54 protein-coding genes, 5 tRNA genes, 1 rRNA gene and 2 other RNA genes (1 of these 62 running past the window's edge) are annotated in these 57671 nt (G+C 55.4%); 48 read left to right on the top strand and 14 right to left on the bottom strand.

Translation table 11 applies throughout. The features are described from left to right. From wecC to HX778_RS08710, 15 genes are all read left to right on the top strand, one after another. Window positions 1-258 carry the 3' portion of a UDP-N-acetyl-D-mannosamine dehydrogenase gene (wecC, locus tag HX778_RS08780; RefSeq protein WP_176981799.1) on the top strand. 1005 nt of this gene lie to the left of the window's left edge, so the window shows 258 of its 1263 coding nt (coding positions 1006-1263); its start codon lies beyond the left edge, outside the window; the stop codon is at window positions 256-258. 6 nt (window positions 259-264) lie between these two features. Beyond that, window positions 265-942: a dTDP-4-amino-4,6-dideoxy-D-galactose acyltransferase gene (rffC, locus tag HX778_RS08775; protein WP_176981798.1), complete on the top strand. Its 678-nt coding sequence runs from the start codon at window positions 265-267 to the stop codon at window positions 940-942. A 5-nt stretch (window positions 943-947) separates the two neighbouring features. Next, window positions 948-2078: a dTDP-4-amino-4,6-dideoxygalactose transaminase gene (gene rffA, locus HX778_RS08770; RefSeq protein ID WP_176981797.1), complete on the top strand. Its 1131-nt coding sequence runs from the start codon at window positions 948-950 to the stop codon at window positions 2076-2078. Between the two features lies 1 nt (window position 2079). Continuing rightward, window positions 2080-3330, top strand: coding sequence for a lipid III flippase WzxE (gene wzxE / locus HX778_RS08765; RefSeq protein ID WP_176981796.1), 1251 nt, complete (start codon window positions 2080-2082; stop codon window positions 3328-3330). Next, window positions 3327-4406: a TDP-N-acetylfucosamine:lipid II N-acetylfucosaminyltransferase gene (locus tag HX778_RS08760; protein ID WP_176981795.1), complete on the top strand. Its 1080-nt coding sequence runs from the start codon at window positions 3327-3329 to the stop codon at window positions 4404-4406. The genes wzxE and HX778_RS08760 overlap by 4 nt, the downstream gene beginning before the upstream one ends. Beyond that, a complete protein-coding gene (wzyE, locus tag HX778_RS08755) occupies window positions 4403-5764 on the top strand; it encodes an ECA oligosaccharide polymerase (protein ID WP_038476914.1) in 1362 nt (453 codons plus the stop codon). The genes HX778_RS08760 and wzyE overlap by 4 nt, the downstream gene beginning before the upstream one ends. Before the next feature lie 11 nt (window positions 5765-5775). After that, a complete protein-coding gene (gene wecG / locus HX778_RS08750) occupies window positions 5776-6516 on the top strand; it encodes a lipopolysaccharide N-acetylmannosaminouronosyltransferase (RefSeq protein ID WP_038476911.1) in 741 nt (246 codons plus the stop codon). 257 nt (window positions 6517-6773) lie between these two features. Continuing rightward, the gene (locus HX778_RS08745) at window positions 6774-8159 is read left to right on the top strand and encodes an amino acid permease (RefSeq protein WP_038476908.1); all 1386 of its coding nucleotides are present in this window, start codon (window positions 6774-6776) and stop codon (window positions 8157-8159) included. Between the two features lie 114 nt (window positions 8160-8273). Then, window positions 8274-8350 (top strand) — tRNA-Arg (locus HX778_RS08740). 57 nt (window positions 8351-8407) lie between these two features. Further along, a tRNA-His gene (locus tag HX778_RS08735) sits at window positions 8408-8483 on the top strand. 15 nt (window positions 8484-8498) lie between these two features. Then, window positions 8499-8585 (top strand) — tRNA-Leu (locus HX778_RS08730). Between the two features lie 33 nt (window positions 8586-8618). Further along, window positions 8619-8695, top strand: a tRNA-Pro gene (locus tag HX778_RS08725). Window positions 8696-8790: 95 nt separating this feature from the next. Continuing rightward, window positions 8791-8867: transfer RNA gene (locus HX778_RS08720), tRNA-Pro, on the top strand. A 34-nt stretch (window positions 8868-8901) separates the two neighbouring features. Next, window positions 8902-9015, top strand: a non-coding RNA gene (locus HX778_RS08715) — RtT sRNA. Between the two features lie 34 nt (window positions 9016-9049). After that, a non-coding RNA gene (locus tag HX778_RS08710) (RtT sRNA) lies at window positions 9050-9163 on the top strand. Between the two features lie 624 nt (window positions 9164-9787). Here HX778_RS08710 and hemY read toward each other — a convergent pair. From hemY to hemC, 4 genes are read right to left on the bottom strand one after another with little or no spacing between them, the layout of a single operon-like run. Then, window positions 9788-10984 (bottom strand): protoheme IX biogenesis protein HemY, encoded by a 1197-nt coding sequence (gene hemY / locus HX778_RS08705; RefSeq protein WP_176981794.1) that lies wholly within the window; start codon window positions 10982-10984, stop codon window positions 9788-9790. A 2-nt stretch (window positions 10985-10986) separates the two neighbouring features. Then, a complete protein-coding gene (gene hemX / locus HX778_RS08700) occupies window positions 10987-12171 on the bottom strand; it encodes a uroporphyrinogen-III C-methyltransferase (protein ID WP_038476903.1) in 1185 nt (394 codons plus the stop codon). A gap of 18 nt (window positions 12172-12189) precedes the next feature. After that, a complete protein-coding gene (gene hemD, locus HX778_RS08695) occupies window positions 12190-12936 on the bottom strand; it encodes a uroporphyrinogen-III synthase (RefSeq protein WP_176981793.1) in 747 nt (248 codons plus the stop codon). Beyond that, complete coding sequence (gene hemC / locus HX778_RS08690) at window positions 12933-13874, bottom strand: hydroxymethylbilane synthase (RefSeq protein ID WP_176981792.1); 942 nt, start codon at window positions 13872-13874, stop codon at window positions 12933-12935. Before hemC ends, hemD begins: the two co-directional genes overlap by 4 nt. 287 nt (window positions 13875-14161) lie before the next feature. Between hemC and cyaA the strand changes: the two genes are divergently transcribed. After that, window positions 14162-16711 (top strand): class I adenylate cyclase, encoded by a 2550-nt coding sequence (cyaA, locus tag HX778_RS08685; protein WP_176981791.1) that lies wholly within the window; start codon window positions 14162-14164, stop codon window positions 16709-16711. Here the strand turns inward: cyaA and cyaY are convergent, their stop codons facing one another. Both cyaY and HX778_RS08675 read right to left on the bottom strand, forming a co-directional pair. After that, entirely contained in the window at window positions 16712-17032 is a 321-nt protein-coding gene (gene cyaY / locus HX778_RS08680; RefSeq protein ID WP_038476891.1) for an iron donor protein CyaY, read from the bottom strand. A gap of 63 nt (window positions 17033-17095) precedes the next feature. Next, window positions 17096-17455: a DUF2620 family protein gene (locus HX778_RS08675; RefSeq protein WP_038483034.1), complete on the bottom strand. Its 360-nt coding sequence runs from the start codon at window positions 17453-17455 to the stop codon at window positions 17096-17098. Between the two features lie 224 nt (window positions 17456-17679). On the opposite strand from HX778_RS08675, the gene HX778_RS08670 reads away from it, so the two are divergent. The 8 genes from HX778_RS08670 to corA all read left to right on the top strand — a co-directional run bounded on the left by HX778_RS08670 (window position 17680) and on the right by corA (window position 24622). Next, window positions 17680-17886 (top strand): lipoprotein, encoded by a 207-nt coding sequence (locus tag HX778_RS08670; protein ID WP_038476888.1) that lies wholly within the window; start codon window positions 17680-17682, stop codon window positions 17884-17886. Window positions 17887-17924: 38 nt separating this feature from the next. Next, window positions 17925-18749: a diaminopimelate epimerase gene (gene dapF / locus HX778_RS08665; protein ID WP_038476885.1), complete on the top strand. Its 825-nt coding sequence runs from the start codon at window positions 17925-17927 to the stop codon at window positions 18747-18749. Further along, window positions 18746-19450, top strand: coding sequence for a DUF484 domain-containing protein (locus tag HX778_RS08660; RefSeq protein ID WP_038476882.1), 705 nt, complete (start codon window positions 18746-18748; stop codon window positions 19448-19450). The genes dapF and HX778_RS08660 overlap by 4 nt, the downstream gene beginning before the upstream one ends. After that, window positions 19447-20352 (top strand): tyrosine recombinase XerC, encoded by a 906-nt coding sequence (xerC, locus tag HX778_RS08655; RefSeq protein WP_176981790.1) that lies wholly within the window; start codon window positions 19447-19449, stop codon window positions 20350-20352. The genes HX778_RS08660 and xerC overlap by 4 nt, the downstream gene beginning before the upstream one ends. Beyond that, on the top strand, window positions 20352-21068 hold the full coding sequence (yigB, locus tag HX778_RS08650; RefSeq protein WP_176981789.1) for a 5-amino-6-(5-phospho-D-ribitylamino)uracil phosphatase YigB: 717 nt from the start codon (window positions 20352-20354) through the stop codon (window positions 21066-21068). The genes xerC and yigB overlap by 1 nt, the downstream gene beginning before the upstream one ends. Before the next feature lie 69 nt (window positions 21069-21137). Continuing rightward, window positions 21138-23300 carry a DNA helicase II gene (gene uvrD, locus HX778_RS08645; protein ID WP_176981788.1) on the top strand — a complete coding sequence of 721 codons (2163 nt, stop codon included), beginning with the start codon at window positions 21138-21140 and terminating at the stop codon, window positions 23298-23300. 149 nt (window positions 23301-23449) lie between these two features. Further along, entirely contained in the window at window positions 23450-23506 is a 57-nt protein-coding gene (gene ysgD / locus HX778_RS25300) for a YsgD/CorL family protein (protein WP_353591484.1), read from the top strand. 165 nt (window positions 23507-23671) lie between these two features. Next, window positions 23672-24622: a magnesium/cobalt transporter CorA gene (corA, locus tag HX778_RS08640; protein ID WP_038476870.1), complete on the top strand. Its 951-nt coding sequence runs from the start codon at window positions 23672-23674 to the stop codon at window positions 24620-24622. Between the two features lie 33 nt (window positions 24623-24655). On the opposite strand, the gene rarD is transcribed toward corA, so the two are convergent. Together rarD and yigI are read right to left on the bottom strand one after the other, a co-directional pair. After that, on the bottom strand, window positions 24656-25558 hold the full coding sequence (rarD, locus tag HX778_RS08635) for an EamA family transporter RarD (RefSeq protein WP_038476867.1): 903 nt from the start codon (window positions 25556-25558) through the stop codon (window positions 24656-24658). Window positions 25559-25610: 52 nt separating this feature from the next. Then, window positions 25611-26081: an acyl-CoA thioesterase YigI gene (yigI, locus tag HX778_RS08630; RefSeq protein ID WP_038476864.1), complete on the bottom strand. Its 471-nt coding sequence runs from the start codon at window positions 26079-26081 to the stop codon at window positions 25611-25613. 169 nt (window positions 26082-26250) lie between these two features. Between yigI and pldA the strand changes: the two genes are divergently transcribed. From pldA to rhtC, 3 genes are all read left to right on the top strand, one after another. Further along, window positions 26251-27117 carry a phospholipase A gene (gene pldA, locus HX778_RS08625; protein WP_176981787.1) on the top strand — a complete coding sequence of 289 codons (867 nt, stop codon included), beginning with the start codon at window positions 26251-26253 and terminating at the stop codon, window positions 27115-27117. A gap of 63 nt (window positions 27118-27180) precedes the next feature. After that, window positions 27181-29010, top strand: a complete 1830-nt coding sequence (gene recQ, locus HX778_RS08620) for an ATP-dependent DNA helicase RecQ (protein ID WP_176981786.1) — start codon at window positions 27181-27183, stop codon at window positions 29008-29010. A 64-nt stretch (window positions 29011-29074) separates the two neighbouring features. Next, window positions 29075-29695 (top strand): threonine export protein RhtC, encoded by a 621-nt coding sequence (gene rhtC, locus HX778_RS08615; RefSeq protein WP_038476855.1) that lies wholly within the window; start codon window positions 29075-29077, stop codon window positions 29693-29695. Here rhtC and rhtB read toward each other — a convergent pair whose 3' ends face one another. Next, a complete protein-coding gene (gene rhtB / locus HX778_RS08610; protein WP_008455495.1) occupies window positions 29696-30316 on the bottom strand; it encodes a homoserine/homoserine lactone efflux protein in 621 nt (206 codons plus the stop codon). It lies immediately after the preceding gene. Between the two features lie 100 nt (window positions 30317-30416). Here rhtB and pldB point away from each other — a divergent pair, with 100 nt between their 5' ends. From pldB to HX778_RS08595, 3 genes are all read left to right on the top strand, one after another. Then, window positions 30417-31427, top strand: a complete 1011-nt coding sequence (pldB, locus tag HX778_RS08605) for a lysophospholipase L2 (RefSeq protein WP_038483031.1) — start codon at window positions 30417-30419, stop codon at window positions 31425-31427. A gap of 9 nt (window positions 31428-31436) precedes the next feature. Then, window positions 31437-32243 (top strand): sugar/pyridoxal phosphate phosphatase YigL, encoded by an 807-nt coding sequence (yigL, locus tag HX778_RS08600; RefSeq protein ID WP_176981785.1) that lies wholly within the window; start codon window positions 31437-31439, stop codon window positions 32241-32243. A gap of 112 nt (window positions 32244-32355) precedes the next feature. Then, window positions 32356-33255, top strand: coding sequence for a carboxylate/amino acid/amine transporter (locus HX778_RS08595; RefSeq protein ID WP_071842955.1), 900 nt, complete (start codon window positions 32356-32358; stop codon window positions 33253-33255). Here the strand turns inward: HX778_RS08595 and metR are convergent. Next, the gene (metR, locus tag HX778_RS08590; protein WP_038476846.1) at window positions 33143-34096 is read right to left on the bottom strand and encodes an HTH-type transcriptional regulator MetR; all 954 of its coding nucleotides are present in this window, start codon (window positions 34094-34096) and stop codon (window positions 33143-33145) included. The two genes, HX778_RS08595 and metR, sit on opposite strands and share 113 nt — an antisense overlap. A 117-nt stretch (window positions 34097-34213) precedes the next feature. Between metR and metE the strand changes: the two genes are divergently transcribed. Continuing rightward, complete coding sequence (gene metE, locus HX778_RS08585) at window positions 34214-36475, top strand: 5-methyltetrahydropteroyltriglutamate--homocysteine S-methyltransferase (protein ID WP_176981784.1); 2262 nt, start codon at window positions 34214-34216, stop codon at window positions 36473-36475. A gap of 38 nt (window positions 36476-36513) precedes the next feature. Here the strand turns inward: metE and HX778_RS08580 are convergent, their stop codons facing one another. Next, the gene (locus HX778_RS08580) at window positions 36514-37341 is read right to left on the bottom strand and encodes a dienelactone hydrolase family protein (protein ID WP_176981783.1); all 828 of its coding nucleotides are present in this window, start codon (window positions 37339-37341) and stop codon (window positions 36514-36516) included. A gap of 254 nt (window positions 37342-37595) precedes the next feature. Between HX778_RS08580 and udp the strand changes: the two genes are divergently transcribed. From udp to hemB, 10 genes are all read left to right on the top strand, one after another. Further along, window positions 37596-38357 (top strand): uridine phosphorylase, encoded by a 762-nt coding sequence (gene udp / locus HX778_RS08575; protein WP_038476839.1) that lies wholly within the window; start codon window positions 37596-37598, stop codon window positions 38355-38357. Window positions 38358-38499: 142 nt separating this feature from the next. Next, window positions 38500-39933, top strand: a complete 1434-nt coding sequence (gene rmuC / locus HX778_RS08570) for a DNA recombination protein RmuC (protein WP_176981782.1) — start codon at window positions 38500-38502, stop codon at window positions 39931-39933. A 91-nt stretch (window positions 39934-40024) separates the two neighbouring features. Next, the gene (gene ubiE / locus HX778_RS08565) at window positions 40025-40795 is read left to right on the top strand and encodes a bifunctional demethylmenaquinone methyltransferase/2-methoxy-6-polyprenyl-1,4-benzoquinol methylase UbiE (RefSeq protein WP_038476835.1); all 771 of its coding nucleotides are present in this window, start codon (window positions 40025-40027) and stop codon (window positions 40793-40795) included. Between the two features lie 13 nt (window positions 40796-40808). After that, complete coding sequence (locus HX778_RS08560; RefSeq protein WP_038476833.1) at window positions 40809-41414, top strand: SCP2 domain-containing protein; 606 nt, start codon at window positions 40809-40811, stop codon at window positions 41412-41414. After that, complete coding sequence (gene ubiB, locus HX778_RS08555) at window positions 41411-43051, top strand: ubiquinone biosynthesis regulatory protein kinase UbiB (protein ID WP_038476831.1); 1641 nt, start codon at window positions 41411-41413, stop codon at window positions 43049-43051. The genes HX778_RS08560 and ubiB overlap by 4 nt, the downstream gene beginning before the upstream one ends. A 78-nt stretch (window positions 43052-43129) precedes the next feature. After that, the gene (tatA, locus tag HX778_RS08550; RefSeq protein ID WP_038476829.1) at window positions 43130-43384 is read left to right on the top strand and encodes a twin-arginine translocase TatA/TatE family subunit; all 255 of its coding nucleotides are present in this window, start codon (window positions 43130-43132) and stop codon (window positions 43382-43384) included. A 3-nt stretch (window positions 43385-43387) separates the two neighbouring features. After that, a complete protein-coding gene (gene tatB / locus HX778_RS08545; protein WP_038476827.1) occupies window positions 43388-43945 on the top strand; it encodes a Sec-independent protein translocase protein TatB in 558 nt (185 codons plus the stop codon). Between the two features lie 2 nt (window positions 43946-43947). Beyond that, entirely contained in the window at window positions 43948-44730 is a 783-nt protein-coding gene (tatC, locus tag HX778_RS08540) for a Sec-independent protein translocase subunit TatC (protein WP_038476825.1), read from the top strand. 43 nt (window positions 44731-44773) lie between these two features. Next, complete coding sequence (tatD, locus tag HX778_RS08535; protein ID WP_038476823.1) at window positions 44774-45574, top strand: 3'-5' ssDNA/RNA exonuclease TatD; 801 nt, start codon at window positions 44774-44776, stop codon at window positions 45572-45574. Next, window positions 45571-46593 carry a porphobilinogen synthase gene (gene hemB / locus HX778_RS08530; RefSeq protein WP_038476821.1) on the top strand — a complete coding sequence of 341 codons (1023 nt, stop codon included), beginning with the start codon at window positions 45571-45573 and terminating at the stop codon, window positions 46591-46593. The genes tatD and hemB overlap by 4 nt, the downstream gene beginning before the upstream one ends. Window positions 46594-46639: 46 nt before the next feature. Here the strand turns inward: hemB and rfaH are convergent, their stop codons facing one another. Further along, the gene (gene rfaH, locus HX778_RS08525) at window positions 46640-47128 is read right to left on the bottom strand and encodes a transcription/translation regulatory transformer protein RfaH (protein ID WP_038476819.1); all 489 of its coding nucleotides are present in this window, start codon (window positions 47126-47128) and stop codon (window positions 46640-46642) included. Between the two features lie 179 nt (window positions 47129-47307). Here rfaH and ubiD point away from each other — a divergent pair, with 179 nt between their 5' ends. Next, window positions 47308-48801, top strand: a complete 1494-nt coding sequence (gene ubiD / locus HX778_RS08520) for a 4-hydroxy-3-polyprenylbenzoate decarboxylase (RefSeq protein WP_176981801.1) — start codon at window positions 47308-47310, stop codon at window positions 48799-48801. Window positions 48802-48848: 47 nt separating this feature from the next. Next, entirely contained in the window at window positions 48849-49550 is a 702-nt protein-coding gene (gene fre / locus HX778_RS08515) for an NAD(P)H-flavin reductase (protein ID WP_176981781.1), read from the top strand. 119 nt (window positions 49551-49669) lie between these two features. Here the strand turns inward: fre and fadA are convergent, their stop codons facing one another. Further along, on the bottom strand, window positions 49670-50833 hold the full coding sequence (gene fadA / locus HX778_RS08510; protein WP_038476813.1) for an acetyl-CoA C-acyltransferase FadA: 1164 nt from the start codon (window positions 50831-50833) through the stop codon (window positions 49670-49672). A 9-nt stretch (window positions 50834-50842) separates the two neighbouring features. Then, window positions 50843-53032 (bottom strand): fatty acid oxidation complex subunit alpha FadB, encoded by a 2190-nt coding sequence (gene fadB / locus HX778_RS08505; RefSeq protein WP_176981780.1) that lies wholly within the window; start codon window positions 53030-53032, stop codon window positions 50843-50845. 191 nt (window positions 53033-53223) lie between these two features. Here fadB and pepQ point away from each other — a divergent pair, with 191 nt between their 5' ends. From pepQ to HX778_RS08480, 5 genes are all read left to right on the top strand, one after another. Beyond that, on the top strand, window positions 53224-54555 hold the full coding sequence (pepQ, locus tag HX778_RS08500; protein ID WP_038476809.1) for a Xaa-Pro dipeptidase: 1332 nt from the start codon (window positions 53224-53226) through the stop codon (window positions 54553-54555). After that, window positions 54555-55169, top strand: a complete 615-nt coding sequence (locus HX778_RS08495) for an IMPACT family protein (RefSeq protein ID WP_176981779.1) — start codon at window positions 54555-54557, stop codon at window positions 55167-55169. Before pepQ ends, HX778_RS08495 begins: the two co-directional genes overlap by 1 nt. A 41-nt stretch (window positions 55170-55210) precedes the next feature. Next, the gene (gene trkH, locus HX778_RS08490) at window positions 55211-56662 is read left to right on the top strand and encodes a Trk system potassium transporter TrkH (RefSeq protein ID WP_038476805.1); all 1452 of its coding nucleotides are present in this window, start codon (window positions 55211-55213) and stop codon (window positions 56660-56662) included. 11 nt (window positions 56663-56673) lie between these two features. After that, a complete protein-coding gene (hemG, locus tag HX778_RS08485) occupies window positions 56674-57207 on the top strand; it encodes a menaquinone-dependent protoporphyrinogen IX dehydrogenase (protein WP_038476803.1) in 534 nt (177 codons plus the stop codon). 364 nt (window positions 57208-57571) lie between these two features. Further along, window positions 57572-57671: ribosomal RNA gene (locus HX778_RS08480) — 16S ribosomal RNA — on the top strand; the annotation flags it as partial.

Here is a 57671-nt window from a genome sequence, read left to right as displayed (position 1 = left end):
GACTTACGCGAAAGCCCGGCAATGGAAATTGCTGAACTGCTGGCCGAATGGCATAGCGGTAAAACGCTAGTCGTTGAACCGAACATTCACTCGCTGCCGACGAAACTTGCCGATCGCTGCGAACTCACTTCTGTGGATGCCGCGCTTGAGAAGGCCGACGTGCTGGTCATGCTGGTCGATCATAAAGAGTTTAAGGCTATTCCTGCTGAGAACGTGCGTCAGCCGTGGATTATCGACACCAAAGGCGTTTGGCGGTAGGCGGCGATGAGCCTGATTAAGGCAACCCTGACTCCGCTGGACTGGGAAAACCGCTTCTTTGAGGTGAACAGCAGCGCGGTCCGTTTTTCTGAAGACGCTCCTGCGCTGCGGGAAGAACAGCTACGTGACTGGTCCAGGGTCCAGGCCAAAATTCCAACGCATCGTACCGACTGGCTGGATGGCCTTCAGCGATTTGGTTTCCAGCTTGTTGAAGGCGAAGTTGACCTGGTGCTTTGTCCTGGCACGCAAAATGCAGTTATTTCTGTCGATATCGCGCAGCCCGAAGATATTCCCGCGCTTCGCCTGGCGGCCTCGCAGGTCTTTACGCAAAGTCGTTTTCGCACACCGTGGTACAAGGACGGCGACAGTGGCCGTTTCTACGCCCAGTGGATTGAAAATGCCGTGCTCGGCACCTTTGATCATCAGTGCCTGCTGCTCAAACGTTGCGGCGAGAATCAGGGCTTTGTGACCCTGCGGCAGCTCAATGACGTCGAGGCCCGAATTGGCCTGCTTGCAGGGCGAGGCGTAGGTGAAGAACTGATGGCTGCGGCACAAGACTGGTGTATACAGCGTGGCTTGCAAACCCTGCGTGTAGCGACTCAGGTGAGCAATACCGCCGCGCTGCGTCGCTATATTAAAAGTGGTGCCACGATAGAAAGCACCGCCTTCTGGTTATACAGGTGAAAAAAATGATCCCATTTAACGCTCCGCCGGTCGTCGGTACAGAACTCGAATACATGCAGGCTGCCATGGGCAGCGGCAAACTGTGCGGAGACGGTGGTTTCACCCGCCGCTGCCAGCAGTGGATGGAACAGCGTTTTGGCAGCAAGAAAGTTCTGCTCACGCCGTCCTGTACCGCGTCGCTGGAAATGGCCGCTATCCTGCTGGATATCAAGCCTGGCGATGAAGTGATTATGCCGAGCTACACCTTTGTTTCGACGGCTAATGCTTTCGTGCTTCGGGGGGCGGTCATTGTGTTTGTGGACGTGCGTCCTGACACCATGAACATCGACGAAACCAAAATTGAAGCGGCTATCACCGAAAAAACACGCGCCATCGTGCCGGTGCATTACGCGGGCGTAGCCTGTGAAATGGACGTCATTATGGCTATCGCGAAAAAACATAACCTTTTCGTGGTGGAAGATGCCGCGCAGGGTGTGATGTCCACTTATAAAGGCCGTGCGTTAGGTTCTATTGGGCACATCGGTTGTTTTAGTTTTCATGAAACCAAAAACTACACCGCGGGCGGTGAGGGTGGCGCGACGCTGGTTAACGATCCTGCGCTGATTGAGCGTGCGGAAATCGTTCGTGAAAAAGGCACCAACCGCAGCCAATTCTTCCGTGGGCAGGTGGATAAGTATACCTGGCGTGATATCGGTTCAAGCTACCTGATGGCAGATTTGCAGGCCGCTTATCTTTGGGCACAGCTGGAGGCGGCAGAGAAGATTAACCATCAGCGCCTGAAGCTGTGGCAAACCTATCATGATGCCCTCGCACCGTTGGCAAAAGCCGGGCGCATAGAGCTGCCGGCTATTCCTGAAAACTGCGTGCAGAACGCCCATATGTTTTACATCAAACTGCGCAATATTGAGGACCGCAGCGCGCTGATTTCATACCTGAAAGAGGCGGAGATCATGGCGGTCTTCCACTATATTCCGCTGCATACCTGCCCGGCGGGTGAGAAGTTTGGTCGCTTCCACGGGGAAGACCGCTTCACGACCCGCGAAAGCGAGCGCCTGCTGCGTCTGCCGCTGTTCTATAACCTGTCGCCGGTGAACCAACGCACCGTCATCAATACGCTGCAAAGCTACTTCGCCTGATATGTCGTTAGCTAAAGCTTCAGTGTGGACCGCAGGGTCCACGCTGGTAAAAATTGGTGCCGGTTTACTGGTAGTCAAAATGCTGGCCGTTGCTTTTGGCCCTTCTGGCGTGGGGCTGGCCGGTAACTTCCGCCAAATGATTACCGTACTGGGCGTGCTTGCCGGGGCGGGTATATTTAACGGCGTCACCAAATACGTTGCGGAGCATCATGACAACCCGGACCAGCTGAAGCGGGTGCTCGGCACATCCTCGGCGATGGTGCTGGGCTTTTCTTCGCTGCTGGCGGTGATTTTTGTCCTGGCCGCGCGGCCAATCAGCGTCGGGCTATTCGGCCATGCTGATTACCAGAATTTGGTGCGTCTGGTGGCATTGGTCCAGATGGGGATTGCATGGGCAAACCTGTCGCTGGCCGTCATGAAGGGTTTTCGTGACGCCGCAGGTAACGCTCTTGCATTGATTACCGGCAGCGTCATCGGCGTGCTGGCTTATTATGCCTGCTATCATTTTGGCGGTTATCAGGGGGCGTTGTTAGGCCTGGCTTTGGTGCCTGCATTGCTCGTTATCCCTGCGGTCATCATGCTCGTCAGGCGTGAACACGTTCCGTTGAGCTATCTGAAACCGAGCTGGGATAAGCTGCTGGCCAGCCATCTTGGTAAGTTTACTATTATGGCGCTGATCACCTCAGTCACGCTCCCCGTGGCCTATGTGATGATGCGAAACCTTCTGGCGGCGCACTACAGCTGGGACGAAGTCGGTATCTGGCAAGGGGTAAGCAGTATTTCAGATGCTTATTTGCAGTTTATTACGGCGTCTTTTAGCGTTTATCTGCTGCCCACGCTTGCCCGCCTGAAGGAAAAAAGTGCCATTACGCGGGAAATCGTGCGCTCGTTAAAGTTTGTTCTGCCCGCGGTGGCGGCGGCAAGCCTGACGGTTTGGCTGCTGCGCGATTTTGCTATCTGGCTGCTGTTTTCACCCAAGTTCGTCGCCATGCGCGATTTGTTTGCCTGGCAGCTTGTCGGCGACGTATTGAAAGTGGGTGCCTACGTGTTTGGCTATCTGGTCATCGCTAAGGCGTCACTGCGTTTTTATATTTTGACTGAAATCAGTCAGTTTGCCCTGTTAACCGGCTTCTCACGCTGGCTGATCCCGGCCCACGGTGCGCTGGGTGCGGCCCAGGCCTACATGGCAACCTATATTGTTTATTTTGCGCTCTGCTGTGGCGTTTTCCTTATTTATCGTAGACGAGCATGACAACACTGATTCACGTATTGGGATCTGATATCCCGCATCATAATCAGACGGTATTGCGTTTCTTTAGCGACGTTCTGGCCGCCACGACTCCCCATGCCCGAGAATTTATCGTGGTGTCCGGGGATCAATCCCTGTTGTCCGCTTTTCCGGCGCTGTCGATCACGCTTTGCCCTTCGAAGCAGGCTATTGCCGCTGAAGTTCTGGCTAAAGCCCGAGCGAACCGGCAGCAACGTTTCTTTTTCCACGGACAGTTTAACAGCAGCCTTTGGGTTGCGTTGTTAACCGGTGGCCTGAAGCCTGAGCAGATGAACTGGCATATCTGGGGTGCGGACCTGTATGAGGTTTCGCGCAGCATTAAGTTCCGTCTGTTTTACCGGCTGCGCCGGTTTGCCCAGGGGCGCGTGGGACGCGTTTTTGCTACGCGTGGGGATTTAAGCTATTTCCATCAGCGTCATCCACGTGTGCCGGGTGAACTGTTGTATTTCCCAACCCGCATGGATCCGAGCCTCAATACAATGGCGGCCGATCGACAACATAGCGAGAAGCTAACGTTGCTGGTGGGGAATTCCGGCGATCGCAGTAATCAGCATGTTGATGCGTTGAAGGCCATTCACCAGCAGTTTGGCGACACGGTTCGCGTTGTCGTGCCGATGGGCTATCCGGCGAATAACGAAGCTTATATTGCTGAGGTGCAACAGGCCGGCCGCGCGTTGTTTAGCCCGGAAAACCTCCAGCTACTGACGGAAAAAATTGAATTCAATGAATACCTGGCACTGCTGCGCCGGTGCGATCTCGGCTATTTTATTTTTGAACGCCAGCAGGGTATTGGCACGCTGTGCCTGCTGATTCAGGCTGGGATCCCCTGCGTGCTGAACCGCAAAAATCCGTTCTGGCAGGATATGGTCGAGCAGCATGTTCCGGTACTATTTACCGGGGATGTGCTTGATGAAGCGACCGTGCGGGAAGCTCAGCGCCAGCTACGCTTACTGGATAAACAAAACATCGCTTTCTTTAACCCTAACTATATCGATGGGTGGCATCACGCGTTGAGCATCGCGGCAGGAGAGCAAAAATGAGTCTGGCGCAATTTGGCGGGTTATTTGTCGTCTGGTTCCTGTCGGTCGGGTTTATCGGGCTGCTGACGTATCAGGAGTTTCGCCGCGTGCGGTTTAACTTCAACGTCTTCTTTTCGCTGCTTTATCTGCTGACCTTTTTCTTCGGCTTTCCGTTTACCTGTACCCTGGTGTTCCGTTTTGGCGTATCGGTGGTGCCGGCAGACGTGCTGTTGCAGGCTCAGCTTGCGGCAGCCTGCTTCTACGGCATTTATTATGTGACCTATAAAACTCGGCTCAGGGCGAAGGTTGAGCATAAAGCGCGGCGGCCGTTGTTTACCATGAACCGGGTGGAGACGCACCTGACCTGGCTGATGCTGGTGCTGGTGGCGTTGGTCAGCGTCGGCATTTTCTTCGCCCATAATGGCTTCCTGCTGTTTAAGCTGCATTCGTACAGCCAAATTTTCTCCAGTGAAGTGTCAGGCGTAGCGCTCAAGCGCTTCTTCTATTTCTTTATTCCAGCGATGCTGGTGGTGTACTTCCTGCGTCAGGACAGCCGGGCCTGGATCTTCTTCCTGGTTAGCACCGTTGCCTTCGGCCTGCTGACGTACATGATTGTTGGCGGGACGCGCGCTAATATCATCATCGCCTTTGCCATCTTCTTGTTCATCGGCATTATTCGCGGCTGGATCACGCTTTGGATGCTGGCTGCTGCTGGCGTGCTGGGAATTGTTGGGATGTTCTGGCTGGCGCTGAAGCGTTATGGCCTGAGCGTCAGCGGGGACGAGGCGTTTTATACCTTCCTTTATCTGACTCGCGATACGTTCTCTCCGTGGGAAAACCTTGGCCTGCTGCTGCAAAACTACGACAAGATCGAGTTCCAGGGGCTGGCGCCGATTATTCGCGATTTCTATGTCTTCATCCCAAGCTGGGTATGGCCAGATCGCCCGGGAACGGTGCTTAATACCGCGAACTACTTCACCTGGCAGGTGCTGAACAACCATTCGGGACTGGCGATTTCCCCAACGTTGATTGGCTCGCTGGTGGTGATGGGAGGCGTGTGGTTTATTCCTCTGGGCGCGGTTGTCGTCGGGCTGATTATCAAATGGTTTGACTGGCTCTATGAGCTGGCGAACGGGGAAAGCAACCGCTATAAAGCCGCGATAATCTACGCGTTCTGCTTTGGCGCGATTTTCAATATGATCGTTCTGGCCCGTGAGGGGCTGGACTCCTTTGTCTCACGGGTGGTGTTCTTCCTCGTCATTTTTGGCGCCTGCCTGGTCGTGGCAAAACTACTTTACTGGCTTTTTGAAAGCGCAGGGCTTATTCATCAGCGCCTGCGTCGCGTGCCTGCTCCTGCTGCCGACACGCAAAATGCATGACAAGGATATTCATGAACAACTCTACTGAAGCCCCTTCCTATAACATCCGTGGCCTGAACCTGCTGGGGTGGCGAGATATGCAGCATGCGCTGGATTATCTCTATGCGGGGGGCAACTTGCGTCAGGGCACGTTAGTGGCAATCAATGCCGAAAAAGTCCTTACGGCCGAAGATGATGAGCAAATCCGTGGCCTTATTGCCGCGGCGGAATATAAATATGCCGACGGAATCAGCGTTGTTCGCTCCATCCGTAAAAAATACCCAGAGGCCGTAGTGAACCGCGTAGCCGGTGCCGATCTGTGGGAGGCCTTGATGCAGCGGGCCGGTCAGGAAGGTACTCCGGTGTTTTTGGTCGGCGGAAAGCCCGAGGTTCTGGCCCAGACTGAGGCTAAATTACGCCAGCTTTGGCAGGTCAATATCGTCGGCAGTCAGGATGGATATTTTACGGACGAGCAGCGGCAGGCATTGTTTGAGCGCATTCGTGATAGCGGTGCCGCGATTGTCACGGTGGCGATGGGATCTCCGCGCCAGGAGATCCTGATGCAGGCGTGCCGAAAAGTGCATCCTCAGGCGCTTTATATGGGCGTTGGCGGCACGTATGACGTCTTTACCGGGCGCGTAAAGCGAGCGCCAAAGGTCTGGCAAAATCTCGGCCTGGAGTGGCTATATCGCCTGCTTTCACAGCCGACCCGCATTAAACGGCAGCTGCGGCTGCTGCGCTATCAGCGCTGGCATTTGACCGGCAAGCTATAAATCTTCCAACGCGCTCATCCGGGCGCGTTTTGCTTTCTCTGCGCAATTTCCCACCAGACTTAGGCCAGTTTGTTACGCAGTTATTTGTAATTTTGTAAAAAATACGGAACCATTGCGCCCACTCGATGCAGTGCCGTAGTGATGTTGCGCCAGCAAATCGCTTGCCGACGCTGCATGGCCTGTTATTGAGCCTGGCAACAACCAAACACAATAACCGGTAAAAACCGGAGTAAAAGCAAACACAATACAGAGGATTTATGGCAGAGAAAAAAGCAGAGCTGCAGCGCGGGCTGGAAGCTCGACACATCGAACTTATCGCCCTGGGAGGGACCATTGGTGTTGGCCTGTTTATGGGCGCCGCCAGTACCCTAAAATGGGCCGGGCCGTCGGTATTGCTGGCGTACATTGTTGCGGGCCTGTTCGTGTTCTTCATTATGCGTTCAATGGGGGAGATGTTATTCCTTGAGCCCGTAGCCGGTTCTTTTGCCGTCTACGCGCACCGCTATATGAGCCCCTTTTTCGGTTACCTTACGGCGTGGTCGTACTGGTTTATGTGGATGGCGGTCGGCATCTCCGAAATAACGGCAATTGGCGTTTATGTTCAATACTGGTTCCCGGATCTGCCCCAGTGGCTGCCGGCCATTTTTGCCGTCGGGCTTGTGGCGCTAGCGAACCTGGCCGCGGTGCGTTTATACGGTGAAATAGAATTCTGGTTTGCGATGATTAAAGTCACCACCATCATCGTGATGATCGTCGTTGGCCTTGGCGTTATCTTTTTCGGTTTTGGCAACCATGGGCAGGCGATAGGCTTTAGCAACCTGACCGAGCACGGCGGCTTCTTTGCCGGCGGCTGGAAAGGTTTCCTGACCGCGTTGTGTATTGTCGTGGCGTCTTATCAAGGCGTGGAGCTTATCGGTATTACTGCCGGTGAAGCGAAAAACCCGCAGGTCACCTTGCGTAGCGCCGTGGGTAAAGTGCTGTGGCGTATTCTGATTTTCTATGTGGGGGCGATTTTCGTTATCGTGACTATCTTCCCATGGAACCAGATTGGCACCACCGGCAGTCCGTTTGTGCTGACCTTTGCGAAGATTGGTATTACGGCGGCGGCAGGAATTATTAACTTCGTTGTTCTGACGGCGGCACTGTCCGGCTGTAACAGCGGCATGTACAGCTGCGGGCGCATGCTGTATGCCCTTGCCAAAAACCGTCAGCTTCCGGCTAAAATGGCCACCGTTTCACGCAGTGGCGTGCCGGTTGTGGGCGTCGCTATTTCTATCGTTATTTTGCTGCTTGGCTCCTGCCTCAACTACATCATTCCTAATCCGCAGCGCGTCTTCGTTTACGTCTACAGCGCCAGCGTATTGCCCGGGATGGTGCCGTGGTTTGTGATTCTGATTAGCCAGGTTCGCTTCCGTAAGGCGCACCGTGAGGCTATCGCCAGCCATCCGTTCCGCTCCATTTTATTCCCGTGGGCGAACTACCTGACCATGGCCTTCCTTGTGTGCGTTCTGGTGGGCATGGGGCTGAATGAAGACACGAGGATGTCGCTGACGGTTGGGGTGATTTTCCTGGCTGCCGTGACGTTGGTTTATAAGGTATTTGGCCTGAATAAGTACGCCGCCAGTGAAAAACTGAACGGATAAGCATCAGGATGCGCAAAGCATAACCAAACGCGCAGTTTTGCGCGTATTTTATTGAAATAACCACTAGACAGCTGAGCACGAAGCCCGTATTATCCGACCCCGCAACGGCGCTACGCGCCCGTAGCTCAGCTGGATAGAGCGCTGCCCTCCGGAGGCAGAGGTCTCAGGTTCGAATCCTGTCGGGCGCACCATTTATAATGGCGCTAGAGCTGCGGTGGTATTATGTACCGCGTGAAAGTTTTACAGTGGTGGCTATAGCTCAGTTGGTAGAGCCCTGGATTGTGATTCCAGTTGTCGTGGGTTCGAGTCCCATTAGCCACCCCATTAATTTAGATGTATGCGAAGGTGGCGGAATTGGTAGACGCGCTAGCTTCAGGTGTTAGTGTTCTTACGGACGTGAGGGTTCAAGTCCCTCTCTTCGCACCACACCTAAATTAATCAGCAGTAAAAGCAGTATTTCGGCGAGTAGCGCAGCTTGGTAGCGCAACTGGTTTGGGACCAGTGGGTCGGAGGTTCGAATCCTCTCTCGCCGACCAATTTTAAAAAGCCCTTCTGAAGAAGGGTTTTTGCTTTCAACACCGAACCGTAAAAGGTCACAGGCACGTTGAAGGCCGCAGTAAGAGCAGTATTTCGGCGAGTAGCGCAGCTTGGTAGCGCAACTGGTTTGGGACCAGTGGGTCGGAGGTTCGAATCCTCTCTCGCCGACCACCTTAGAAAAGGCCAGCTTTCGAGCTGGCCTTTTTGCATCTGAAGCTTAAAGAGGATGAGAACCTCCGAAGGAGGTTTGAGCCGAGCGCAGCGAGACAACGTTGCTTTAGCAACGGCCCGCAGGGGAATAATCCTCTCTCGCCGACCACTTTAGAAAAGGCCAGCTTTCGAGCTGGCCTTTTTGCATCTGAAGCTCAAAGAGGATGAGAACCTCCGAAGGAGGTTTGAGCCGAGCGTAGCGAGACAACGTTGCTTTAGCAACGGCCCGCAGGGGAATAATCCTCTCTCGCCGACCACTTTAGAAAAGGCCAGCTTTCGAGCTGGCCTTTTTGCTTTTTCGCGTTCTACCCATCCCCCCGCCCTCATTAATGCCAGATACCCCAACCCTGCCTTTTGAGCCTTGATGTTGCTATCTGTCGTTACTGTCGCCCAGACACGACAGGAGGGTCATTTCATGTCTCTAAATGGAGACATATAGTTCTTTGTTTTTAAAGTAATTTATAAATAAAGCGCTAACTCGTCTCCTTAAGGAGACAAAAGCTTTTCGTGATGAAGGGAATGCCGGGGCATCTGAAAGGGTTACTTCGGTTATGCTAATACTATGAAACTACTAATATTAGCGGTTGGCTTAGTTTCTAAATGCAAACCTGGCATGCATTGTGCAATAATAAATTCGTAGATGCTCATTCCACTTCTTATGTTCGCTTAGGCTTCATAAACCCAGGAATGACGCAGAGCCGATTACGGTGCTTATCGTCCACCGACAGATGTCGCCCCGATGGGGTCTCATCCAACACCATGGACATAACGTTGAGTGAAGCACCACTTAGTTGTCAAACAGACCTGTTTTAACACCTGCCTTATGGCAGGTGTTTTTTTTTGCGTGCAGGAAAGGGAAGGCGGCAGAATGCCGCCTTAAATTATGGATTGGAATTGCTCTGCAGGGTCAGCAGCAGGCCATCACGGCGCATGGTTGCCGCTTCTTCAGGTTTGTGCAGTTTATCGAGAGAATCTGCCAGCCAGGCGTAATCATAAGCATCCGGACGTTGCTTAATGGCCTCACGGAATGCGTCGCTTGCCTGCTGCCATTCGCCATGTTTCATCAGCAACTGTCCCAGCGTGCTTTGCAGCAGAGGACGATCGCCCTGAGTTTTGATCTGCTGACGCAGGACTTTCTCTAACTGCTCCGGATTACCCGACTTCAGGCGCGGCATCAATAACACCAGGCGATCGTCGTACTGGCGCTTCAGCCCGTCGATGATTATCTCCTGCGCGGCATCATGATCGTCGCACTCGATGAGATGTTCGGCCATTGCCACCTGCAGCGTTGTCTGGTGACGCGTTTTCCGACTTTGATTCCGCCACCAGGCCTTCAGGCCATCGTTGCCCTGATCGGCCATCGCCTGATCCATGAGCCCGATCCAGGCCTGCTGCTGGAGTACTTCACGGTGGGCTTCATCGCCGATCTGCACTTTCTCCATTGCGGGTAGAATATCCAGCAGCGAACTCCACGCGCCGGTTCTCAAATAAGCCTGCTCGGCCAGACGAAGGACTTCAGGATGGCGAGGTGCGACCTCCAGAAGCTTATCAATGCCGTGGCGTGCCGCGTGGTTTTCATTACGTGCCAGCTGCAAACGAACGCGTGTGATTTCGACCGGGAGCTGATCGTTATCCGCCAGTTCGGCCGCGCGCTCAAGATGCTGATTGGCGCGAATCTCATCGCCGCGCTGTTGAGCTGCCTCTGCGGCAAGCAGATAGTTCACCACCGGCTGTTCAGCGTGGTCGGCATTCTTGCTCATCAGCTTCTCAACCTGCTGATAATCGCCTTCGGCCAGTTTTAGCAGTGCGGCTTTAGTTTGCTTACGGGCACGGCTGCGCTTGCGGCCCAGGAACCAACCGCGGGTACGGGCACCGGTACGGAAAATACGGCGCAATACCCATTCGATAGCAAACAGCACCACCATCGTCAGGATCAGAATAATGACCAGGCCGGTTACGCTGGTTTCAACGTTGTAGTTGTCGGTCTGGATTAATACGTAACCCTGGTGACCTGCCAGTATTGGGCCCAGAACGATGCCTGCAATCAGCAGCAGGAAGAGCAATAAGACTTTAATCATGCTTATTCCCCCTGGCCTGCGGCAGGCGCAGGTTGTGCTGGCGCTGCCTCTGGCTGTGCGTTATCGATCGCAGGGCTTGCCGGCTGGGCAAGTAAATTGCGTACTCGGGTTTGCATCAGTTTTTCCAGCAGCGCCTGGCTTTGCAGCGTTTGCGGGATATCCATATGGATGCTTTGCTGGCTCAGGCCATCAAGCTCTTCAAGGAATGCTTTGGTGGCTGAATCATTCGTATCGTAATAGGCACGCACCCAGGTAGACACATTGTCCAGGGCCTGCTTGTAGGTATCTTCCTGATGGCGTGGTACAGCCTGCGCGGCGACCAGCAGACGGGAGCGAATATTTTCGCGCAGGTAAATATCCTGATTCGGTGCCAGCAGCGGCACTGCAGTTTCATCGCGGCGGCGGATAGTGATAAAGCTATCCATAAAGCTATGCCAGCTTTTTACCAGGTTCTGACGCCATTCGGTAATCGTGCCTGACAGCTCGCCGCTGTCAGAATCCATCGGTGAATCATCGCTGTCGTTATCGGCAAGACGCAGGTTATCCAGGCCGTTAGAGAGCTGATTCAGCTTGAGAATAATCCCGTCGTAGTCGACCTGGGTCACCGTAGACAGCGTTGAAATATCATCCGTTAGCGCGCGGCGAGCGGTGATTAGGCTCGGGTCGTTCATATCGGCCAGGCTGGCATCGGCGCTTTTTAACAGCGCCGCGGCTGTTGTAACGTCCTGATCGCTCCACAGCTTACGGCCCGCAAGCTTCACGAGGAAGTCAGCCTGTGCCAGCAGCCAGGTTTTCGAGTCACTGCCGGAAATTGTCGCGACCTTTTGCTGCACTTCATCTAACTGGTGCGCCAGGGCTGCCTGCTGCTTATTGGCATCGCTGAGTGCGGTAGCCTGCTGTTTCAGCGTGGCATCAAATTCGCTCTTCTGCGTTTCCTGCTGCTTCTGCAGGGCAATCAGCTGATTAGCCAGCGCATCGCTGGTCGCCGTCTGGGTTGATACCTGATGTTTGCCATAGCTATAAAGCCCGCCGCCTAACGCCAGAGCAATCGCAATGGCAATCGCTCCCAGCGCGATACCCGCCACGCCGGAACGATTTTTCTTCGTCGCTGGCTCGGGCTGCGATGGCGTCTCCACCGCGGGTGTGGTTTCCTCAACCATGGCGGAGGAGTTATTTTGTTCCGTCATTGTGGCGTCCTGTTATTGTTAGGTGTGTTGTAACGCACGTAGCAGCGCGTCATTGTCCGCATTCGCGGCGACCCGAATATTCTGCCAGCCCATTTCCCGGGCAAGGTCCGCTAAGCGCTCGCTGACAACCAGCAACCGGCAGCGAAGTAGCCAGTTTTCGCGATACCAGTCGGGCGTTAGCGTGTACAGCTGCTGCAGCATTTCACCGCTGGTGACCACCAGCGTCGAGATCCCTCGCGCATGCCAGCGGTTAGCTTCTTCTATTCCATCGTAAATAATAGCGCTTCGCTGATAACACTCACAGAAGCTGACCTCAGCGCCTCGCGCCTCGAGCGTTTCACCCAGCAGTTCACGCCCGCCGTTTCCACGTAAAATTAACGCGCGTTTGCCGGCAACATTCTGTAATTCAGGTAATTGTAGCAAGACTTCGCTGGTTTCCCGATCTTGTGGGTAACGAACGGGAATATGGCTGACGGTATGAAAAGCCAGCGCGGTTGTCCGGCCTATGGCAAACCAGCTTAGTTTATCCGGCCAGGGGATGCCGCTGCGGCGCAAAAGAGGGGCGGCATAGTCAATCACGTGCTGCGAAAGAACAAAGACCAGATCGCCGGGCGCAAGCGCCGCAAGCTGGGCCGGAAGCTGTGACAGCTGCCGACCGGGCGAGAACTCGATAAGCGGGAAGCTATACGCCACCTGCCCGAGTGCGCGCAGACGGCTCACTAACTCTTCCCCGGCAGGGGAGGGGCGGGTGACAAGGATCGTCATGCGGGAGCATCTCCATCATAAACGTCAGCGAGGATCTCGCGAGCACCGTTATCCAGCAGCTCTTCCGCCAGTGAAACGCCCATGGCTACGGCATCTTCCGGTTTACCACGGCGTTCGCCGCGTACCATCACGGAACCGTCAGGCGCGCCGACTAATGCGCGAAGCCAGAGTTCATTATCTTTCAGCTCGGCATAGCTACCGATTGGCACCTGACAGCCGCCTTCAAGGCGCATATTCATCGCGCGTTCTGCGCTGACGCGAATGGCGGTTTCATGGTGATTCAGCGGAGCCAGCAGCGCTTTGGTGCGCTCATCGTCCAGGCGGCATTCAATGCCAACTGCGCCCTGACCGACGGCGGGCAGAGACACTTCCGGCGGCAGCGCGTAGCGAATGCGATCCTGCATCTCAAGGCGGTTTAGCCCGGCGACGGCAAGAATAATGGCATCGTATTCGCCCTTATCTAACTTACCCAAACGGGTACCGAGATTGCCGCGCAGGGAGCGAATCACTAAATCGGGACGCTGTTCGGCTATCTGGCACTGGCGACGCAGGCTTGAGGTGCCCACGATACTGCCGGCCGGAAGCTCATCCAGCGTTTGGTAATGATTGGAGACAAAGGCGTCGCGGGGATCGTCACGCTCGCAGATGGTGACCAGCCCAAGACCTTCAGGGAATTCCACCGGGACATCCTTAAGCGAGTGCACGGCGATGTCCGCGCGCCCGTCCAGCATTGCCAGCTCCAGCTCTTTAACGAACAGTCCTTTACCGCCCACTTTGGCAAGCGGGGTATCCAGCAAAACGTCGCCGCGCGTGACCATTGGCACCAGCTCAACGGTGAGCTGCGGGTGGAAGGCTTCCAGGCGCTGCTTAACATAATGTGCTTGCCAGAGTGCAAGGGGACTTTGGCGAGTGGCAATTCTGAGTATATTGTCTAACATGCTTGTTACCGTAATTATCGTCCACCGACCATCCTACCACTCTTAGCGGAAGGCTGTCAGGTTCGGCGGTTTCTGCGGCAACAGAGGGACGTGATTCGTATTATGGAAGAAACAGCCTGTGGCCAGGGTCTCTACCACTTTGGTAGCGCATCTTTCTTTACGGTCAACAGGCAAGGTGTTAAATTGATCACGTTTCCAGCAATTGCTGTCCCGATCGTTTATAATAATGGGGACAACAACCAGGAAACGGGTTTTTTCGTAATACTGAAACCATCAGGCGATACGTCTTGTACCTCTATATTGAGACACTTAAACAGAGACTGGATGCCATCAACCAACTGCGCGTAGATCGTGCGCTTGCTGCTATGGGGCCTGCCTTTCAACAGGTCTACAGTCTACTGCCAACGTTATTACATTATCATCACCCGCTGATGCCAGGTTACCTTGACGGTAACGTTCCCTGTGGCATTTGCATCTACACGCCTGATGAAACCCAACGCCACTACCTGGACGAACTCGAACTGCAGCGCGGCATGCCGCCTCAGGAGACGCCAGCGGGCGAACTGCCGATCACCGGCCTCTATTCTATGGGCAGCACCTCCTCCGTGGGGCAGAGCTGCTCTTCTGACCTTGATATCTGGGTTTGTCACCAGTCCTGGCTCGATAATGACGAGCGCCACCTGCTGCAGCGTAAATGCAGCCTGCTGGAAAGCTGGGCGGCGTCCCTTGGCGTCGAGGTTAGCTTCTTCCTGATCGATGAAAACCGCTTCCGCCACAACGAAAGCGGCAGCCTGGGCGGCGAAGACTGCGGTTCTACCCAGCACATCCTGCTGCTGGACGAGTTTTACCGTACGGCCGTGCGTCTGGCCGGGAAACGCATTCTGTGGAACATGGTCCCGGGCGATGAAGAAGAGCATTACGACGATTACGTAATGACCCTTTATGCTCAGGGCGTGCTGACGCCAAACGAGTGGCTGGATCTCGGTGGCTTAAGCTCCCTGTCCGCCGAAGAGTACTTTGGTGCCAGCCTGTGGCAGCTGTATAAAAGCATCGATTCGCCGTATAAGGCGGTGCTGAAAACGCTGCTGCTGGAAGCCTACTCCTGGGAATACCCGAACACCCGCCTGCTGGCTAAAGATATCAAGCAGCGCCTGCACGACGGCGAGATAGTCTCTTTTGGTCTCGACCCGTACTGCATGATGCTGGAGCGCGTTACCGAGTACCTGACGCAAATTGAAGATCATGCGCGCCTGGACCTGGTTCGCCGCTGTTTCTACCTGAAGGTCTGTGAAAAACTCTCGCGTGAGCGCACCTGTGTGGGCTGGCGTCGTGAAGTGTTGAGCCAGATGGTGAAAAGCTGGGGCTGGGACGATAGCCGCCTGGCGATGCTGGATAACCGGGCGAACTGGAAAATCGACCAGGTACGCGAAGCGCATAACGAGCTGCTCGATGCGATGATGCAGAGCTACCGCAACCTGATCCGCTTTGCGCGCCGCAACAACCTTAGCGTTTCGGCCAGCCCGCAGGACATCGGCGTGTTAACGCGTAAGCTGTACGCCGCGTTTGAAGCGCTGCCGGGCAAAGTCACGCTCGTTAACCCGCAAATTTCCCCGGATCTCTCTGAACCGAACCTGACCTTTATCCATGTGCCGCCTGGCCGAGCCAACCGCTCCGGCTGGTATCTCTACAATCGCGCGCCAAACATGGACTCCATCGTCAGCCATCAACCGCTGGAATATAACCGTTATCTTAATAAGCTGGTGGCATGGGCGTACTTTAACGGCCTGCTGACCTCGCGTACCCGCCTGTTTATTAAGGGCAACGGCATTTGTGACTTACCTAAGCTACAGGAAATGGTGGCGGATGTTTCCCATCACTTCCCGCTTCGTCTCCCGGCCCCAACGCCGAAAGCGTTGTACAGCCCGTGCGAGATTCGCCATCTGGCGATTATCGTCAACCTCGAGTACGACCCGACGGCAGCCTTCCGCAATCAGGTGGTGCACTTCGACTTCCGCAAGCTGGACGTGTTCAGCTTCGGTGAGCAGCAGCAGTGCCTGATTGGCAGCGTTGATCTGCTGTACCGCAACTCGTGGAATGAGGTGCGTACCCTGCACTTCAACGGCGAGCAGGCGATGATCGAAGCGTTAAAAACCATTCTCGGTAAAATGCACCAGGATGCCGCCCCGCCGGATAGCGTCGAGGTCTTCTGCTATAGCCAGCATCTGCGCGGCCTGATTCGTACTCGCGTGCAGCAGCTGGTGTCTGAATGCATCGAATTCCGCCTTTCCAGCACGCGTCAGGAACCGGGCCGCTTCAAAGCGCTGCGCGTTTCCGGCCAGACCTGGGGCCTGTTCTTTGAGCGGCTGAACGTCTCCGTTCAGAAGCTGGAAAACGCCGTTGAGTTCTATGGCGCGATTTCGCACAACAAGCTGCACGGCCTGTCGGTGCAGGTAGGCACCAACCAGGTTCAACTGCCGGCGGTGGTGGATGGCTTTGCCAGTGAAGGGATTATTCAGTTCTTCTTTGAAGAGGCCAGCGAAGATCAGGGCTTCAACATCTATATACTGGATGAGAGCAACCGCGCCGAGGTTTATCACCACTGCGAAGGCAGCAAAGAAGAGCTGGTGCGCGACGTTAGCCGCTTCTACTCCTCGTCCCACGATCGCTTTACCTACGGCTCAAGCTTCATTAACTTCAACCTGCCGCAGTTCTATCAGATTGTGAAGGTTGATGGCCGGATGCAGGTCATTCCGTTCCGCACCCAGTCAATGGCAACAGCCGCGCCGGTCAATCCGGACGATAACTCAGCGCCGCTGCTGCAGCAGTATCAGCAATAATCAGCGAAAGCTAACCGCTTCACCCGCCTGCTGCGTGCTGGCTTCTTCCAGCAATTGCCAAAACTCTGCGCCGCTACGGTCACAAATCCACTCGTCACCTTTCAGGTTGAAGTGATAACCGCCGCTTTTGGTTGCCAGCCACACCTGGTGTAACGGCTCCTGGCGATTGATGATGATTTTGCTGCCGTTTTCAAAGCTGATGGTCAGCACGCCGCCGTTGATCTCACAGTCAAGATCGCTATCGCCGTCCCAGTCATCCAGGCGCTCTTCGATAGTACGCCACAGGTTATCGGCTAAAAGGTGGAATTCGCTGTCGTTCATGTCTGCTTCCTGTTGAGATTTCAGGGCAGTATAAAAGCATCGCCGTCAATTAGAAACTGCCGCTCAGGCATCATCCAGATAGTGCACTAGCAAAGGAACGGCGTGCGGCGCGTTTTCAATAGCGATGCCGAAGGCGACTTTCCCGTCCCGCACCCAGCGGGCGATTTGTTCCTCTCTGGCAGGGGAGCCGGGGCGCGTCACGGTACAGCATTTTTCCGGGCCGAGTACGGCTACAGCAACGTCCAGCGCGGGACCAATGCCCGACTTAAATGCGCCGATAGTGTAATGAAGTTCGCCTCGCTTAACGTAATTTGCTGCATCAATGTCGCTCACCAACTGAGTGGTAAACCTGCCGGGCGCAGCCCGTTCGATTAAATTCTGCATTGCTTCACGTTCAAGACCCGTAATACCAATCCGTTTCATCTGCGTTACCTCATGAAAGACAACAGCATCAGCCTGGAGCAGTGAGGAGGCGGCGCCCGGCATTTTCCGAACGGAGGCCCCATAAGTAGCGTAAACCAGAGATTATTTTCTTGCCTGGTTTGCGGGAAGGCTATTTTCAGCGGTCTGGGTAACGAAGAGTATTGCTTTTCAGGGTTCACCTGCGATGATAGACGGCAGAATAGTGAATCACAGGCTACCCGATAATGAAGAAGATTTTCTGCCCTCTAGCTTTGGCACTGACGCTTGTAAGCCTTACCGGCTGTGGCCTGAAGGGGCCTCTTTATTTCCCTCCGGCCGATAAAAAAGCGACGCCGACTACCCATAGCGCAACCCCTGAAAAACCTGTCCAGACGGCACCGGTCCGCAACAGTCGCGGCATTGATGACGCACCGACTCAGGTTGTTTACTAGCTAAACCGTGCTTTGTAACCGCGCTAATGGAGCAGAAGATGCAGTTCTCTAAAATGCATGGCCTCGGTAATGACTTTATGGTCGTCGACGCGGTGACGCAGAATGTTTATTTCTCTCCGGAGCTGATCCGGCGCCTGGCGGATCGTCATCATGGTGTGGGTTTCGATCAGCTGCTGATCGTTGAGCCACCTTACGATCCCGATCTCGACTTCCATTATCGGATCTTTAACGCCGACGGCAGTGAAGTTTCCCAGTGTGGCAACGGCGCACGCTGTTTTGCCCGCTTTGTGCGCCTGAAAGGGCTGACCAATAAGCGTGAAATTCGCGTCAGCACCGCCAATGGCCGAATGGTTCTGAGCGTCACGGAAGATGAGACGGTGCGCGTCAACATGGGCGAGCCGAACTTCGAACCTTCTCAGGTACCGTTCCGGGCAAACAAAGCGGAAAAGACCTATATTATGCGTGCCGCCGAACAAACCATTATGTGCGGCGTGGTTTCAATGGGTAACCCGCACTGCGTGATTCAGGTCGATGACATCGAAACCGCCGCGGTAGAGACTTTGGGACCGGTGATGGAAGGCCATGAGCGCTTCCCGGAACGTGCCAACATCGGCTTTATGCAGGTGGTAAGCCGCGAACACATCCGACTGCGCGTTTATGAGCGCGGCGCGGGTGAAACCCAGGCCTGCGGCAGCGGCGCCTGTGGTGCAGTGGCGGTTGGCATTCAGCAAGGATTACTGGCGGAGCAGGTGCGGGTTGAACTGCCCGGCGGTCGCCTTGATATCGCCTGGAAAGGGCCCGGTTCACCGCTGTATATGACCGGCCCGGCGGCCCACGTCTATGATGGATTTATACATCTATGAAGAATGCCGAGGAACAGCAAGAAGCCCTTCTTGAGCTTAACGATCTCGCCGTTGCCGAATACTTACAGCGCAACCCCGATTTCTTTATTCGCAATGCCCACCAGGTGGAGAGCATGCAGGTTCCTCACCCGGTTCGCGGCACCGTTTCGCTGGTGGAATGGCATATGGCCCGCAGCCGTAACCATATCAACAACCTCGAAGAGAACATGACGTTGTTGATGGAGCAGGCGAGCGCCAACGAAGGCCTGTTCTACCGGCTGCTGAAGCTTCAGGGCCGGCTGGCCTCGGCTTCCAGCCTGCAGGAGATGCTGAACCGGCTGCACCGCTGGGCGCGGGAAATTGGGCTGGCGGGGGCGAATGTCCGGCTTTTTGCCGACCGCTGGCGCATCGGCGCTCCCTCGGACTTTACCCATCTGGCATTGAATCGTCAGGCCTTTGAGCCGCTGCGCATTCAGCGCCTTGGCGAAAGCCAGCACTATCTTGGCCCACTCAATGGCCCGGAGCTGTTGCTGGTCTTGCCGCAGGCGAAAGCGATTGGTTCCGTTGCTATGTCGCTGATGGGTAACGACGGCGATCTTGGCGTTCTGCTGTTTAGCAGCCGCGACCCGCAACACTATCAGCAGGGACAGGGCACTCAGCTGCTGCACGAGCTTGCGCTGATGCTGCCCGATCTGCTGGAGCGCTGGGTTGAGCGTGCATGACCGCTTCCGTATTAACCTCTCACGTTGATGGCTTTCTTCGATATCTGAAGGTTGAGCGCCAGCTCAGCCCGCTCACTCTCCTGAACTACCGGCGCCAACTCACGGCGATTATCCACATTGCCGAAGAGATGAAGCTCAGCGGCTGGCAGCAATGCGACGCCGCCGCCGTGCGTTCTCTGGCCGTGCGTAGCCGCAGAGCTGGCCTGCAGGCCTCCAGCCTGGCGCTAAGACTTTCAGCACTGCGCAGCTTTTTTGACTGGATGATCGGCCAGGGAGAGCTAAAGGCGAATCCGGCCAAAGGCATCACTACGCCAAAAGCTGGTCGTCACCTGCCGAAGAACATCGAAGTCGATGATGTAAACCATCTGCTGGACATCGATCTGAACGATCCGCTGGCGGTACGTGACCGTGCGATGCTGGAAGCCATGTACGGCGCAGGCCTGCGTCTTTCAGAACTGGTGAACATGAACTGTGGCCACATCGATCTTTCGACCGGTGAAGTCTGGGTGATGGGTAAGGGCAGCAAAGAGCGCCGCGTACCCGTTGGGCGCAGTGCGGTCACCTGGGTTGAGCACTGGCTGGATCTGCGTGAGCTGTTTGGCCCGGACGATGATGCGCTCTTCCTGGCGAAGACGGGCAAACGAATATCCGCCCGCAACGTGCAAAAGCGGTTTGCTGAGTGGGGCATCAGGCAAGGGTTAAGCAGCCACGTACATCCGCATAAACTGCGCCACTCTTTTGCCACGCATATGCTGGAGTCCAGCGGCGATTTGCGCGCCGTTCAGGAGCTGCTCGGGCACGCCAATCTTTCCACCACCCAAATTTATACCCATCTCGACTTTCAACATTTAGCCTCGGTGTATGATGCCGCGCATCCACGCGCCAAACGGGGGAAATCGTAATGCATTTTTACCGCCCACTCGGGCAAATTGCCGCCCTGACCTTCGACCTCGACGATACGCTTTATGATAACCATCCGGTGATTATGCGTACCACTCAGGAGTCTCTGGCCTTTGTGCAGAGCTATCATCCGAAGCTTAGCGCCTTTACCGCACGGGACTTCCACCGCAGCCGGGAAGCGCTACGCCTGAAAGAGCCGGAAATCTATCATGACGTTACCGAATGGCGCCGTCGTGCCGTCGAGCAGATGATGCTGGATGCCGGGCTTAGTCCTGAAGAGGCTTTTTCCGGTGCCGACGCGGCGATGGAAAACTTTGCTCAGTGGCGTAGCCGCATCGACGTGCCGCAGGAAACGCACGACACGCTGGCAAAGCTTGCGAAGAAATGGCCGCTGGTGGCAATCACCAACGGTAACGCAGAGCCGCACCTGTTTGGGCTGGATAACTACTTTGAATTTATTCTTCGCGCCGGGCCGGATGGTCGCGCTAAACCCTTCAGCGATATGTACCATACCGCTGCCGAGCGCTTAGGCGTTCCGCTGGAGCAAATCCTGCACGTAGGTGATGACCTGACTACTGACGTAGCAGGTGCGGTGCGCTGCGGTATGCAGGCCTGCTGGATTAACCTGCGTGAGGGCGACCTGATGCGAATCGATGACAGCCGTTTGCTGCCGCATCTCGAGATTTCGCGGTTGGCATCCCTGACCGCGCTGATATAATCAACAATAATTCTGTATAAATCACCAGTGGTTGGCTGTGCCAACTCTTTCTCTTTTTCGGCGGTGCCAATGGACGTTTCTTACCTGCTCGACAGCCTCAACGATAAACAGCGCGAAGCGGTTGCCGCCACGCGCAGCAATATGCTGGTGCTGGCCGGGGCAGGCAGTGGTAAGACGCGCGTGCTTGTGCACCGCATTGCGTGGCTGATGACGGTAGAAAACTGCTCGCCTTACTCCATCATGGCGGTGACCTTTACCAACAAAGCGGCGGCGGAAATGCGCCACCGTATTGGCCAACTGATGGGCACCAGCCAGGGCGGCATGTGGGTCGGCACCTTCCACGGCCTTGCGCACCGTCTGCTGCGCGCTCACCACATGGATGCAAACCTGCCGCAGGACTTCCAGATCCTCGACAGCGAAGATCAGCTGCGCCTGCTTAAGCGCCTGATTAAAGCCATGAACCTGGATGATAAGCAGTGGCCTGCGCGCCAGGCGATGTGGTACATCAACGGCAAAAAAGATGAAGGGCTGCGCCCGCACCACGTCGAAAGCTACGGTAATCCGGTGGAGCAAACCTGGCAGAAAGTTTACCAGGCCTATCAGGAAGCCTGTGACCGCGCCGGGCTGGTGGACTTTGCCGAGCTGCTGCTGCGCGCCCACGAGCTATGGCTGAACAAGCCGCACATCCTGAACCACTACCGTGAGCGCTTCACCAATATCCTGGTGGACGAATTCCAGGATACCAACAGCATCCAGTATGCGTGGATCCGCCTGCTGGCCGGAGATACCGGTAAAGTGATGATCGTGGGCGATGATGACCAGTCGATCTACGGCTGGCGTGGCGCTCAGGTAGAAAATATCCAGCGCTTCCTGAATGACTTCCCGGGGGCGCAAACTATCCGTCTGGAGCAAAACTATCGCTCGACGAACAACATTCTGAATGCGGCCAACGCCCTGATCGCCAATAACTCCGGCCGACTCGGCAAAGAGCTGTGGACCGACGGCAGCGACGGCGAGCCTATCTCAATCTATTGTGCGTTCAACGAGCTGGACGAAGCCCGCTTCGTGGTCAACCGTATTAAAACCTGGCAGGAAAACGGCGGCGCGCTGGAGCAGTGCGCCATTCTGTACCGCAGTAACGCCCAGTCGCGAGTGCTGGAGGAGGCGCTGCTGCAGGGAAGCATGCCTTACCGTATCTACGGCGGGATGCGCTTCTTCGAACGCCAGGAAATCAAAGATGCGCTCTCCTATTTGCGCCTGATGGCCAACCGCAACGACGATGCTGCCTTTGAGCGTGTGGTGAATACGCCAACCCGCGGTATCGGCGATCGCACGCTTGACGTGGTACGCCAGACTGCCCGCGACCAGCAACTAACGCTGTGGCAATCTTGCCGCCTGCTGCTGCAGGAAAAAGCGCTGGCCGGTCGTGCAGCTTCGGCCCTGCAGCGCTTTATGGAGCTGATTGATGCGCTCGCCCATGAAACGGCGGATATGCCGCTGCATGTCCAGACCGACCGGGTGATTAAAGATTCCGGGCTGTTCATGATGTATGAGCAGGAAAAAGGCGAGAAAGGCCAGACCCGCATTGAGAACTTAGAGGAACTGGTAACGGCAACGCGCCAGTTCAGCTACAACGACGAAGATGAAGATTTAATGCCGCTGCAGGCGTTTCTCTCCCACGCCGCGCTGGAAGCGGGTGAAGGGCAGGCGGACACCTGGCAGGACGCGGTGCAACTGATGACCCTGCACTCGGCGAAAGGCCTCGAATTCCCGCAGGTGTTTATCGTGGGAATGGAAGAGGGCATGTTCCCGAGCCAGATGTCCCTCGACGAGGGCGGGCGCCTGGAAGAAGAGCGCCGTCTGGCCTACGTCGGCGTAACCCGGGCGATGCAGAAGCTGACGCTGACCTACGCAGAAACACGTCGCCTGTACGGCAAAGAAGCCTACCATCGCCCCTCGCGCTTTATCGGCGAGCTGCCGGAAAACTGTGTGGAAGAGGTGCGTCTGCGCGCCAGCATCAGCCGCCCGGTCAGCCATCAGCGTATGGGCACGCCGATTGCGCAGAACGATTCGGGGTTTAGCCTGGGGCAGCGCGTACGTCATCCGAAATTTGGCGAAGGCACCATTGTGAATTTGGAAGGCAGCGGCGAGCACAGCCGTCTGCAGGTGGCGTTCCAGGGGCAGGGAATTAAGTGGCTGGTTGCCGCTTACGCTCGCTTAGAAACAGTGTAAGCTACAGAAAATAATCGCTATTTTCTGCGTGTACGCTACCCTTAATATGTCACTGGTATGAACTTGTTCAGCCGTGTCCCGTTGCGTGTTGACGCCATATTGGTGGTGGCGTAACATGCGCGCACGAATACGCTAAGAGGACACTCGCCTTGGACACACCCAGTAGATGCTGGCTCAATAACCTGTCATCCAGGTACAACTTCTAAGGCTATCCTCTAATGCTGATAGCCTTCGTGGTTGTCAGCGACCTCGTGTATTTTCATTCCGTCGCCCCTTGAGTCAGACTGTTTAATGGTCTGAAACCTCTATTGTTTCTGTCTGTGTGCCAACCGAATTGTCCCTGATCTTTTTTTGCATTGGGAGTCCCGGTCATGCTGAGCGCATTTCAACTGGAAAATAATCGCCTTGCCCGCCTTGAGCTGGACGAGACGGATACCCTTGCCAACTCGGTATGGGTCGATCTCGTCGAGCCGGAAGAGAGCGAGCGAGAGCGTGTGCAAACGGAACTTGGCCAAAGCCTGGCAACCCGACCAGAGCTGGAAGACATCGAGGCGTCCGCGCGTTTCTTCGAGGACGAAGACGGCCTTCACATCCACTCCTTTTTCTTCTTTGAAGATGCGGACGATCACGCGGGCAACAGCACGGTCGCTTTTACGATTCGTGAAGGCCGCCTTTATACGCTGCGTGAACGCGAACTGCCGGCATTTCGCCTCTATCGTATGCGTGCCCGTAATCAGTCGATGGTGGACGGTAACGCGTGGGAACTGCTGCTGGACCTGTTTGAAACCAAAATCGAACAGCTGGCGGATGAAATCGAAAACATCTATAGCGACCTGGAGCAGCTCAGCCGGGTGATCATGGAAGGGCATCAGGGCGACGAATACGATGCCGCGCTTTCGACGCTGGCAGAGTTGGAAGATATCGGCTGGAAAGTTCGCCTGTGCCTGATGGATACCCAGCGCGCGCTTAACTTCCTCGTGCGCAAAGCGCGTTTGCCGGGCAGCCAGCTGGAACAGGCTCGCGAAATTCTGCGAGATATCGAATCCCTGCTGCCGCATAACGAATCGCTGTTCCAGAAGGTTAACTTCCTGATGCAGGCGGCGATGGGTTTTATCAACATCGAGCAGAACCGCATCATCAAGATCTTCTCGGTGGTCTCGGTTGTCTTCCTGCCGCCGACGCTGGTGGCGTCCAGCTACGGGATGAACTTCGAGTTTATGCCTGAGCTGAAGTGGAGCTTTGGCTACCCCGGCGCGATTATCTTTATGATGCTCGCCGGCTTAGCGCCTTATCTCTACTTTAAGCGCAAAAACTGGTTGTAAGAGAAAAGGAGCCGAAAGGCTCCTTTTTTACGTCTACTTCGCCGACAGGGCTTTGGTGCGCCGCTGAGTGTAAATCGCGTCGGCGATAAACAGCGCCAGCGCCGCCCAGATAAAGCCAAAAGTGATCAGCTTATCTTCGCTCACCACTTCGTCATAGAACGTCACCGCCAGCAGGAACATCAGCGTTGGCCCCAGATACTGGAAGAAACCCAGCGTTGACAGGCGCAGACGCGTCGCGGCGGCCGTAAAACAGAGCAGCGGCACGGTGGTAATCACGCCTGCAGCGATAAGCATCAGGTTCAGCGACCACGGGTTCATGCCCATATGGCTGGTGGCGCTATTGGCGATGCCAAACAGGTAAATGGCCGCAATCGGCAGCAGCCACAGCGTTTCAAACAGCATTCCGGTCTGTGCATCTACGGCAATTTTTTTGCGGATCAGACCGTAGAAAGCAAAGCTGAAGGCGAGGCCCAGGCCGATTATCGGCAGCGAGCCAAAAGTCCACAGCTGCACCAGCACGCCGCAGGCCGCCAGCAATACGGCAACCCACTGCATACGGCGGAAGCGCTCGGCTAAAAACAGCATGCCCAGCACAACGTTGACCAGAGGGTTGATGAAGTAGCCCAGGCTGGCTTCCAGCATGTGGTGATTATTTACTGCCCAGATATAAAGCAGCCAGTTACCGCCAATCAGCACGGCGCTTAACGCCAGCGCGAGGATTTTTTTACGGTTCTGGCAGGAACGTTTGACCTGCGGCCACTGGCGGCAGACGGTGATCAGCGCCAGCATAAAGAAGAACGACCAGATAACGCGGTGGGTCAGGATTTCGGTGGCCGGTACGTAGTGAATAAGTTTGAAATATACCGGCGCGATGCCCCAGATAAAGTAGGCCGTCAGGGCAAGCATGACTCCCTGACGCGTCTGTTTCGGATCCATGAAGAAAACTCAGCAAAAAAATAGTGAGCAAATAATAACAGGGTTTACATCCTTACCCTACCATGTAGGTAGCCGTCGCGCTGGCGATGTGCAGCTGATCCTGGTTATGCAGCTCCACGCGAGCCACCGCGACTTTATTCCCGGCACGCAGGAGGCTGCTGCTGGCCGTGAAGCGTTCTCCTCGACCGGGACGCAGATAATCAACGCGCAAATCGATGGTGCCCATTTTTGACAGGCGCTGGCGCAGCTCGTCTTCGGTGATGGTGTCATGGCGCGTCAGCGTGCTGCCCACGCAGACCAGGCCTGCCGCAACGTCCAGCGCGGAGGCGATAACGCCGCCATGCAAAATACTTTGTGCCCAGTTTCCCACCATCATTGGCTGATTATTAAAGCTCAGCTGGGCAAAGGCTTTGTCGTATCGGTCCAGTTCCAGGCCTAGGGCACGGTTAAAAGGCATGTGATACACGAAGATTTCGCCCACCAGCTTGAGGGCGGCTTCTGTGGTCAGAACAGGGGAAGACATGGTTCATTCCTCGAACAAATAACGGATAAGTTAACAAGATGTGTAGTTTATGCTTCTCAATTGTTGCTTTCCACTTTAGGAACCGAAGGGACGCGCTTTAGGGCATCCCGCTGTAGAATGATCGGCGATAAATATTTTGAAACTTATTTTGTTATGGAGAACGGGACCAATGCTGAAACCTCTGGGGTGGGGAATGGCTGCGATGCTGCCTTTGACCGCCTTCGCACAAGAAGCGACTATCGATAAGATCCACGACAAGCCGGCCGTGCACGGCAGTATTATTGCCAACCTGCTGCAGGAACATGACAACCCGTTCACGCTGTACCCGTACGACACAAACTACCTGTTGTACACCTGGACCAGCGATATGAACAAAGAGGCGATTAGCTCTTATGACTGGGCGCACAATGCCCGCAAAGATGAAGTGAAGTTCCAGCTAAGCCTGGCGTTCCCGCTGTGGCGCGGCATTCTGGGGGATAACTCGGTGCTGGGCGCTTCCTACACCCAGAAATCCTGGTGGCAACTTTCTAATCGCAATGAATCCTCACCGTTTCGTGAAACCAACTATGAGCCTCAGCTGTTCCTCGGCTTTGCAACGGACACCACGTTTGCTGGCTGGACGCTAAGGGACGTCGAGTTTGGCTATAACCATGATTCGAATGGTCGCTCTGACCCGACTTCTCGCGGCTGGAACCGCCTTTACACCCGCCTGATGGCGCAGAACGGAAACTGGCAGGTTGAGGTGAAACCCTGGTATGTGGTTGGGAGCGTTGAAGATAACCCGGATATCGCCAAATACATGGGCTATTACCAGCTCAAAGTAGGCTACTCGCTGGGCGAGGCGATATTCAGCGTGAAGGGGCAGTATAACTGGAACAGCGGCTACGGCGGGGCAGAGTTTGGCGTGAGCTATCCGATCTCGAAAAACGTTCGCTTCTACACCCAGGTCTACAGCGGCTACGGCGAATCGCTCATCGATTACAACTTTAACCAGACACGAGTTGGCGTAGGCGTTATGCTAAACGATCTTTTCTAAAGCATTGCAGTTTCTCTTCCAGGCGCTGAAAATGGCGCCTGAATTTTAGGTAGTGGGGATAGCGTGGCACAGGCGGAAGTAATCAATCAGGCGTCGCTGGCGAGGCAGGTTCTGCAGGAAACCTTCGGGTACCAACAGTTCCGTCCGGGCCAGGAAACCATCATCGATACGGTGCTGGAGGGGCGTGACTGCCTGGTGGTGATGCCGACAGGCGGTGGTAAATCGCTGTGTTATCAAATTCCTGCGCTGGTGTTCGGCGGCCTGACCGTGGTGGTCTCCCCGCTGATATCCCTGATGAAAGACCAGGTGGATCAGCTGCTGGCGAACGGCGTGGCTGCCGCCTGCCTTAACTCGACCCAGACTCGCGAACAGCAGATGGAAGTGATGACCGGCTGCCGTACCGGGCAAATCCGCCTGCTGTATATCGCGCCTGAACGCCTGATGATGGATAACTTCATCGACCATCTCAGCCACTGGCAGCTTTCTATGGTTGCGGTGGATGAAGCGCACTGTATTTCGCAGTGGGGGCATGATTTCCGCCCGGAATATGCCGCTCTTGGCCAGCTTCGCGAACGGCTGCCTGCCGTCCCCTTTGTGGCATTAACGGCAACGGCTGACGACACCACGCGGCTTGATATTGTTCGCCTGCTGGGGCTTAACGATCCGTTTATACAAATCAGCAGTTTTGACCGGCCGAATATTCGCTACATGCTGATGGAGAAGTTTAAGCCGCTCGATCAGCTCACCCGCTACATTCAGGAACAGCGCGGTAAATCCGGGATTATCTACTGCAACAGCCGGGCAAAGGTTGAAGACATCGCCGCCCGCCTGCAAAGCAAAGGCATCAGCGCCGGCGCTTACCACGCGGGCCTGGAGCATCAGGTGCGCGGTGACGTACAGGAAAAATTCCAGCGCGATGACCTGCAAATTGTGGTGGCAACCGTCGCGTTTGGCATGGGTATTAACAAGCCGAACGTGCGTTTTGTCGCCCACTTCGATATCCCGCGCAACATCGAATCTTATTACCAGGAAACCGGCCGTGCCGGGCGCGACGGCCTGCCTGCAGAAGCGATGCTGTTTTACGATCCGGCGGATATGGCCTGGCTCCGCAAATGCCTCGAAGAGAAAGCGCCGGGGCAACTGCAGGACATCGAGCGCCACAAGCTCAATGCCATGGGAGCGTTTGCCGAAGCGCAAACCTGCCGCCGCCTGGTGCTGCTCAACTATTTCGGCGAAGGCCGGCAGCAGGCATGCGGCAACTGCGATATTTGTCTCGATCCGCCTCGTCGCTATGACGGGTTGATGGATGCACAAAAAGCACTTTCCTGCATTTACCGCGTCGGCCAGCGTTTTGGTATGGGCTACGTGGTTGAAGTGCTGCGCGGTTCTAATAATCAGCGTATTCGCGACCTCGGCCATGACAAGCTGAAGATTTACGGTGAAGGCCGCGAGCACACCACCGAGCATTGGGTCAGCGTGATTCGCCAGCTCATTCACCTTGGCGTGGTGACGCAAAATATTGCCGCACACTCGGCCCTCCAGCTTACGGAAGCGGCGCGTCCTTATCTGCGTGGCGAAGAGCCGCTCATGCTGGCGGTACCGCGCGTCGTGGCTATTAAGCCGCGCGCCAGCCAGAAAGTTTTTGGCGGCAATTACGATCGCAAACTGTTCGCCAAACTCAGGAAGCTGCGCAAGTCCATCGCTGACGAAGAAAATATTCCACCTTACGTGGTGTTCAACGATGCCACGCTGATTGAAATGGCCGAGCAGATGCCGCTGTCGCCGGGTGAAATGCTGGGGATTAACGGCGTGGGCACGCGCAAGCTGGAGCGGTTTGGCCGCCCGTTCATGACGATGATTCGCGACCATGTCGACGGTGTGGATGAAGAGTAGCCTGCCGCGATGAAAAGTGGCAGGATAATGACTCTTCAAATTATCTGCACGCGAGCTATTCCCTATGTTAATGCTATTCCTGACCGTGGCGCTGGTGCACATCGTTGCCCTGATGAGCCCGGGTCCTGACTTTTTCTTTGTTTCCCAGACAGCCGTAAGCCGCTCTCGTAAAGAGGCGATGATGGGCGTGTTGGGCATTACCGCTGGCGTTATGGTTTGGGCGGGCGTAGCGCTGCTTGGCCTGCACCTGATCCTCGAAAAAATGGCCTGGCTGCATAACATCATTATGGTCGGCGGCGGCCTGTATCTGTGCTGGATGGGCTATCAGATGCTGCGCGGCGCATTCAAGAAAGAAGCTAAAGGCGAAGAAGCCCCGAAAGTTGAGCTGGCGAGCGGCGGGAAGAGCTTTGTGAAAGGGCTGTTGACGAACCTGGCAAACCCGAAAGCGATTATCTACTTCGGCAGCGTGTTCTCGCTGTTTGTTGGCGACGACGTGGGCAGCGCTGAGCGCTGGGGCCTGTTTGTGCTGATTGCGATTGAAACTTTCGCCTGGTTCACGATTGTGGCGAGCCTGTTTGCTTTACCGAAAATGCGTCGCGGCTATCAGCGCCTCGCCAAATGGATCGACGGTATGGCGGGCGCTCTGTTCACCGGTTTTGGTATTCACCTGATTATCTCCCGATAATCAGGCCTGGCGCGCTCCGGCAAGTAGCGCGCCAACCAGCATAAACAGCGAACCGAAGACCCGGTTCAACGCCTTCATCTGGCGCGGCCCCTTAATCCAGGCGGCAATGCGTTTTGCCAGAGTTGCATAGCCAATCATCACGATGATATCCACCACCACCGTTGTTACGCCGAGCACCACGTACTGCATCGCCTGAGGCTGGTGAGGCACAATAAACTGCGGGAACAGGGCGGCGAGAAACACGATGCTCTTGGGGTTGGTCAGGTTGACGAACACCGCCCGCTTAAACAGTTTACTGCGCGGTTGGGTGGTTGCCAGAGTATTCAAATCCAGCGCTCCGGCCGCTCTCCATTGCTGGATCCCCAGCCAGATAAGATAGGCGACACCCGCCCATTTCAGCACTTCGAAGGCCAGCAGCGAACGCGAGAACAGTGCCCCAAGGCCAACGCCGACCAGCACAATATGCAGCGCCAGCCCGGTTTGCAGCCCGGTAATCGAAGCCGCCGCGCCGCGATAGCCGTGGCTAATGGCGGTGGTCATGGTATTAATGGCTCCGGACCCGGGTGAAAGGCTAAGAATTATTGTGGTTAGCAGATAGGTAAACCACCACTCGAAGGTCATGCGAAACTCCCTGAACGCGCACTTTTATGCCACAATACGCTATTGTTGATAAGCGTGCCACGGGCCATAAAAAAACCACAGATACCTGATGCCGACCCCTATGTCTCAGCATAAAAATGAATGGTTAGAACGGGAAGGCGCATTTGCTGCTTTTGCCACGGGTCCGCTAACGGACTTCTGGCGCAGGCGGGAAGAGCGCGAATTTACCGGCGTGGATGCCGTGCCGGTTCGCTACGTTCGTTTCTGTTCGCCGCAGCACGATCGCGTGATTGTTGTCTGCCCCGGCAGAATAGAAAGCTACGTGAAATATGCTGAGCTGGCCTATGACCTGTTTTATAGCGGGTTTGATGTCCTGATAATTGACCACCGCGGGCAGGGCCGTTCAGGGCGGATGCTGTCGGATTCTCACCGTGGGCACGTCGTCAATTTTAGCGACTATGTCGAAGATTTTGACCACTTTTACCAGCAGGAAGTGGCGTCGGGGCACTGGCGTAAACGCTATCTGCTGGCCCATTCGATGGGCGGCGCTATTGCCGCATTATGGCTACAGCAAGCACCTGATGCTTTTGACGCGGTTGCGCTTTGCGCGCCGATGTTCGGCATTACGCTGCGCTGGCCGGAATGGATGGTGCGCCACATTCTTGACTGGGCAGAAGGGCATCCACGTATTCGGGAAGGATACGCCATAGGGACAGGCCGCTGGCGCGCGTTGCCGTTTAGCGTTAACGTTTTGACCCACAGTGAAGAGCGCTACCGCCGCAGCCTGCGTTTTTATGCTGATGAGCCAGCATTGCGGGTGGGTGGGCCAACGTTCCATTGGGTACGCGAAGGGATCCTCGCCGGAGAAAAGGTGTTAGCAGGAGCCACTGCCATCACCACGCCGATCTTTTTACTCCAGGCAGAAGAGGAGCGAGTGGTTGATAACCGCGCGCACCAGCGATTCTGCGAAATTATGGCCGCGGCGGGCCACCCTTGTGAGGGGGAAACACCTTACGTCATTGAAGGCGCGTATCACGAGATCCTGTTTGAGAAGGACGCTATGCGAGCCAGAGCATTGTCTGCCGTGCTTGAATTTTTCGACCGGCATAATTCATTGAATATATCTCTTTAGAGGATCTCTATGTACCACGTCGTTGCTTCAGATTTAGATGGCACCTTGCTATCTCCCGATCATTTCCTCTCCGCTTACGCGAAAGAAACGTTAAAACTGCTCACAGCCGAAGGCGTTAACTTTGTTTTTGCTACCGGTCGTCACCATATCGACGTGGCGCAAATCCGCGATAACCTTGAGATCAAGGCGTACATGATCACCTCTAACGGGGCGCGCGTGCACGATACCGACGGCAATCTGTTCTTCTCTCACGATCTCGACCATGACATTGCCCAGGATCTGTTTGGCGTGGTGCATAACAGCCCGGATATCGTGACCAACGTCTATAAGGGCGACGAGTGGTTTATGAACCGCCATCGCCCGGAAGAGATGAAGTATTTCCAGGAAGCCAAATTTAGCTACACCCTGTTTGAGCCAGGCCTGCTTGAAGCGGATGGCGTCAGCAAGGTGTTCTTCACCTGTGACGATCACGATACGTTGCTGCCGCTGGAGCAGGCGATCAACGCCCGCTGGGGGGATCGCGTCAACGTGAGCTTCTCCACGCTTACCTGCCTGGAAGTGATGGCGGGCGGCGTGTCCAAAGGGCACGCACTGGAAGCGGTCTCGAAAGCCATGGGCTACAGCCTGAAAGAGTGCATCGCCTTCGGCGACGGCATGAACGACGCAGAAATGCTAAGCATGGCCGGTAAGGGCTGCATCATGGGCAACGCTCACCAGCGCCTGAAAGACCTGCTGCCGGAGCTTGAGGTGATTGGTACCAACGGCGATAACGCCGTGCCGCACTACCTTCGCAAGTTGTTCCTCAAGGTTGAATAACAGGCATAATGACGAGTGGTTTATTAATAATCACTCGTCAACTAAATAGTTAAGCCGATGTAACGCCCTCTGAGTACAATGGCGCAATCTTGTTCGTTACGGACCGCTCATTGTGCCATTACTCATCATTACCACGATTCTGTGGGCCTTCTCTTTTAGCCTGATTGGGGAATACCTTGCCGGGCATGTGGACAGCTATTTCTCGGTGCTGATGCGGATCGGCCTGGCCGCGCTGGTGTTTCTGCCGTTCCTGCGCTTCAAGGGATACCGGCTAAAAACCCTGCTGCTGTATATGCTGGTGGGGGCGCTGCAGCTCGGCGTGATGTACCTGTTCAGCTTCCGTGCCTATCTCTACCTCACGGTTTCCGAATTCCTGCTTTTCACGGTGATGACGCCGCTGTACGTCACGCTTATCTATGATCTGCTGAGCGGCAATAAACTGCGCTGGGGCTATGCGTTGAGCGCGGGACTGGCGGTTATCGGGGCGGCGATTATTCGCTACGACAAAGTGAGCGATCACTTCTGGATAGGCCTGCTGCTGGTGCAGGGCGCTAATATCTGCTTTGCCATCGGCATGGTGGGCTACAAGCGTCTGATGGAAACTCACCCGATGCCGCAGCACTGCGCGTTTTCGTGGTTCTATCTGGGGGCGTTTATCGTCGCCGTTGTTGCCTGGTTTGCGCTGGGCAATCCGCAGAAATTGCCCACCACCACGCTACAGTGGGGGATTCTGGTCTGGCTTGGCGTGGTCGCTTCCGGGCTGGGTTATTTTATGTGGAACTACGGCGCAACTCAGGTGGACGCCGGCACGCTCGGCATCATGAACAACGTGCATGTCCCGGCCGGGCTGCTGGTGAATCTTGCCATCTGGCAGGAGCAGCCCCACTGGCCGAGCTTTATCATTGGGGGAACGGTGATAATGGCCTCGCTGTGGGTACATCGCCGATGGGTCGCTCCGCGTTCTTCACAAACGGTAAATGGTCGCAGGCATGCTGGCGCGTCGAGCGAATAAACGCTTCGGTCACCGGCTGGCGCTGTTCGCCGTCACGTACCGCGGCGTACAGGCGGCTCCATAAACCTTCGCCCAGGGTTCTGGTAACAATCAGGCCCTGGTGCTCAAAGCTTTCCACCACCCAGTGCGGCAGAGCGGCAATCCCCATCCGTGCCGACACCATCTGAATCAGCAGCAGCGTGTTATCGACGTTTTTCAGCGACGGGCTCACTCCTGCGGGCTGCAGGAAATGACGCCAGATATCCATGCGTTCACGCTGTACCGGGTAGATAAGCAGCGTTTCAAGCGCCAGGTCATCAGGCTTAATGCTCTCTTTCTTCGCCAGTGGGTGGTCGGTCGCCATCACCAGGCGCACTTCAAAATCAAACATCGGTGAATAATGTAGCCCGCTGCGCGGCAAAATATCTGATGTCAGAACGATATCCAGCTCGCCCTGCTGCAGCGCAGGCTGCGGATCAAACGTAACGCCGGATTTAAAGTCCATCTCCACCTGCGGCCAGTGCTGGCGGAAGGTTTCCAGGGCAGGCGTCAGCCACTGAATGCAGCTATGACACTCAATCGCAATACGCAGCCGGGTCTGGTGCGGCTCATTGCAGGCCTGCAGCGCGCGGCCAATCTGCGGTAATACCTGTTCGGCAAGCTGCAGCAGGATCTCCCCCTGTGGCGTGAAGCGAAGCGGCTGACTTTTACGGATAAACAGGCGGAAGCCAAGCCGTTGCTCCAGATCGCTGAACTGGTGGGAGAGGGCCGACTGGGTCTGATGCAGGGCGGCGGCGGCGGCGGCCAGCGAACCGCTGTGTCGTAACGCTTGCAGCGTCCGCAGGTGTTTAATCTCGATCATGAAAGTCCTTCACTTCGGCATGAACAAATTGCGCTTGAGGAATATACAGTACCTGCGGATTATAGAAGTGTAAACATCTGGATGGCTAAATACATCGCACCGAATAGAGGACAGACCATGACAATCCATAATCACACCCTGGGGTTCCCTCGCGTCGGCCTTAAGCGCGAGTTGAAAAAAGCACAGGAAAGCTACTGGGCAGGGAATACCTCCCGTGAAGAATTACTGGCGGTTGGCCGCGAGCTGCGCGCCCGCCACTGGGACCAACAAAAACAGGCCGGCGTTGAATTACTGCCGGTGGGCGACTTTGCCTGGTACGACCATGTTCTGACCACCAGCCTGCTGCTCGGTAACGTGCCGGCTCGTCATCAGAACAAAGACGGCAGCGTCGATATCGATACGCTGTTCCGCATTGGTCGTGGTCGTGCGCCAACCGGCGAGCCTGCCGCCGCCGCTGAAATGACCAAATGGTTCAACACTAACTACCACTACATGGTGCCGGAATTTACCAAAGGTCAGCAGTTCAAACTGACCTGGACTCAGCTGCTGGAAGAAGTCGACGAGGCGCTTGCGCTGGGCCATAACGTGAAACCCGTGCTGCTGGGCCCGGTGACTTACCTGTGGCTGGGCAAAGTGAAGGGCGAACAGTTTGACCGCCTGAGCCTGCTGAAAGACATTCTGCCGGTTTACCAGCAGGTGCTGGCCGAGCTGGCGAAACGCGGCGTTGAATGGGTGCAGATCGACGAGCCTGCGCTGGTTCTGGAGCTGCCAAAGGCGTGGCTTGATGCGTTCAAACCAGCTTACGACGCGTTGACCGGCCAGGTTAAGCTGCTGCTAACTACCTATTTCGAAGGGGTGGGGCCAAACCTGGATACCATCACCGCGCTGCCGGTACAGGGCCTGCACGTAGACTTTGTTCACGGCAAAGATGATGTGAAAGAGATTCATCAGAAGCTGCCTGCAAACTGGCTGCTGTCTGCGGGCGTGATCAACGGCCGTAACGTCTGGCGTGCCGACCTGACGGAGAAATACGCTCAACTGAAAGACCTGGTGGGTAAACGTGACCTGTGGGTTGCCTCTTCCTGCTCCCTGCTGCACAGCCCAATCGACCTGAGCGTAGAGACTCGTCTGGATGCTGAAGTTAAAAGCTGGTTTGCCTTTGCCCTGCAGAAGTGTGCCGAGCTGTCCTTACTGACCGAAGCGCTGAACAGCGGCGATACTGCGAAAATTGCCGAATGGAGTGCGCCGATTCAGGCTCGCCGTCAGTCTAAGCGCGTGCACAATGCCGCAGTGGGCGAACGCCTGGCGAAAATCACCGCGCAGGACAGCCAGCGCCAGAGTTCCTATACCGCGCGTGCGGCGGCACAGCGTGAACGTTTCAATCTGCCGGCGTGGCCAACGACGACCATCGGCTCCTTCCCGCAAACGACCGAAATCCGTGGCCTGCGCCTGGACTTCAAGAAAGGGAAGCTGGATGCCAACAACTACCGCACCGGCATCGCCGAACACATTAAACAGGCGATTGCCGAGCAGGAGCGTCTGGGCCTGGACGTGCTGGTGCACGGCGAAGCCGAGCGTAACGACATGGTTGAGTACTTCGGCGAACATCTGGATGGTTTTGTGTTTACTCAGAATGGCTGGGTGCAGAGTTACGGTTCCCGCTGCGTTAAGCCGCCGATTGTTATCGGTGACATCAGCCGCCCTGAGCCGATCACCGTTGAGTGGGCGAAATACGCGCAGTCCCTGACCTACAAACCGGTAAAAGGCATGCTGACCGGCCCGGTCACGATTCTTTGCTGGTCCTTCCCGCGCGAAGATGTTTCTCGCGAGACTATCGCGAAGCAGATTGCCCTGGCCCTGCGTGATGAAGTGGCGGATCTGGAAGCTGCGGGTATCGGTATCATCCAGATTGATGAGCCCGCTCTGCGTGAAGGTTTACCGCTGCGTCAGTCCGACTGGCAGGCTTATCTGGCGTGGGGCGTGGAAGCCTTCCGACTGAACGCCGCCGTGGTGCGTGACGACACCCAGATCCATACCCATATGTGTTACTGCGAGTTCAACGACATCATGGACTCTATCGCGGCGCTGGATGCAGACGTGATAACCATCGAGACCTCTCGTTCCGATATGGATCTGCTGGAGTCGTTCAAAGAGTTCGAATACCCGAACGAAATCGGGCCGGGCGTGTATGACATTCACTCCCCAAACGTTCCGGATGTGGAGTGGATTGAAGCGTTACTGAAGAAAGCTGCGGAGTCCGTACCGGCAGAGCGCCTGTGGGTTAATCCGGACTGCGGCCTGAAAACGCGCGGATGGCCAGAAACTCGTGCGGCGCTGGCGAACATGGTGCAGGCGGCGCAGAACCTGCGTAGCGCATAGTTCTAAAAACAAAATGGGGGCAACTGGCCCCCATTTTTCTATTTCCTCACGCCATACCGCTTAAACCAGGCCAGCATCCTTTCCCAGCCGTCTTTAGCCGACTCTTCATGGTAACTCGGGCGGTAATCTGCGTTAAAAGCATGGCCGGCTTCCGGGTAGACAATGATCTCCGCATTGGCATTTGCCGCTCGCAGTGCCTGGCGCATCGTCTCGACGCTTTCCTGAGAAATCCCGGTATCCTGGCCGCCATATAGGCCGAGCACCGGGGCATTAAGGTTGACGGCGATATCTACGGGATGATGCGGAGAGTTTAATGTTTTGTCTCCTACCAGCTTGCCGTACCACGCCACCGCGGCTTTAAGCTGTGGATTGTGCGCGGCATACAGCCAGGCAATGCGCCCGCCCCAGCAAAAACCGGTCACCATCAGGCGATGCGCGTCGCCTCCGTTACGGGAAGCCCAACTGGCCACATGGTCAAGGTCGCCCAGCACCTGATTGTCCGGCACTTTTGAAACCAGCCCGCTCAGCAACGTTGGAATATCGGCGAAGTCTCCCGGTTCGCCCTGGCGAAAGTAAAGTTCTGGCGCGATGGCCAGATACCCTTCAAGCGCCAGTCGGCGGCAAAGATCGCGGATATGTTCATGTACGCCAAAAATCTCCTGAACGACGATAACCACAGGAAGCGGCCCATCGGCATTTTTAGGCCGCGCGTGATAAGCCGGCATATTGTCGCCCTGGCTTGGAATGGACGTTTCCCCGGAAACAATGGCATCGTCCGGTGTTAACACGGTGGTGGAAGCGATGGGTGAGGCCGCCGGTGCGAAGCCTTCGCCCGGTGTGTTATGTGTTGTTTGCTTTTGTTTCATGGTTTTCTCCGAACCAGCATTAGCGCAGTGTGATAACTATAGCCAGGATTAGTAGCAAATCTGGTCGCCAAAAAACGCAGATGAAGTTCAAAAAATAGCCCGATCGATTCGTATGTGTGACTTTGGTCACTTATGTGAATACAAATAATGTAATTTGTTTCATTCAAAGTGAGCGTCATCACGAAATTATGCTCAGGGGTTCTGTAAAGTGTCGCTTTGCTTCTCCTGAAACCTACTCAACAGAGGAGTCTGTTATGTCCAAGTCTGATGTTTTCCATCTCGGCCTCACTAAAAATGACCTGCAAGGGGCTACGCTCGCCATCGTCCCTGGCGATCCTGAGCGTGTGGAAAAAATCGCCGCGCTGATGGACAAGCCGGTTAAGCTGGCTGCCCATCGTGAATTCACCTCCTGGCGTGCTGAGCTGGACGGTAAGCCGGTTATCATCTGTTCTACCGGCATCGGTGGCCCTTCTACTTCTATTGCGGTTGAAGAACTGGCGCAGCTTGGCATCCGTACTTTCCTGCGCGTCGGGACTACCGGTGCGATTCAGCCGAACATCAACGTGGGCGACGTGCTGGTGACTACCGCATCCGTTCGTCTTGACGGGGCCAGCCTGCACTTTGCGCCAATGGAATATCCGGCTGTGGCAGACTTCGCTTGTACCACCGCGCTGGTTGAAGCGGCAAAAGCCGTGGGCGCCACGACCCACATTGGCGTAACCGCCTCTTCAGACACCTTCTACCCGGGGCAGGAGCGTTACGATACGCTCTCCGGCCGCGTCGTTAGCCGCTTCAAGGGCTCGATGAAAGAGTGGCAGGAGATGGGCGTGATGAACTATGAAATGGAATCCGCCACGCTGTTGACCATGTGCTCCAGCCAGGGCCTGCGTGCGGGTATGGTTGCCGGGGTTATCGTGAACCGTACTCAGCAAGAGATCCCTAACGCGGAAACCATGAAGAAAACGGAAAGCCACGCGGTGAAAATCGTGGTCGAGGCGGCCCGTCGCCTGCTGTAGTTTTCCCTGTTTTCAATTCGAAGCCGGCGCTCGCCGGCTTTTTTTATGCTTTGCGTAGCGCCTTCCGGAAAATCCCTTTTCATCTGGACATTTATACAGCAGAATTTTATCTTGCCGCTGTTGGTATCGTTTTGGGGGAAGCATGGATATTTCACTATTGTTTGGGCTGGGCATTGGGCTGGTGGGCTTAGTGACCGGTTGGCTTATTGCCAGCCTGCGTGCGGCTCAGCGGCTGGCGGCTTTGCACGAAGAACAGCGTGAAATCTACGGGGAGCTTGCCGCCGCGCGCCAGGAGCTTCAGCAAAGCCAACACTGGCGGGAAGAGTGCGAGCAGCTTAACCGTGAAGTCCGTGCCCAAATGGAAATTAACAGCGGGCAGGAAGCGGACATCCGTGAATTAACCACGCTGCTGGAGCAAACGCGGCTCAATGCCGAAGATAAGCACCGTCAAATGCTCAACAGCGAGCAGCGCCTTAACGAGCAGTTTGAGAATCTGGCAAACCGTATTTTTGAGCAGAGCGGGCGCAAGGTAGAAGAACAGAATCGCCAAAGCCTGAATGTGCTCCTTTCGCCACTTCGCGAACAGCTCGACGGCTTCCGTCGCCAGGTCCAGGAGAGTTTTGGCCAGGAGGCGCGCGAGCGCCATACGCTAACGCACGAAATCCGCAATCTGCAGCAGCTCAACGCCCATATGGCGCAAGAGGCGCTGAACCTCACCAAAGCGCTGAAGGGTGACAACAAAACCCAGGGCAACTGGGGGGAAGTGGTGTTAACCCGCGTGCTTGAAGCTTCTGGCCTGCGCGAAGGTCATGAATACCAGACTCAGGTGAACATCCAGCTTGAAAACAACAGCCGTATGCAGCCGGACGTCATTGTTCGCCTGCCGCAGGGCAAAGACGTTGTTATCGATGCGAAAATGACGCTGGTGGCTTATGAGCGCTACTTCAACGGTGAAGATGAACTCACGCGTGAAAGCGCGCTGAATGAGCATATTGCCGCTATCCGCAGCCATATTCGCCTTCTGGGCCGTAAGGATTACCAGCAACTCCCGGGGCTGCGTTCGCTGGACTACGTGCTGATGTTCATCCCGGTTGAACCCGCCTTCTTGCTGGCGATCGATCGCCAACCCGAGCTGATTAGCGAAGCGCTGAAAAACAACATTATGCTGGTCAGCCCGACGACGCTGCTGGTGGCGTTGCGTACCATTGCCAATTTGTGGCGCTATGAGCATCAAAGCCGTAACGCCCAGCAAATCGCCGAGCGCGCCGGGCGTCTGTACGACAAAATGCGCCTGTTCGTGGATGATATGTCCGCGATTGGCCAAAGCCTCGATAAGGCACAAGATAACTACCGCCAGGCGATGAAAAAGCTTTCGTCGGGGCGTGGAAATATCCTGGTTCAGGCAGAGGCATTTCGCGGGCTCGGGGTAGAAGTGAAGCGTGAGATTAATCCAGATCTGGTCGAACGTGCTCATCAGGAAGATGAAGATGATTCCGCACGGCTGGGCCACGAGAGCGCAGAATCAGCGCCCGAATTTGATGAATTTGCTTCACAACGCTCAGGAGAAGGGCGTTGAGCTAAGGTTTAGCCGCACGGTTGAATCATAGGGCTTTCGCGCCCATTCTGTTACACTTCCCGAACATTTTCTTGATTAAGCAGGCATTGAGATGGTTGATGAATCCCAGGAGTCCGGATCCAAGGAAACAACGCACTTTGGCTTCCGTACCGTAGCCAAAGAGCAGAAGGTCGATATGGTGGCGAATGTGTTCCACTCTGTTGCGGCGAAGTACGACGTAATGAACGACCTGATGTCTTTTGGTATCCACCGGTTGTGGAAACGTTACACGATTGACTGTAGCGGCGTACGTCGCGGCCAGCGCGTGCTGGACCTTGCGGGCGGCACGGGCGATCTGACGGCGAAATTCTCTCGCCTGGTGGGTGACACCGGTGAAGTGGTGCTGGCGGACATCAATGACTCGATGCTGAAAATGGGGCGCGAAAAGCTACGCAACATCGGCATTGTTGGGAACGTGAGATACGTGCAGGCCAACGCCGAAGCGCTGCCGTTCCCCGACAACACCTTTGACTGCATCACCATTTCATTTGGCCTGCGCAACGTCACAGACAAAGACGCCGCGCTGCGCTCAATGTTCCGCGTCCTCAAGCCTGGTGGCCGCCTGCTGGTGCTTGAGTTTTCCAAACCTGCCTTCGAACCGCTAAACAAAGCCTACGACGCATACTCCTTCCACATTCTGCCGCGCATTGGTGAGATGGTGGCACAGGATGGCGAAAGCTACCGCTACCTGGCAGAATCTATCCGCATGCATCCGGACCAGGAAACGCTCAAAGGGATGATGGAAGAAGCAGGTTTTGAAAACACCACCTATTACAATATGACCGGTGGGATTGTCGCCCTGCACCGTGGCTATAAATTTTAACCAGGGAGCCGCGATGCCGTTTATGCCGCTTATGACCGCCGGAATCGAAGGTGTGCTGAACACCTTCCTCTGGCGCGACCGTAGCCTGAAATCTGCGCGCCAGCGCCTGCAGGGCAAGACGCTGCGCATCAGCCTGAAAGAGTTTTCTGCCCCGCTGGTGCTGGCGTTCAGTGAACAACAGCTGGATGTCCTGAGCCAGTGGGAAGGCGAGGCGGATTGCCAGGTCACAACGCGTATTGGCGTATTGCCGAAGCTGCGCGATCGTCAACAGCTTACCGCCCTGATTCGCAGCGGTGAGCTGGAGGTTGAAGGTGACATTCAGGTTGTACAAAATCTGGCATCGCTGATGGATCTCGCGGAGTTTGACCCTGCGGAACTGCTGGCGCCCTACATCGGCGATATTGCCTCTGAAGGCATCAGTAAAATTGCCCGCCGCGGCGGCAAGCTGCTGCAGAAAGGATTTATTCGTAATCAGCAGTACCTCGGCGAAGTGCTCACCGAAGAGTGGCGCGTTGCGCCGGGTTCGCTGGAAGTTGCCTGGTTCGCAGAGGAAACCGAAGCGCTGGCCCGCTCGGTGGACTCACTCTCCGAACGGCTGGATAAGCTGGAGGGCAAATGACGCCAGGAGAAATTCGCCGCCTATATTTCATTGTCCGTACCTTCCTGAGCTATGGTCTCGATGAACTGATCCCCAAAATGCGCATTACGCTACCGCTACGCTTATGGCGGCGCTGCCTGTTCTGGATGCCTAACCGTCATCGTGATAAGCCTTTGGGCGAACGTCTTCGTCTTGCGCTGCAGGAGCTGGGACCCGTCTGGATCAAGCTCGGCCAGATGCTTTCCACCCGTCGCGATCTGTTCCCGCCGGTGATTGCCGACCAACTGGCGATGCTGCAGGACAGAGTTGCACCTTTTGACGGCGCGCTGGCGAAAAAACAGATTGAGCTGGCGATGGGCGGTCTTCCCGTTGAAAGTTGGTTCGACGACTTTGAAATCAAACCTCTGGCCTCAGCCTCTATTGCCCAGGTGCACACCGCGCGGCTGAAAGAGAACGGCAAAGAGATCGTGATTAAGGTGATTCGGCCTGACATCCTGCCGGTTATCAAGGCTGACATGAAGCTTATCTATCGCCTTGCTCGCTGGGTGCCTCGCCTGCTGCCGGATGGCCGCCGTTTACGCCCACTGGAAGTCGTGCGTGAATACGAAAAGACCTTGATAGATGAACTCAATTTGCTGCGTGAAGCGGCGAATGCCATCCAGCTGCGGCGTAACTTCGAAAATAGCCCAATGCTCTATGTGCCGGAGGTTTATTCGGACTACTGCAGCGAAAACATGATGGTGATGGAGCGGATTTACGGCATTCCGGTCTCCGATACCGTTGCGCTTGAGGCTCAGGGCACCAACATGAAGCTGCTTGCCGAACGTGGCGTGCAGGTCTTCTTTACGCAGGTCTTCCGCGACAGCTTCTTCCATGCGGACATGCATCCGGGCAATATCTTCGTGAGCTACGACCATCCGGATGATCCGCAATACATTGGTATTGACTGCGGCATCGTGGGCTCATTGAACAAAGACGATAAGCGCTATCTGGCGGAAAACTTTATCGCCTTCTTCAACCGTGATTACCGCAAAGTTGCCGAGCTGCATGTGGACTCCGGCTGGGTACCGCCGGACACAAACGTAGAAGATTTCGAGTTTGCTATTCGTACCGTCTGCGAGCCTATTTTCGAGAAGCCGCTGGCTGAGATATCTTTTGGTCACGTGCTACTGAACCTGTTCAACACCGCGCGTCGTTTCAACATGGAAGTTCAGCCACAGCTGGTTTTACTGCAAAAGACCCTTTTATACGTCGAAGGGGTTGGTAGACAGCTCTATCCACAGCTCGATTTGTGGAAAACGGCGAAACCTTTCCTGGAAAGTTGGATCAAAGATCAGGTTGGTATTCCTGCTCTGGTTCGGGCTTTTAAAGAGAAAGCACCCTTCTGGGTGGAAAAAATGCCGGAGTTGCCGGAACTGGTGTACAACAGTTTGCGCCAGGGCAAGCAATTACAGCATAGCGTTGATAAAATTCAGCGCGACCTGCAACTTCATCACGTGCGGCAGGGACAGTCGCGCTATCTGTTCGGTATCGGTGCTACGCTCATTCTGAGCGGCACGCTGCTGCTGATCAACAAGCCTGAGTGGGACTTTATGCCTGCCTGGCTGATGGCGGGGGGGATCGTTGTCTGGCTTATTGGCTGGCGGCGCTCTGCCTGAACTTTAATCGGAATTAACGGGTGATTGCCGTATAATAGCGGTTCTCATTGCCTTAACATCTTTCAGTCAGGAGTAGGTATGGGCATCAGTTGGCCACAATTGCTAATCATTGTTGTTATCGTTGTTTTATTGTTTGGCACCAAGAAACTAGGCTCTTTGGGTTCAGATCTCGGTGCTTCCATTAAAGGCTTCAAAAAAGCCATGGGCGACGACGACAGCAAAGAGAAAGAAAAGGGTGAGAAGGATGCTGATTTCACAGCGAAATCCCTCTCTGAAAAACCGAGCGACGTGAAAAAAGACGAAGCGAAAAGCAACGATAAAGAGCAGGTATAAACCGTGTTCGACATTGGTTTTGGCGAACTGCTGCTGGTGTTTGTGATTGGCCTGATTGTTTTGGGTCCACAGCGCTTACCGGTGGCGGTAAAAACAGTTGTTGGCTGGGTGCGCGCGCTGCGTTCACTTGCTACCACGGTGCAGAACGAACTCGTTCAGGAACTGAAGCTGCAGGAGCTGCAGGACAGCCTGAAAAAGGTCGAGAAAGCCAGTATGGATAATTTGACGCCCGAGCTAAAAGCGTCAATGGACGAACTGCGCCAGGCCGCTGAGTCGATGAAGCGTTCTTATACCCAGAACGATGCTGAAAAGAACAGTGACGAAGCCCACACCATCCATAACCCGCTGGTGAAGGATGAGCAGCAGAGTCATGACGGCGTGACGCCGGCCAGTGCAGCGCATCAGGCGAGCGCGCCTGATGCAGTACCGGCAGAGACGGTGTCTCCTGCGTCAACGGCTGTAGAGCACGTCGCTGAACCTGCCGTCGAGCCGCAGGTGAGGCCTCTGCCAGAAGCAACGCCTGTCGCGGCACCTACGCAACCTCCGAGTGAAAAATCGTAACCATGGCTGTTGAAGATACCCAACCGCTCATCAGCCATCTGATTGAGCTGCGTAAGCGCCTGCTGAACAGCATGATCGCCGTGCTGGTGATTTTCCTGGCGCTGGTCTATTTCGCCAACGACATTTATCAGGTGGTCTCTGCGCCGCTGATAAAACACATGCCGTTGGGGTCAACGATGATTGCGACCGATGTCGCCTCGCCGTTCTTTACCCCGATTAAATTAACCATTTACGTTTCGGTGTTCCTGGCAGCCCCGGTCATCCTGCACCAGATTTGGGCCTTTATTGCCCCTGCGCTGTACAAGCATGAACGTAAAATGGTGATGCCGCTGCTGTTCTCCAGCACGCTGCTGTTTTATATCGGCATTGCGTTTGCTTACTTCGTTGTCTTCCCGCTTGCCTTTGGCTTCCTGACGAAAACCGCGCCAATAGGGGTGGTGGTGTCAACGGACATCACGAAGTATCTCGACTTCGTAATGTCGCTCTTTATGGCCTTTGGCGTAGCGTTTGAAGTGCCCGTCGCCATTATCCTGCTGTGCTGGATGGGCGTGACGACGCCGGAGTCTCTGAAACAGAAACGCCCTTATATTCTGGTGGGTGCTTTTGTCGTCGGCATGCTGTTGACGCCGCCGGACGTTTTCTCGCAGACCCTTCTGGCGGTGCCAATGTACTGCCTGTTTGAGGTTGGCGTATTCTTCTCTCGCTTCTACGTCGGTAAAGGGCGGAACGGTGATGAAGAAGATGAGCCGGAGTCTGAAGAAGAGCGCTCTGAAAAAGAGCAGTAATTAAATAACCGCCCTCAGGGGCGGTTGTCGTTTGGAGGATGAGATGTTTGATATTGGCGTTAATCTAACCAGTTCGCAATTTGCGAAAGACCATGCGGAAGTGGTCACGCGAGCGTGGCAGGCTGGCCTGAGCGGCATGATGTTGACCGGTACCAACCTCCATGAAAGTGAACAAGCGCTGCTCATGGCGCAGCGATACGACAACTGCTGGTCGACTGCTGGAGTGCACCCGCACGATGCCAGCCAGTGGAATGACGCGACTGCGGACGCCATTCGCCAGCTAGCTGCAGCCCCCCAGGTCGTCGCCATCGGCGAGTGCGGTCTTGATTTCAACCGCAACTTTTCTACACCGGCCGAGCAGGAGCGCGCTTTTACCGCGCAGCTGGCGTTGGCCGCTGAGCTCATGATGCCGGTATTTTTACACTGCCGGGATGCCCACGAACGTTTTTTAGCGCTGTTAGATCCGTGGCTGGATCAGCTGCCTGGCGTGGTGCTGCACTGTTTTACCGGTACTGAAGCAGAAGCGCGCGATTGCCTGCTGCGCGGGCTATTTATCGGCATTACCGGCTGGGTTTGCGATGAGCGTCGTGGCCTGGCCTTAAAAGAGTTACTTCCGGTCATCCCCGCTCAGCAACTGCTGCTGGAAACCGATGCGCCTTATTTGTTGCCCCGGGATTTACAACCAAAACCTGCGTCCCGCCGCAACGAACCCTGTTACCTGCCCCATATCCTGAATAAGGTAGCCGAATGGCGAGGTGAAGATCCGGCCTGGCTTGCGCAGGTAACAGATGACAACGCTCGTCGGTTATTCCGACTGGGTTTTAATCAGGAGAAAGTTAAATGAGCTATGCATTTCCCGGTACGTTTCCCGGTCGTCGTATGCGTCGCGTACGCCGCCATGACTTCAGCCGCCGCCTTGTGGCTGAAAACCAGCTGACGGTTAACGACCTTATCTACCCTGTGTTTGTCATGGAAGGCCACAACCAGCAGCAGGAAGTGCCGTCAATGCCGGGCGTTTATCGCATGACTATCGATCAACTGCTGAAAGAAGCAGAGGCGGTAGCGAAGCTGGGTGTGCCGGTGCTCTCCCTGTTCCCGGTTATCGAAAGTGATGGGAAATCGCTGCATGCTGAAGAAGCCTATAATCCAAACGGGCTGGTGCAGCGTGCCGTACGCGCGCTGAAAGATGCCGTGCCGGAGCTTGGGCTGTTGACCGACGTCGCGCTGGATCCGTACACCACTCACGGCCAGGACGGTGTCATTGACGCCGAGGGCTATGTTATCAACGACGTCACCCGCGAGATTCTGGTTCGTCAGGCGCTTTCCCATGCCGAAGCCGGGGCAGAGATAGTCGCACCTAGCGATATGATGGACGGACGTATTGGCGCCATCCGTGATCAACTGGAAGCCGATGGCTTCGTGAATACACAGATCATGTCTTACGCAGCGAAATATGCCTCCTGCTACTACGGGCCGTTCCGGGATGCGATTGGCTCCTCCGGTAACCTGAAAGGCGGCAACAAGAAGACTTACCAGATGGATCCGGCCAACGGCGATGAAGCGCTGCAGGAAGTCGCGCAGGATCTGCAGGAAGGGGCTGATATGGTGATGGTGAAACCAGGGATGCCTTACCTCGACGTTGTGCGTCGCGTGAAAGACACCTTTGGCGTGCCGACCTTCGCCTATCAGGTCTCCGGTGAATACGCTATGCACATGGCGGCAATTCAGAATGGCTGGCTGGCCGAAAAACCAGCAATTATGGAATCTTTGATGTGCTTTAAACGTGCCGGAGCCGATGGCGTGCTGACGTATTTCTCAAAACGTGTTGCCCAGTGGCTGCACGATGAGCAAATGCAGCGCTAGTTGCCACTCGATGACAGAAAGGCCAGCATTTGCTGGCCTTTTTACATTAAACCTTACGGAAGTCAGTATTCCTGACGCTTTGCCGCACCTGCTTGTTCAATAAGTTCAGCAGCAACATCGAGCGGGCTTCGCCGTCGGGTTCGGCAAAGATTGCCTCTAACCCTTCGAAGGCGCCTTCGGTAATCACCACGCTATCGCCCGGGTACGGCGTTTCGGGGTCGGTGATGTCCTCGGCCTGAAAGTGAATCAGCTCATCAATCACTTTCTCCGGCACCGTTGCCGGCTGTGCGCCGAAGCGCACGAAGTGGCTGACGCCGCGGGTTGAATGAACCGTCGTGGTATGAATGGATTCCGGGTCGAACTCAACGAACAGATAATTAGGGAACAGGGGTTCACTGACCGCAGTTCTTTTGCCACGCACCATTTTTTCGAGCGTAATCATTGGCGTAAGGCAATTTACTGCCTGACGCTCAAGATGCTCTTTTGCGCGCAATAATTGACCACGTTTACAGTAAAGAAGGTACCAGGATTGCATAATTTCTCTTTTCGCCCGTTTAAGCGCGTCAGAATAACAAAACGTCTTCCGCAGAGATAGACAGCTCCAGTATAACCTGGCTAAGCGTGGCCGCTGGCGGCGAGTTTCACGCTAATTTAACAAAAATACAGCATGGCGGCGGTGAAGTCCGTATAATGACGGCAAAATCCGACGTCACGATAAATTGCATGAAATACCACGACCTACGCGAATTTCTTGCGCTGCTAGAGCAGCAGGGCGAACTCAAACGTATCGCATTGCCCGTCGATCCGAATCTGGAAATGACCGAAATTGCCGATCGCACTCTGCGAGCCGGCGGCCCGGCTCTGCTGTTTGAAAATCCCAAAGGCTACACCATGCCGGTGCTGTGCAACCTGTTTGGAACGCCGAAACGCGTGGCAATGGGCATGGGGCAGGAGGATGTCACCGCCCTGCGTGAAGTCGGAAAACTGCTGGCTTTCCTTAAAGAGCCGGAGCCACCAAAAGGTTTTCGCGACCTGTTTGATAAGCTACCGCAGTTTAAACAAGTTCTGAATATGCCCACCAAGCGTCTGCGTAACGCGCCCTGCCAGGAACAAATTTGGGAAGGTGATGAAGTCGACCTGAATCGTATTCCGATCATGCGCTGCTGGCCTGAAGACGTTGCTCCGCTAATTACCTGGGGCTTAACGGTGACCCGTGGCCCGCACAAAGAACGCCAGAATCTGGGTATTTACCGCCAGCAGTTGATTGGCAAGAATAAACTGATTATGCGCTGGTTATCCCACCGTGGCGGTGCCCTGGACTTCCAGGAGTGGTGTGAGGCTCATCCGGGCGAGCGTTTCCCTGTCTCCGTAGCGTTGGGCGCCGATCCGGCAACCATTCTGGGGGCCGTGACGCCGGTGCCTGACACGCTTTCTGAATACGCCTTTGCCGGGCTGCTGCGTGGCACAAAAACCGAGGTTGTGAAGTGTATTTCTAATGACCTTGAGGTGCCCGCGGGCGCGGAAATCGTTCTCGAAGGCTATATTGAGCCGGGCGAGATGGCGCCGGAAGGCCCTTACGGTGACCACACGGGTTACTACAATGAAGTCGACAGCTTCCCGGTGTTTACCGTGACTCACGTTACCCAGCGGCAGGATGCGATTTATCATTCAACGTATACCGGCCGCCCGCCGGATGAACCTGCGGTACTGGGCGTCGCGCTCAATGAAGTGCTGGTACCTATCCTGCAAAAGCAGTTCCCGGAAATTATCGATTTCTACCTGCCGCCTGAAGGGTGTTCATACCGGCTGGCGGTGGTGACGATTAAAAAGCAGTATGCCGGGCATGCTAAGCGGGTGATGATGGGCGTGTGGTCCTTCCTGCGCCAGTTTATGTACACCAAATTCGTTATCGTTTGCGATGACGATGTTAATGCGCGCGACTGGAACGATGTTATCTGGGCGATCACTACTCGCATGGATCCGTCCCGTGATACGGTGCTGGTGGAAAACACGCCGATAGACTATCTGGACTTTGCCTCCCCGGTTTCCGGGTTGGGCTCTAAAATGGGACTGGACGCCACCAATAAATGGCCGGGCGAAACCCAGCGTGAATGGGGGCGCCCAATCAAGAAAGATGTTGAGGTATGCGCGCGTATTGATGCAATCTGGGATGAACTGGCTATTTTTGATAACGACAAAGGCGCCTGAGCGGCGACCTTTACGGTTTAGCATTATTGACCCGACAGAGGGGACGCATGACAACCTTAAGCTGTAAAGTGAACTCGGTAGAAGCGATAACCGACACGGTGTATCGCGTTCGATTGCTGCCGGAAGGCGATTTCTCATTCCAGGCCGGGCAGTATTTGATGGTGGTGATGGACGAGCGGGATAAGCGCCCGTTCTCTATGGCATCCACGCCGAGCGAGCATGAGTTCATTGAGCTGCACATCGGTGCTTCGGAGCTCAACCTCTACGCCATGGCGGTCATGGACCGTATTCTGAAAGAGCAGGAAATTGTGGTTGATATGCCACACGGCGATGCTTGGCTGCGTGAAGATGAAGAGCGCCCGCTGATTCTGATTGCCGGGGGAACGGGATTCTCTTACGTGCGCTCTATTCTGCTGACCGCGCTGGCGCGTAATCCGCAGCGTGAAATTGCCATTTACTGGGGCGGCCGTGAAGAGAAACATCTTTACGATCTGGCCGAGCTTGAGGGGCTTACCCTACAGCACCAGAACCTGCGTGTTGAAGCCGTGGTTGAGCAGCCGGAAGAAGGCTGGCGTGGCCGCAGCGGGACAGTACTGACCGCCGTTATGCAGGATTACAGTTCACTGAGCGGGCACGATATTTATATCGCGGGTCGTTTCGAAATGGCGAAAATCGCCCGGGATCTGTTCTGTAACGAGCGCGGTGCGTTGGTTGATCACATGTTCGGCGACGCGTTCTCCTTTATCTAAGGTTGTTCGTCGTCAGAATAAGCCACCGCATCGTCGGTGGTTTTTTTTATCTTTCAGAAATAAAAAACCCGCCCCTGACAGGCGGGAAACACGGCAACTAAACCCAGTTTCGTTTTTTATTAAACGCGTTCAAATACGGTCGCGATACCCTGACCCAGGCCGATACACATCGTAGCCAGGCCAAACTGCGCGTCGCGGCGCTCCATCAGGTTGATAAGCGTGGTGCTGATGCGTGAGCCGGAGCAGCCCAGCGGGTGACCCAGCGCGATCGCGCCCCCGTTCAGGTTGATCTTCTCGTCGATCTTGTCCATCAGCCCCAGATCTTTAATGCACGGCAGGATCTGGGCGGCAAACGCTTCGTTCATTTCAAACAGGTCGATATCCTGCGCCGTCAGGCCTGCTTTTTTCAGCGCCAGCCTTGATGCCGGCACCGGACCGTAACCCATGATGGACGGATCGCAGCCGACGACGGCCATAGACCGCACGCGAGCGCGGATTTTCAGGCCCAGCTCTTTGGCGCGTGATTCGCTCATCAGCAGCATCGCGGATGCACCATCGGACAGCGCCGAAGATGTGCCAGCGGTGACGGTCCCATTGACCGGGTCGAAAGCAGGTTTTAGCGCCGCCAGACCTTCAACCGTGGTTTCCGGGCGAATGACTTCGTCGAAGTCATAGCGTTTCAGAACGCCGTCGGCATCGTGGCCGCTGGTTGGCATAATCTCGGCTTTAAAGTGTCCAGCTTCCGTTGCGGCCCAGGCACGCTGATGCGAGCGGGCGGCAAACTGATCCTGCATTTCGCGGCTGATGCCGTGGATACGGGAGAGCATTTCAGCCGTGAGGCCCATCATACCGGCGGCTTTTGCCACGTTGCGGCTCAGGCCTGGATGGAAGTCAATCCCGTGGCTCATCGGCACGTGGCCCATGTGCTCTACGCCGCCAATCAGGCAAGCATGCGCATCGCCGGTTTGAATCATGCGTGCGGCATCGTGCAGCGCCTGCATTGAAGAGCCGCACAGACGGTTCACCGTGGTGGCGGGGACCGAATGGGGGATTTCCGCCAGCAAAGACGCGTTGCGTGCAATATTGAAGCCCTGTTCGAGCGTCTGCTGTACGCAGCCCCAGTAAATATCATCCAGCGCGGCCGCTTCGAGCGCCGGGTTGCGGGACAATATGCTGCGCATCAGGTGCGCCGACAGATCCTCCGCGCGAACGTTGCGGAATGCGCCGCCTTTAGAGCGGCCCATCGGCGTACGGATGGCATCAACAATAACAACCTTTTCCATAATCACTCCTCAGGCGCTTTTCAGGTCACTGGCCGGGCGGGCAGGCTCAACCGGCGGATAGTACGGCTCATTGCGTGATGCTTTGGCCTTCAGGCCTTCAGGCACGACGTACAGCGGGCCGAGGTTTTGGTACTGCTGCGCCATATCGAAATATTTCGCGCTGCCCAGGGTATCCAGCCAGCGGAATGCACCACCGTGGAACGGAGGGAAACCGAGGCCGTAAACCAACGCCATGTCGGCTTCCGCCGGGCTGGCAATCACGCCTTCTTCGAGGCAACGAACGACTTCGTTGACCATCGGGATCATCATGCGGGCGATAATTTCTTCGTCACTAAAGTTACGCTTCGGCTGGCTGACTTCTGCCAGCAGGCTATCGACAGCTTCGTCCTGCTCTTTGCGCGGTTTGCCTTTGCTGTCTTCTTTAAAGCGGTAGAAGCCCTGCTGGGTTTTCTGGCCGTAGCGCCCGGCATCGAACAGAACGTCTATCGCGTCGCGGTAATCTTTGCTCATGCGCTGCGGGAAGCCTGCGGCCATCACTGCCTGAGCGTGATGGGCGGTATCAATCCCGACCACGTCCAGCAGGTAAGCCGGGCCCATTGGCCAGCCGAACTGTTTTTCCATCACTTTATCAATCTGGCGGAAGTCTGCGCCGTCGCGCAGCAGTTGGCTAAAGCCTGCGAAGTAGGGGAACAGCACGCGGTTCACAAAGAAGCCCGGGCAGTCGTTTACCACGATAGGCGTTTTGCCCATTTTGCTCGCCCAGGCTACCACTTTGGCAATCGTCACGTCCGAGGTTTTCTCCCCACGAATGACCTCAACCAGCGGCATACGGTGAACCGGGTTAAAGAAGTGCATGCCGCAGAAGTTTTCCGGGCGTTTCAGCCCGCTTGCCAGTTCGCTAATAGGAATGGTTGAGGTGTTGGAAGCCAGAACGGCGTCCGGGCGAACCTTATCTTCGGTTTCTGCCAGCACCGCCTTTTTCACTTTCGGGTTTTCAACCACGGCTTCGACAACGACGTCTACACGATCAAACCCGGCATATTCCAGCGTTGGCTGAATGGTCGAAATAACCTGCGCCAGCTTCATGCCGTCAATTTTGCCGCGTTCAAGCTGCTTGTTCAGCAGCTTGCTGGCTTCGTTAATGCCCAGCGCCAGCGACTTTTCGCTAATGTCCTTCATTAATACCGGCACGCCTTTCCAGGCAGACTGGTAGGCAATGCCGCCGCCCATAATGCCCGCGCCGAGTACGGCCGCGTGTTTAGGCGTTTCAATATCTTTGGTGAGCTTTTTCGCCTGACCTTTAACAAACTGATCGTTCAGGAAGATGCCGACCAGCGCGCGGGCTTCATTGGAGCGAGCCAGCGGCACAAAGCTTTGGGTTTCCAGCTTCAGGGCTTCATCACGACCAAGGCCAGCGGCGGCTTCAATCGTTTTTACCGCAGTCATCGGGGCCGGATAATGTTTACCGGCGATCTGTGCCACCATGCCTTTGGCGATGGTAAAGCTCATGCCGGCTTCAATTTTGCTCAGTTTCAGCGGTTGCAGTTTCGGCGCGCGCTTAGCCTGCCAGTCCAGCTCACCTTTGATTGCCTGACGAAGAATCGCCAGCGCACCGTCGCGCAGCTTTTCGGTTTTCACTACGCCATCAACCAGGCCCAGCTTTTGCGCTTCTGCCGCACCGACGTCTTTGCCCGCGGTAATAATTTCAAGCGCGCTATCCGCACCTAACAAACGAGGCAGGCGAACGGAACCGCCGAAGCCTGGCATGATGCCTAACTTGGTTTCCGGCAGGCCAATGCGGGCATCCGTTGTGGCCAGGCGGTAATCCGTCGCCAGTACGCATTCGCATCCGCCGCCCAGCGCATAGCCATTCACAGCGGCGATGGTCGGGACCGGCAGATCTTCCAGGCGGTTAAATACGCTGTTGGCGAATTGCAGCCAGTGGGTCAGCTGTTCGGCAGGGACCAGGAACAGCGAGAGGAATTCAGTAATGTCGGCGCCAACGATAAAGGCGGACTTGCTGGAGCTCAGCAGCAGGCCTTTGAGGTTCGGCTGCTTTTCAAGCACGGTCAGCGCTTCGCCGAGGCTGGCGACGGTCGCCGTATCCAGCTTGTTGACGGAGCCGGGGGCATCAAACACCAGTTCGGCAATGCCGTCTTCCAGCCAGTCGAGATGTAGGGTTTCACCTTGGTAGAGCATGTCAGTCTCCTGAATCCAGCAATGGGATCTGGTCGTACCAGATGAAGCGGAGTGTGGAATTGATGTTAATGAAATGCAAATTTCTCTTTAAATATTTGCAAACTCGATCACAGGAGGCGGAAATAACTCGACGGTTTGTACGGTATGCTAAGATGCGTGGCGAACAGGTACAAAAAACAGAAGGATAAATTATGGAATCACTGGCCGCGCTGTACAAAGATCATGTGGCAACGCTACAGGAGCGTACCCGCAACGTTCTGGCGCGTTTTAACCTTGATGCATTACTTATTCACTCCGGGGAGCTGTTCAACGTTTTCCTCGATGATCATGCCTATCCGTTTAAAGTTAACCCGCAGTTTAAGGCGTGGGTGCCGGTCACTCAGGTACCCAACTGCTGGCTGCTGGTGGACGGCGTGAATAAGCCGAAGCTGTGGTTCTATCTGCCGGTAGATTACTGGCACAACGTGGAGCCGCTGCCGGAATCCTTCTGGACCGATGATATTGAAGTGATCGCGCTGCCAAAAGCCGACGGTATTGGCAGTCAACTGCCTGCTGCGCGCGGCAACATCGGCTATATTGGCCCGGTGCCGGAGCGTGCGTTACAGCTGGATATCACTCCAGCCAATATCAACCCGAAAGGGGTTATCGATTACCTGCATTACTATCGCGCCTATAAAACGGACTACGAACTGTCCTGCATGCGTGAAGCTCAGAAAACGGCGGTTGTGGGCCATCGTGCTGCGCATGAAGCCTTCCTGTCTGGTATGAGCGAGTTCGATATTAACATCGCTTATCTGACGGCAACCGGCCACCGCGATACTGACGTGCCTTATGGCAATATCGTGGCGCTCAATGAGCATGCCTCCGTACTGCACTACACCAAGCTGGATCACCGCGTACCTGCCGAAATCCGCAGTTTCCTGCTGGATGCCGGGGCAGAATATAACGGCTATGCCGCCGACCTGACCCGCACCTGGACCACCCATGGTGACAGCGATTTCGCTCATCTGATTAAAGATGTGAACGAAGAGCAACTGGCGCTTATCGATACCATGAAGTCCGGCGTGCGCTACACCGACTACCACATCCAGTTCCATCAGCGCCTGGCTAAGCTGCTGCGCCGCCACAAGCTGGTGAACGACATCAGTGAAGAGGCGATGCTGGAAGCCGGGATCACCACGCCGTTCATGCCTCACGGCATCGGGCATCCGCTGGGCCTGCAGGTTCATGACGTAGCCGGGTTTATGCAGGACGATACCGGGACGCATCTGGCAGCACCTTCCCAGCATCCTTACCTGCGCTGTACCCGTGTGCTGGAACCTCGCATGGTGCTGACCATCGAGCCTGGCCTGTACTTCATTGAATCGTTGCTGGCACCGTGGCGTGAAGGGCAATACAGCAAGCACTTCGACTGGAAGCGCATTGAAGCCCTGAAGCCGTTTGGCGGCATTCGTATTGAAGATAACGTGGTTATCTATGAAAACAGCACCGAAAACATGACGCGTAACCTGAAGCTCGCGTAATGGAAAGCTGGCCAATCCCCGCTGAGCCCGTCACGGTCAGCGAGGAGATTAAGAAAAGCCGCTTTATTACCCTTGTTGCTCATACAGACGGGGTAATAGCGGCGAAAGCGTTTGTTGAGAAGGCCCGGGCCGAACACCCGGACGCCCGGCACCACTGCTGGGCGTGGGTTGCTGGCGCGCCGGATGACTCGCAGCAGCTCGGTTTCTCGGATGATGGCGAACCTGCCGGCACCGCAGGGAAACCCATCCTGGCTCAGCTGATGGGCAAAGGCATTGGTGAAATCACGGCGGTTGTAGTGCGCTATTATGGCGGGGTGAAGCTGGGCACGGGTGGCCTGGTGAAAGCCTACGGCGGAGGCGTACAGCTGGCGTTAAACCAGCTTCCGACAGTGCTCAAAGTGCCGTTAACCGAATATACTTTGCAGTGCGACTATTCGCAGCTGGCGGGTGTGGAAGCGCTGCTCAAGCAAAGTGATGGTCTTATCGTGGAAAGCGACTTCCAGGTCGCCGTTGATCTGCGCGTAGCATTGCCGCAAACCCAGGTGGCTGCTTTCAGCGCCAGGCTGAGTGATTTTAGCCGCGGTGCATTGCATTTATTGCCGTTTGAACAATAATCCCACCTCGTTATTTATAGATATTTAAGGAAGCGGCTGAAATGCATTTTCGCGCCATAACCCGAATCGTTGGTCTGTTGGTTATCCTCTTTTCCGGAACCATGATACTCCCCGGCTTAGTGGCTCTAATCTATCGCGATGGTGCCGGCCGCGCTTTTACCCAAACCTTCTTCGTTGCTCTGGCAATCGGCTCTCTGCTGTGGTGGCCTAACCGCCGCGAGAAGAGGGAGCTAAAACCCAAAGAGGGTTTCCTGATCGTTGTGCTGTTCTGGACCGTGCTGGGCAGCGTGGGTGCGTTGCCGTTTGTCTTCGCCGAGCGGCCGAATCTGACGGTAACAGACGCCTTTTTTGAGTCCTTTTCTGGCCTGACGACCACCGGCGCAACAACGCTGGTGGGGCTGGATTCTTTACCTCACGCCATTCTCTTTTACCGTCAGATGCTGCAATGGTTCGGCGGGATGGGGATCATTGTCCTGGCTGTGGCCATCTTGCCTATTCTTGGCGTCGGGGGGTTGCAGCTCTACCGGGCAGAAATGCCGGGGCCGCTAAAAGATAACAAAATGCGCCCGCGAATTGCCGAAACGGCAAAGACGCTGTGGCTTATTTACGTCCTGCTGACGATTGCCTGCGCGCTTGCGCTTTGGTTTGCCGGTATGCCGGCGTTTGACGCTATCGGGCATAGTTTCTCTACTATTGCGATTGGCGGCTTCTCAACTCACGACGCCAGCGTGGGCTACTTCAATAGCCCAACAATCAATACCATCATCGCTATCTTCCTGCTGATCTCCGGCTGTAACTATAGCCTGCACTTCGCTGTGCTCAGCGGACGCAGCCTGAAGGTGTACTGGCGTGATCCGGAATTTCGTATGTTCATCGGCGTGCAGCTATCGCTGGTTCTGGTCTGTACGCTGGTGCTTTGGTTCCACAATACCTACCAGTCCGCCTGGCAGACCTTAAACCAGGCCTTCTTCCAGGTCGTATCGATGGCAACCACCGCAGGCTTTACCACGGATAGCATTGCTCGCTGGCCACTATTCTTGCCGGTATTGCTGCTTTGTTCTGCTTTCATTGGGGGCTGTGCGGGTTCTACCGGCGGTGGCCTGAAAGTTATTCGTATCCTGCTGCTGTTCAAACAAGGTAACCGCGAGCTGAAACGCCTGGTGCATCCGAATGCGGTTTACAGCATTAAACTTGGGAATCGGGCCCTGCCGGAGAGAATCCTCGAAGCCGTATGGGGATTCTTCTCTGCTTATGCGCTGGTGTTTATTGTCAGTATGCTGGCCATCATCGCGACCGGCGTCGATGATTTCTCAGCATTCGCCTCGGTAGCGGCAACGCTCAATAACCTTGGTCCCGGCCTTGGCGTGGTGGCCGATAACTTTGCCAGCATGAATCCCGTCGCCAAATGGATCCTGATTGTGAATATGCTGTTTGGTCGCCTGGAAGTGTTTACCCTGTTAGTACTGTTCACGCCTACTTTCTGGCGAGAGTAACCGGAGCCTGTGTGAAAACCTTAATTCTGTTTTCGACCCGAGATGGTCAAACTCGTGAGATTGCTTCCTATATCTCTTCTGAACTGAAAGAGTTGGGCGTTGAGAGTGATGTGGTGAATCTCCATCGCTGCGAGGATATCGCCTGGGCTAACTACGACCGGGTAATTATTGGTGCCTCTATTCGCTACGGGCATTTCCATGCTTCCGTCGAGGCGTTTGTGAAAAAGCATCAGCTGCAGCTGAAGGAGCGTGCGAGTGCATTTTTCGCAGTCAACCTGGTTGCCCGTAAGCCAGAGAAGCGTTCGCCACAAACAAATCCCTACACCCGCAAGTTTTTGCTTAACTCGGTTTGGCAGCCTGACCATTGTGCCGTGTTCGCAGGTGCGCTGCGTTATCCACGTTATGGTTGGTTAGACCGCTTCATGATCCGCTTAATTATGAAAATGACCGACGGTGAAACGGATACCAGTAAAGAAGTGGTTTATACCGATTGGCAGCAGGTAGCCCGTTTTGCCCATGAAATTGCGCAGTTAAGCACCAAATAGTGTTGTAAATAAGCGGGTTGGCGAAAAAGAATACGGTCAGAAAGTTTTTTTAAATAAACGCTTGTCACCGCCGAAGAACTCCCTATAATGCGCCTCCACTGACACGGAACAACGGCTTGTAAAGCGGCGTGTCAGGCGGAGTGAAGCGGAAAATAAATGCTTGACTACGCAGCGGGAAAGCGTAATATGCACAGCCCGCGCTACTGAGAAAGTAGCACTGCTCTTTAACAATTTATCAGACAATCTGTGTGGGCACTCGCAGGATTGATATCTCAGCATCTTCGGATGCAACAAAATATCAAGTCTTGAAGAGTGACTACTGATTTTATAAACAGTTTTAATTCTTTGAGCATCAAACACTTTTAAATTGAAGAGTTTGATCATGGCTCAGATTGAACGCTGGCGGCAGGCCTAACACATGCAAGTCGAGCGGTAGCACAGGGAGCTTGCTCCTGGGTGACGAG

The organism is Cedecea sp. P7760 (assembly GCF_013386425.1).
In the GTDB taxonomy this organism is placed as follows: Bacteria; Pseudomonadota; Gammaproteobacteria; order Enterobacterales; family Enterobacteriaceae; genus Cedecea; species Cedecea selenatireducens.
This window is presented reverse-complemented; position numbering and strand designations above follow the sequence as displayed.

Coding starts and splice junctions, on each gene's coding strand:
- rfaH (WP_038476819.1), bottom strand. CDS start 47,128: ATGCAATCCTGGTACCTTCTTTACTGTAAACGTGGTCAATTATTGCGC.
- hemX (WP_038476903.1), bottom strand. CDS start 12,171: ATGACGGAACAAAATAACTCCTCCGCCATGGTTGAGGAAACCACACCC.
- uvrD (WP_176981788.1), top strand. CDS start 21,138: ATGGACGTTTCTTACCTGCTCGACAGCCTCAACGATAAACAGCGCGAA.
- hemC (WP_176981792.1), bottom strand. CDS start 13,874: ATGTTAGACAATATACTCAGAATTGCCACTCGCCAAAGTCCCCTTGCA.
- wzxE (WP_176981796.1), top strand. CDS start 2,080: ATGTCGTTAGCTAAAGCTTCAGTGTGGACCGCAGGGTCCACGCTGGTA.
- udp (WP_038476839.1), top strand. CDS start 37,596: ATGTCCAAGTCTGATGTTTTCCATCTCGGCCTCACTAAAAATGACCTG.
- HX778_RS08495 (WP_176981779.1), top strand. CDS start 54,555: ATGGAAAGCTGGCCAATCCCCGCTGAGCCCGTCACGGTCAGCGAGGAG.
- corA (WP_038476870.1), top strand. CDS start 23,672: ATGCTGAGCGCATTTCAACTGGAAAATAATCGCCTTGCCCGCCTTGAG.
- wzyE (WP_038476914.1), top strand. CDS start 4,403: ATGAGTCTGGCGCAATTTGGCGGGTTATTTGTCGTCTGGTTCCTGTCG.
- cyaY (WP_038476891.1), bottom strand. CDS start 17,032: ATGAACGACAGCGAATTCCACCTTTTAGCCGATAACCTGTGGCGTACT.
- rffA (WP_176981797.1), top strand. CDS start 948: ATGATCCCATTTAACGCTCCGCCGGTCGTCGGTACAGAACTCGAATAC.
- tatA (WP_038476829.1), top strand. CDS start 43,130: ATGGGCATCAGTTGGCCACAATTGCTAATCATTGTTGTTATCGTTGTT.
- ubiE (WP_038476835.1), top strand. CDS start 40,025: ATGGTTGATGAATCCCAGGAGTCCGGATCCAAGGAAACAACGCACTTT.
- yigB (WP_176981789.1), top strand. CDS start 20,352: ATGCATTTTTACCGCCCACTCGGGCAAATTGCCGCCCTGACCTTCGAC.
- pldB (WP_038483031.1), top strand. CDS start 30,417: ATGTCTCAGCATAAAAATGAATGGTTAGAACGGGAAGGCGCATTTGCT.
- tatC (WP_038476825.1), top strand. CDS start 43,948: ATGGCTGTTGAAGATACCCAACCGCTCATCAGCCATCTGATTGAGCTG.
- fre (WP_176981781.1), top strand. CDS start 48,849: ATGACAACCTTAAGCTGTAAAGTGAACTCGGTAGAAGCGATAACCGAC.
- HX778_RS08660 (WP_038476882.1), top strand. CDS start 18,746: ATGAAGAATGCCGAGGAACAGCAAGAAGCCCTTCTTGAGCTTAACGAT.
- ubiB (WP_038476831.1), top strand. CDS start 41,411: ATGACGCCAGGAGAAATTCGCCGCCTATATTTCATTGTCCGTACCTTC.
- yigL (WP_176981785.1), top strand. CDS start 31,437: ATGTACCACGTCGTTGCTTCAGATTTAGATGGCACCTTGCTATCTCCC.
- hemD (WP_176981793.1), bottom strand. CDS start 12,936: ATGACGATCCTTGTCACCCGCCCCTCCCCTGCCGGGGAAGAGTTAGTG.
- tatD (WP_038476823.1), top strand. CDS start 44,774: ATGTTTGATATTGGCGTTAATCTAACCAGTTCGCAATTTGCGAAAGAC.
- yigI (WP_038476864.1), bottom strand. CDS start 26,081: ATGTCTTCCCCTGTTCTGACCACAGAAGCCGCCCTCAAGCTGGTGGGC.
- hemB (WP_038476821.1), top strand. CDS start 45,571: ATGAGCTATGCATTTCCCGGTACGTTTCCCGGTCGTCGTATGCGTCGC.
- dapF (WP_038476885.1), top strand. CDS start 17,925: ATGCAGTTCTCTAAAATGCATGGCCTCGGTAATGACTTTATGGTCGTC.
- rhtB (WP_008455495.1), bottom strand. CDS start 30,316: ATGACCTTCGAGTGGTGGTTTACCTATCTGCTAACCACAATAATTCTT.
- rarD (WP_038476867.1), bottom strand. CDS start 25,558: ATGGATCCGAAACAGACGCGTCAGGGAGTCATGCTTGCCCTGACGGCC.
- xerC (WP_176981790.1), top strand. CDS start 19,447: ATGACCGCTTCCGTATTAACCTCTCACGTTGATGGCTTTCTTCGATAT.
- HX778_RS08670 (WP_038476888.1), top strand. CDS start 17,680: ATGAAGAAGATTTTCTGCCCTCTAGCTTTGGCACTGACGCTTGTAAGC.
- rffC (WP_176981798.1), top strand. CDS start 265: ATGAGCCTGATTAAGGCAACCCTGACTCCGCTGGACTGGGAAAACCGC.
- HX778_RS08760 (WP_176981795.1), top strand. CDS start 3,327: ATGACAACACTGATTCACGTATTGGGATCTGATATCCCGCATCATAAT.
- rmuC (WP_176981782.1), top strand. CDS start 38,500: ATGGATATTTCACTATTGTTTGGGCTGGGCATTGGGCTGGTGGGCTTA.
- HX778_RS08675 (WP_038483034.1), bottom strand. CDS start 17,455: ATGAAACGGATTGGTATTACGGGTCTTGAACGTGAAGCAATGCAGAAT.
- fadA (WP_038476813.1), bottom strand. CDS start 50,833: ATGGAAAAGGTTGTTATTGTTGATGCCATCCGTACGCCGATGGGCCGC.
- rhtC (WP_038476855.1), top strand. CDS start 29,075: ATGTTAATGCTATTCCTGACCGTGGCGCTGGTGCACATCGTTGCCCTG.
- HX778_RS08745 (WP_038476908.1), top strand. CDS start 6,774: ATGGCAGAGAAAAAAGCAGAGCTGCAGCGCGGGCTGGAAGCTCGACAC.
- HX778_RS08580 (WP_176981783.1), bottom strand. CDS start 37,341: ATGAAACAAAAGCAAACAACACATAACACACCGGGCGAAGGCTTCGCA.
- pepQ (WP_038476809.1), top strand. CDS start 53,224: ATGGAATCACTGGCCGCGCTGTACAAAGATCATGTGGCAACGCTACAG.
- hemY (WP_176981794.1), bottom strand. CDS start 10,984: ATGATTAAAGTCTTATTGCTCTTCCTGCTGCTGATTGCAGGCATCGTT.
- wecG (WP_038476911.1), top strand. CDS start 5,776: ATGAACAACTCTACTGAAGCCCCTTCCTATAACATCCGTGGCCTGAAC.
- fadB (WP_176981780.1), bottom strand. CDS start 53,032: ATGCTCTACCAAGGTGAAACCCTACATCTCGACTGGCTGGAAGACGGC.
- metE (WP_176981784.1), top strand. CDS start 34,214: ATGACAATCCATAATCACACCCTGGGGTTCCCTCGCGTCGGCCTTAAG.
- pldA (WP_176981787.1), top strand. CDS start 26,251: ATGCTGAAACCTCTGGGGTGGGGAATGGCTGCGATGCTGCCTTTGACC.
- metR (WP_038476846.1), bottom strand. CDS start 34,096: ATGATCGAGATTAAACACCTGCGGACGCTGCAAGCGTTACGACACAGC.
- trkH (WP_038476805.1), top strand. CDS start 55,211: ATGCATTTTCGCGCCATAACCCGAATCGTTGGTCTGTTGGTTATCCTC.
- HX778_RS08560 (WP_038476833.1), top strand. CDS start 40,809: ATGCCGTTTATGCCGCTTATGACCGCCGGAATCGAAGGTGTGCTGAAC.